The organism is Nocardia sp. NPDC004718 (assembly GCF_053601535.1).
Genome location: NZ_JBSGCA010000003.1, coordinates 1 through 57,671, shown reverse-complemented (window position 1 = coordinate 57,671; position 57,671 = coordinate 1). Strand labels below are relative to the sequence as shown.

General features: G+C 67.9%; 50 protein-coding genes and 1 pseudogene (1 of these 51 running past the window's edge). 25 read left to right on the top strand and 26 right to left on the bottom strand.

The annotated features are described in order from the left end of the window. The 3 genes from ACWEH3_RS03700 to ACWEH3_RS03690 all read right to left on the bottom strand — a co-directional run. Positions 1 to 676 carry the 5' portion of a murein biosynthesis integral membrane protein MurJ gene (locus ACWEH3_RS03700; RefSeq protein WP_450015957.1) on the bottom strand. 3,191 nt of this gene lie to the left of the window's left edge, so 676 of the gene's 3,867 nt are visible here — the first part of the coding sequence; its start codon is at positions 674 to 676; the stop codon falls past the left edge of the window. 825 nt (positions 677 to 1,501) lie between these two features. After that, complete coding sequence (locus ACWEH3_RS03695) at positions 1,502 to 4,078, bottom strand: DUF6049 family protein (RefSeq protein WP_450015959.1); 2,577 nt, start codon at positions 4,076 to 4,078, stop codon at positions 1,502 to 1,504. Continuing rightward, positions 4,075 to 4,620, bottom strand: a complete 546-nt coding sequence (locus ACWEH3_RS03690; RefSeq protein WP_195079567.1) for an NUDIX hydrolase — start codon at positions 4,618 to 4,620, stop codon at positions 4,075 to 4,077. The genes ACWEH3_RS03695 and ACWEH3_RS03690 overlap by 4 nt, the downstream gene beginning before the upstream one ends. Before the next feature lie 609 nt (positions 4,621 to 5,229). Between ACWEH3_RS03690 and ACWEH3_RS03685 the strand changes: the two genes are divergently transcribed. Continuing rightward, positions 5,230 to 6,690 (top strand): CCA tRNA nucleotidyltransferase, encoded by a 1,461-nt coding sequence (locus ACWEH3_RS03685; protein ID WP_450015961.1) that lies wholly within the window; start codon positions 5,230 to 5,232, stop codon positions 6,688 to 6,690. 5 nt (positions 6,691 to 6,695) lie between these two features. Here the strand turns inward: ACWEH3_RS03685 and ACWEH3_RS03680 are convergent, their stop codons facing one another. Further along, positions 6,696 to 7,511, bottom strand: a complete 816-nt coding sequence (locus tag ACWEH3_RS03680; RefSeq protein WP_450015963.1) for a hypothetical protein — start codon at positions 7,509 to 7,511, stop codon at positions 6,696 to 6,698. Between the two features lie 139 nt (positions 7,512 to 7,650). On the opposite strand from ACWEH3_RS03680, the gene ACWEH3_RS03675 reads away from it, so the two are divergent. The 3 genes from ACWEH3_RS03675 to ACWEH3_RS03665 are packed head-to-tail and all read left to right on the top strand — an operon-like array spanning position 7,651 to position 9,974. Beyond that, positions 7,651 to 8,403 carry a LamB/YcsF family protein gene (locus ACWEH3_RS03675; protein ID WP_450015965.1) on the top strand — a complete coding sequence of 251 codons (753 nt, stop codon included), beginning with the start codon at positions 7,651 to 7,653 and terminating at the stop codon, positions 8,401 to 8,403. Positions 8,404 to 8,412: 9 nt separating this feature from the next. Then, positions 8,413 to 9,120: a 5-oxoprolinase subunit B family protein gene (locus ACWEH3_RS03670; RefSeq protein WP_450015967.1), complete on the top strand. Its 708-nt coding sequence runs from the start codon at positions 8,413 to 8,415 to the stop codon at positions 9,118 to 9,120. Continuing rightward, positions 9,117 to 9,974 (top strand): 5-oxoprolinase subunit C family protein, encoded by an 858-nt coding sequence (locus tag ACWEH3_RS03665; protein ID WP_450015969.1) that lies wholly within the window; start codon positions 9,117 to 9,119, stop codon positions 9,972 to 9,974. The genes ACWEH3_RS03670 and ACWEH3_RS03665 overlap by 4 nt, the downstream gene beginning before the upstream one ends. Here ACWEH3_RS03665 and ACWEH3_RS03660 read toward each other — a convergent pair. Next, positions 9,944 to 11,629 carry a DUF4185 domain-containing protein gene (locus ACWEH3_RS03660; protein ID WP_450015971.1) on the bottom strand — a complete coding sequence of 562 codons (1,686 nt, stop codon included), beginning with the start codon at positions 11,627 to 11,629 and terminating at the stop codon, positions 9,944 to 9,946. The two genes, ACWEH3_RS03665 and ACWEH3_RS03660, sit on opposite strands and share 31 nt — an antisense overlap. 242 nt (positions 11,630 to 11,871) lie before the next feature. On the opposite strand from ACWEH3_RS03660, the gene ACWEH3_RS03655 reads away from it, so the two are divergent. Continuing rightward, positions 11,872 to 12,342 (top strand): hypothetical protein, encoded by a 471-nt coding sequence (locus ACWEH3_RS03655; protein WP_450015973.1) that lies wholly within the window; start codon positions 11,872 to 11,874, stop codon positions 12,340 to 12,342. Here ACWEH3_RS03655 and ACWEH3_RS03650 read toward each other — a convergent pair. Beyond that, the gene (locus ACWEH3_RS03650) at positions 12,335 to 13,684 is read right to left on the bottom strand and encodes an MFS transporter (RefSeq protein WP_450015975.1); all 1,350 of its coding nucleotides are present in this window, start codon (positions 13,682 to 13,684) and stop codon (positions 12,335 to 12,337) included. The two genes, ACWEH3_RS03655 and ACWEH3_RS03650, sit on opposite strands and share 8 nt — an antisense overlap. A 62-nt stretch (positions 13,685 to 13,746) precedes the next feature. After that, a complete protein-coding gene (locus ACWEH3_RS03645; RefSeq protein WP_450015977.1) occupies positions 13,747 to 14,211 on the bottom strand; it encodes an NUDIX hydrolase in 465 nt (154 codons plus the stop codon). A 235-nt stretch (positions 14,212 to 14,446) separates the two neighbouring features. Here ACWEH3_RS03645 and ACWEH3_RS03640 point away from each other — a divergent pair, with 235 nt between their 5' ends. Beyond that, entirely contained in the window at positions 14,447 to 15,235 is a 789-nt protein-coding gene (locus ACWEH3_RS03640) for a pirin family protein (protein ID WP_450015979.1), read from the top strand. Between the two features lie 113 nt (positions 15,236 to 15,348). Then, complete coding sequence (locus ACWEH3_RS03635; RefSeq protein WP_450015981.1) at positions 15,349 to 15,852, top strand: DUF4190 domain-containing protein; 504 nt, start codon at positions 15,349 to 15,351, stop codon at positions 15,850 to 15,852. On the opposite strand, the gene ACWEH3_RS03630 is transcribed toward ACWEH3_RS03635, so the two are convergent. Next, positions 15,821 to 16,345 carry a hypothetical protein gene (locus ACWEH3_RS03630; RefSeq protein WP_450015983.1) on the bottom strand — a complete coding sequence of 175 codons (525 nt, stop codon included), beginning with the start codon at positions 16,343 to 16,345 and terminating at the stop codon, positions 15,821 to 15,823. The two genes, ACWEH3_RS03635 and ACWEH3_RS03630, sit on opposite strands and share 32 nt — an antisense overlap. 134 nt (positions 16,346 to 16,479) lie before the next feature. Between ACWEH3_RS03630 and ACWEH3_RS03625 the strand changes: the two genes are divergently transcribed. The 3 genes from ACWEH3_RS03625 to ACWEH3_RS03615 all read left to right on the top strand — a co-directional run bounded on the left by ACWEH3_RS03625 (position 16,480) and on the right by ACWEH3_RS03615 (position 19,856). Next, entirely contained in the window at positions 16,480 to 17,331 is an 852-nt protein-coding gene (locus tag ACWEH3_RS03625; RefSeq protein WP_450015985.1) for a Scr1 family TA system antitoxin-like transcriptional regulator, read from the top strand. Between the two features lie 10 nt (positions 17,332 to 17,341). After that, a complete protein-coding gene (locus ACWEH3_RS03620; RefSeq protein ID WP_450015987.1) occupies positions 17,342 to 17,716 on the top strand; it encodes a DUF397 domain-containing protein in 375 nt (124 codons plus the stop codon). A gap of 121 nt (positions 17,717 to 17,837) precedes the next feature. Further along, the gene (locus ACWEH3_RS03615; protein WP_450015989.1) at positions 17,838 to 19,856 is read left to right on the top strand and encodes a M13 family metallopeptidase; all 2,019 of its coding nucleotides are present in this window, start codon (positions 17,838 to 17,840) and stop codon (positions 19,854 to 19,856) included. A gap of 49 nt (positions 19,857 to 19,905) precedes the next feature. Here ACWEH3_RS03615 and ACWEH3_RS03610 read toward each other — a convergent pair whose 3' ends face one another. The 8 genes from ACWEH3_RS03610 to ACWEH3_RS03575 form a co-directional block, all read right to left on the bottom strand. Then, positions 19,906 to 20,988, bottom strand: a complete 1,083-nt coding sequence (locus ACWEH3_RS03610; protein WP_450015991.1) for an ABC transporter ATP-binding protein — start codon at positions 20,986 to 20,988, stop codon at positions 19,906 to 19,908. 26 nt (positions 20,989 to 21,014) lie between these two features. Then, on the bottom strand, positions 21,015 to 22,343 hold the full coding sequence (locus tag ACWEH3_RS03605; protein ID WP_450015993.1) for an ABC transporter substrate-binding protein: 1,329 nt from the start codon (positions 22,341 to 22,343) through the stop codon (positions 21,015 to 21,017). 19 nt (positions 22,344 to 22,362) lie between these two features. Then, positions 22,363 to 23,154, bottom strand: coding sequence for a carbohydrate ABC transporter permease (locus tag ACWEH3_RS03600; RefSeq protein WP_450016050.1), 792 nt, complete (start codon positions 23,152 to 23,154; stop codon positions 22,363 to 22,365). 71 nt (positions 23,155 to 23,225) lie between these two features. Continuing rightward, positions 23,226 to 24,155, bottom strand: a complete 930-nt coding sequence (locus tag ACWEH3_RS03595) for a carbohydrate ABC transporter permease (protein ID WP_450015995.1) — start codon at positions 24,153 to 24,155, stop codon at positions 23,226 to 23,228. 166 nt (positions 24,156 to 24,321) lie between these two features. After that, positions 24,322 to 25,224, bottom strand: a complete 903-nt coding sequence (locus ACWEH3_RS03590) for a L,D-transpeptidase (RefSeq protein WP_452358262.1) — start codon at positions 25,222 to 25,224, stop codon at positions 24,322 to 24,324. Between the two features lie 308 nt (positions 25,225 to 25,532). Continuing rightward, on the bottom strand, positions 25,533 to 26,906 hold the full coding sequence (locus ACWEH3_RS03585) for a cytochrome P450 (protein WP_450015999.1): 1,374 nt from the start codon (positions 26,904 to 26,906) through the stop codon (positions 25,533 to 25,535). A 44-nt stretch (positions 26,907 to 26,950) separates the two neighbouring features. Next, complete coding sequence (locus ACWEH3_RS03580; RefSeq protein ID WP_450016052.1) at positions 26,951 to 28,165, bottom strand: serine hydrolase domain-containing protein; 1,215 nt, start codon at positions 28,163 to 28,165, stop codon at positions 26,951 to 26,953. Positions 28,166 to 28,274: 109 nt separating this feature from the next. Next, the gene (locus ACWEH3_RS03575; RefSeq protein ID WP_450016001.1) at positions 28,275 to 28,799 is read right to left on the bottom strand and encodes a DUF6764 family protein; all 525 of its coding nucleotides are present in this window, start codon (positions 28,797 to 28,799) and stop codon (positions 28,275 to 28,277) included. A 186-nt stretch (positions 28,800 to 28,985) separates the two neighbouring features. Here ACWEH3_RS03575 and lppU point away from each other — a divergent pair, with 186 nt between their 5' ends. Continuing rightward, positions 28,986 to 29,609, top strand: a complete 624-nt coding sequence (lppU, locus tag ACWEH3_RS03570) for an LppU family putative lipoprotein (RefSeq protein WP_450016003.1) — start codon at positions 28,986 to 28,988, stop codon at positions 29,607 to 29,609. A 41-nt stretch (positions 29,610 to 29,650) separates the two neighbouring features. Then, the gene (locus ACWEH3_RS03565) at positions 29,651 to 31,096 is read left to right on the top strand and encodes an MFS transporter (protein WP_450016005.1); all 1,446 of its coding nucleotides are present in this window, start codon (positions 29,651 to 29,653) and stop codon (positions 31,094 to 31,096) included. A 53-nt stretch (positions 31,097 to 31,149) separates the two neighbouring features. On the opposite strand, the gene ACWEH3_RS03560 is transcribed toward ACWEH3_RS03565, so the two are convergent. After that, positions 31,150 to 31,824, bottom strand: coding sequence for a S1 family peptidase (locus tag ACWEH3_RS03560; protein WP_450016007.1), 675 nt, complete (start codon positions 31,822 to 31,824; stop codon positions 31,150 to 31,152). A 526-nt stretch (positions 31,825 to 32,350) separates the two neighbouring features. Between ACWEH3_RS03560 and ACWEH3_RS03555 the strand changes: the two genes are divergently transcribed. From ACWEH3_RS03555 to ACWEH3_RS03515, 9 genes are all read left to right on the top strand, one after another. Then, positions 32,351 to 33,205: an MlaE family ABC transporter permease gene (locus tag ACWEH3_RS03555; RefSeq protein WP_450016009.1), complete on the top strand. Its 855-nt coding sequence runs from the start codon at positions 32,351 to 32,353 to the stop codon at positions 33,203 to 33,205. 4 nt (positions 33,206 to 33,209) lie between these two features. Further along, positions 33,210 to 34,073, top strand: coding sequence for an ABC transporter permease (locus tag ACWEH3_RS03550; protein WP_450016011.1), 864 nt, complete (start codon positions 33,210 to 33,212; stop codon positions 34,071 to 34,073). A 7-nt stretch (positions 34,074 to 34,080) separates the two neighbouring features. Beyond that, the gene (locus ACWEH3_RS03545; protein WP_450016013.1) at positions 34,081 to 35,571 is read left to right on the top strand and encodes an MlaD family protein; all 1,491 of its coding nucleotides are present in this window, start codon (positions 34,081 to 34,083) and stop codon (positions 35,569 to 35,571) included. Next, entirely contained in the window at positions 35,568 to 36,611 is a 1,044-nt protein-coding gene (locus ACWEH3_RS03540; RefSeq protein WP_450016015.1) for an MCE family protein, read from the top strand. The genes ACWEH3_RS03545 and ACWEH3_RS03540 overlap by 4 nt, the downstream gene beginning before the upstream one ends. Next, positions 36,608 to 37,609, top strand: a complete 1,002-nt coding sequence (locus ACWEH3_RS03535) for an MCE family protein (protein ID WP_450016017.1) — start codon at positions 36,608 to 36,610, stop codon at positions 37,607 to 37,609. Before ACWEH3_RS03540 ends, ACWEH3_RS03535 begins: the two co-directional genes overlap by 4 nt. After that, positions 37,606 to 38,715, top strand: a complete 1,110-nt coding sequence (locus ACWEH3_RS03530) for an MCE family protein (protein ID WP_450016019.1) — start codon at positions 37,606 to 37,608, stop codon at positions 38,713 to 38,715. The genes ACWEH3_RS03535 and ACWEH3_RS03530 overlap by 4 nt, the downstream gene beginning before the upstream one ends. Positions 38,716 to 38,723: 8 nt before the next feature. Further along, on the top strand, positions 38,724 to 39,815 hold the full coding sequence (locus tag ACWEH3_RS03525; RefSeq protein WP_450016021.1) for an MCE family protein: 1,092 nt from the start codon (positions 38,724 to 38,726) through the stop codon (positions 39,813 to 39,815). Further along, positions 39,812 to 40,990, top strand: coding sequence for an MlaD family protein (locus tag ACWEH3_RS03520; protein ID WP_379249567.1), 1,179 nt, complete (start codon positions 39,812 to 39,814; stop codon positions 40,988 to 40,990). Before ACWEH3_RS03525 ends, ACWEH3_RS03520 begins: the two co-directional genes overlap by 4 nt. Before the next feature lie 132 nt (positions 40,991 to 41,122). Further along, on the top strand, positions 41,123 to 41,878 hold the full coding sequence (locus ACWEH3_RS03515) for a hypothetical protein (RefSeq protein ID WP_450016024.1): 756 nt from the start codon (positions 41,123 to 41,125) through the stop codon (positions 41,876 to 41,878). 77 nt (positions 41,879 to 41,955) lie between these two features. Here ACWEH3_RS03515 and ACWEH3_RS03510 read toward each other — a convergent pair whose 3' ends face one another. The 6 genes from ACWEH3_RS03510 to ACWEH3_RS03485 form a co-directional block, all read right to left on the bottom strand. Continuing rightward, complete coding sequence (locus tag ACWEH3_RS03510) at positions 41,956 to 42,528, bottom strand: ribonuclease H family protein (RefSeq protein ID WP_355078866.1); 573 nt, start codon at positions 42,526 to 42,528, stop codon at positions 41,956 to 41,958. A 10-nt stretch (positions 42,529 to 42,538) separates the two neighbouring features. Then, complete coding sequence (locus ACWEH3_RS03505; protein WP_355078867.1) at positions 42,539 to 43,009, bottom strand: SRPBCC family protein; 471 nt, start codon at positions 43,007 to 43,009, stop codon at positions 42,539 to 42,541. 138 nt (positions 43,010 to 43,147) lie between these two features. After that, positions 43,148 to 44,332, bottom strand: coding sequence for an L-2-hydroxyglutarate oxidase (gene lhgO, locus ACWEH3_RS03500; protein ID WP_450016027.1), 1,185 nt, complete (start codon positions 44,330 to 44,332; stop codon positions 43,148 to 43,150). Positions 44,333 to 44,354: 22 nt separating this feature from the next. Beyond that, complete coding sequence (locus tag ACWEH3_RS03495; protein WP_450016029.1) at positions 44,355 to 45,005, bottom strand: hypothetical protein; 651 nt, start codon at positions 45,003 to 45,005, stop codon at positions 44,355 to 44,357. A 345-nt stretch (positions 45,006 to 45,350) separates the two neighbouring features. After that, complete coding sequence (locus ACWEH3_RS03490; protein WP_450016031.1) at positions 45,351 to 46,142, bottom strand: TIGR03084 family metal-binding protein; 792 nt, start codon at positions 46,140 to 46,142, stop codon at positions 45,351 to 45,353. Positions 46,143 to 46,255: 113 nt separating this feature from the next. Continuing rightward, positions 46,256 to 47,611 (bottom strand): hypothetical protein, encoded by a 1,356-nt coding sequence (locus ACWEH3_RS03485; protein ID WP_450016033.1) that lies wholly within the window; start codon positions 47,609 to 47,611, stop codon positions 46,256 to 46,258. Positions 47,612 to 47,880: 269 nt separating this feature from the next. On the opposite strand from ACWEH3_RS03485, the gene lon reads away from it, so the two are divergent. Further along, positions 47,881 to 50,208: an endopeptidase La gene (lon, locus tag ACWEH3_RS03480; protein WP_450016054.1), complete on the top strand. Its 2,328-nt coding sequence runs from the start codon at positions 47,881 to 47,883 to the stop codon at positions 50,206 to 50,208. A 62-nt stretch (positions 50,209 to 50,270) separates the two neighbouring features. Here the strand turns inward: lon and ACWEH3_RS03475 are convergent. Beyond that, positions 50,271 to 50,531: pseudogene (locus tag ACWEH3_RS03475) on the bottom strand (PaaI family thioesterase); the annotation flags it as partial. Further along, entirely contained in the window at positions 50,528 to 51,112 is a 585-nt protein-coding gene (locus ACWEH3_RS03470; RefSeq protein WP_450016035.1) for a TetR/AcrR family transcriptional regulator, read from the bottom strand. The gene ACWEH3_RS03470 and the pseudogene ACWEH3_RS03475, both read right to left, overlap by 4 nt. 153 nt (positions 51,113 to 51,265) lie before the next feature. Here ACWEH3_RS03470 and ACWEH3_RS03465 point away from each other — a divergent pair, with 153 nt between their 5' ends. The 3 genes from ACWEH3_RS03465 (at position 51,266) to ACWEH3_RS03455 (ending at position 55,160) form a co-directional block, all read left to right on the top strand. After that, a complete protein-coding gene (locus tag ACWEH3_RS03465; RefSeq protein WP_450016037.1) occupies positions 51,266 to 52,336 on the top strand; it encodes a DNA polymerase IV in 1,071 nt (356 codons plus the stop codon). A gap of 37 nt (positions 52,337 to 52,373) precedes the next feature. After that, a complete protein-coding gene (locus ACWEH3_RS03460; RefSeq protein WP_450016039.1) occupies positions 52,374 to 53,369 on the top strand; it encodes an oxidoreductase in 996 nt (331 codons plus the stop codon). 312 nt (positions 53,370 to 53,681) lie between these two features. Beyond that, complete coding sequence (locus tag ACWEH3_RS03455) at positions 53,682 to 55,160, top strand: alpha/beta fold hydrolase (protein ID WP_452358261.1); 1,479 nt, start codon at positions 53,682 to 53,684, stop codon at positions 55,158 to 55,160. Between the two features lie 12 nt (positions 55,161 to 55,172). On the opposite strand, the gene ACWEH3_RS03450 is transcribed toward ACWEH3_RS03455, so the two are convergent. Then, complete coding sequence (locus ACWEH3_RS03450; protein ID WP_450016043.1) at positions 55,173 to 57,053, bottom strand: ABC transporter ATP-binding protein; 1,881 nt, start codon at positions 57,051 to 57,053, stop codon at positions 55,173 to 55,175. Positions 57,054 to 57,671: the final 618 nt, after the last annotated feature.

Genomic DNA, 57,671 nt, shown 5'->3' with positions numbered 1-57,671 from the left:
GCTTGAACATCTGCCGGGTGTTCAGTATCGCCGTGAGCAGCGCCGACATGCCGTAGAACAGGATCGCGGGCAGCAACAGGAAAGACAGCGCCGTGGTCAGCGCCGTGTTGACCTTGCCGTCGTCGGACAGGAAGACGTGTGTGGTCAGCACCGGCGCAGCGGCCGTCGCCAGCAGCGCGGCAGTGGCCAAGACCACGAACGCCGCGGTCACCAGGCGCCGGACGAACGCCTCTCCGCGATCGGGATCCTCCTGCTCCGCGCGCACCAGCGTGGGCACCACGATCGCGGTGAGCACCGCGCCGAGCACCAACTCCGCGATCATGTTCGGAATCTGGCTGGCGACGGTGAACGCGCTTGCGATGGCAGGGCCGAGCACGGTCAGCAGCAGCAGTTGCTTGCCGAACCCCGTGATCCTGCTGATCAGTGTCGCGAACGCGATCGATCCGGAGTCGCTGAGCAGCCGGGAATTCGCACTCTGCTTCGGCTCGTCGGCCTTCGGTGGCTCCGCGGTGGCGGTGGCGGCGGGCCACTCCCTGGTCCGTGGGCGAGCCGGTTCCGCCGGTTCATGCCGAACCGGGGCGGCCGGCCGCTGAGGCGGCGGTGGGAACTGCTGCGGCTGCGGCGGGGCGTAGCGCGGCGGCGGCACCCGATCGGATTCCGGCGTGATCGCAGGCATCGGCCCGGAACGGGGTGGGCGCGGCGCGGCCGGGATCGGACCGGACTGCGGAGGCCGTGGCACCGCGGGTATGGCGCCGGAACGAGGTGGACGCGGCGTGGTCGGGATCCCGCCGGACCGCGGGGGACGCGGTGCGGCCGGAATGGCGCCGGACTGCGGCCCACGTGGTCCGGGGGGCGGCGGCGTCTGCCCCACATTGCCAGGCGGGCCGGAAGGCGCAGGCACCTGCCGATTGGGTCCAGGCGGAACGGGGCGGGGCCGGCCAGGACCGGCCGCCGGTGGCGGAGCCGGATATTGGCGTGGGTTCGGTACGGGGCCGGGTCGCGGCGGTGGCGGCACCGGCGGCCTCGGTTGTCCGGCGGGCGGTGGCGGCGGCATGTGCTGACCAGGCCGTGGCTGCGGTGCGGCCGGAGGACGACTGACCTGCGGCACCCTCGGCGCCTGGCCGTCGTTGTACGGACCGCCGTTCACCCCCTGGTGCTCGGCTTCGGCCGGAGCGGGGCTCCGTTCCCACGGCGCGACCGGGGCTCGGCGCACCGGTGGCCCGTCGAGCCGTTCGCTTGGTCGAGGGCGATGAGCCGATATGTCATCGTCGCTCATCATGCCTCCTGTACCAGCCGGGATTCCGCACCCCCATCGGTGCGGTGAGCCGCGGCTCGCCGCAATGGTTCGCCGTGCTCAGCGAACATTCTGTCCGTGGTCCCCGTCCGGATCGGACCGGCTCGGCAACACTGTGATTGTCCTCCACCGTGCCACATGACACTGCGGTACCCCACATCGGCGCAGGTAGCAGCGGTCTATGTGGCTCCGTCGGAGCGGGATCCGTCACCGCGTCTCCTGGAGGTGCTCCTGCTCTTTTTCCTGCGCCCGCAGCACACGCGAGCGCGCACGCCGGTACCGGTTGACCCGGCGCCTGGTACTCGGATCGAATCCCTCGTCGGCCGGATCGGGCTGCCCGCGGAACCGGCGCCACAAACGGCGACCGGCCAGCAGGAGCAGCAGGAGTGCGGCGCATCCCGTAATTATCGCCAAGGCCTTGCCGTAGGCATTCGAACGCACCGAGACCTGCGTGGGATTGCCGAGCGCGACGCCCTCCGGCGTGGTGAGCGAGATCGGAATGACGAGGTTGCGGCTGTCGCTGACCTCCGTCGGGATCTGGAAGGACCTGGACCCGTTGGCCGGGAGCTGCTGCTCGCCGGGGTCGGTGATCTTCGTCTCGGCAGGCGCCTCGATCCGGAACCTGACCCGGATGGCCACCGGCAGGTCGTTGCGCGCGACCAGCAGCAGGGGGCTCTGCTCGGACGCGAGCGTGTACACACCGCCCGGCGGCAGGACGGTCACCGAGCGATAGAGCTTGTCCATCGTCCGGGTGTTCTGGTCCAGCCGCCGCTGGGCGAAGGTGTCCGGCGGCGCGGCATCGCCCGCGCGCCGATCCGAGAGGCTCAGTACGCGCAGCAGGTCGTCGCGCAGCGGCGTCAGGAATTCGTGCGGCGTCGGCTCGGCCTCCGGCACGTCCACCAACGCGCGCGTCATCTCGGTGATCCGGCGACTCTGTTCGCGTACCGGCGGCAGGAATCGGTCCGGCACCCCGTCCTGCGCTGCCTGCGGCAGATAGTCCAGCTCGTAGGGCTGCGGGTCCGGCGGCAGCGTCACCAGATCGTGGAACGGACGCGCGGTGGCGAGGTTGGCGCGCAGCAGCTGGTCGACTTGCCGCAGCAGTGCGGTGGCCTCGTCCCGGTTCGCACCCCATTGCTGCGGCGGAACGAGTAACAGCGAGCGCGAGGGGTTCGCCTCCGGGTGCAGCGCCTTCCACGAAATCGCCCCGAGAGCGTCCTGCAAGCGCGCCGCTCGTGAGTCGTTGGTCACGTCGTAGCGGACCCGGGACGGGGTGAACGGCGGGGTCGGCGGGTTCGAACCCACCGCGGCGAGCGCGGTCGCGGACCAGATGTCGAACGTCACCGCGTGCAGTGCGGGGTCGCCGGCGGGCGCGGGTGCACTCGCGGTGGGCACCGGATTGCCCGTGACCTGCGGGGCGGGTGCCGGTGCGATCGGCTGGCTCGCGGTGATATCGGGCAGGCGGACCGCTTCCGGAATCGCCGGGGCGGCGGTGGAGAGAACCTCGTTCGCACCGGATGTGGATCGGCCGCTCTCACTGCTCGACTGCGCCCAGTCCACGCTTCCCTGCGGGACGGCCGCCGTCGACGCGAGCACGGCGGTACCGAAACCATGGCTGCGCAACAGGGCCCCCGCGCCGTCATCGATGCTGCCGGAATCCGGCAGGCTGACCCCGCGCACCGACCGGGTCGACAGGATCGAGTCGATGATCTCCGCCGGTTCGTTGATCGCGCGCGCGGACAGTGCGGGATCGTTGACCGCGGCCAGCGCGGTGAGATCGACCTGCGCGAACGGCAGTGCCACGGTGCACATCGACCCGGCCAGGGCGCGCAGCCGGTCCAGCCAGGTCTGGGCCTGTTCGGCGCCCGCACCCGCTCTGGTCGCGCCGTCGGGATCGGACGGACTGGCCAGCACGCGGTAACCCTTGGTCATCGCGCGCACCGTGAGCAGCAGGTCTGGGTCGATGGCGAGGCACACGGCCGAGGCCAGCTCGGTGCTGCGGCCTGCGCTCGGACTCAACGTCCCTTCCAGCGCGGCCAGCAGTTGATCGAGACGGCCGCCCTTGCCGAGTGAGGCGGCCAATTCGTCGTCGGTGAGTTCGACCTTGCCGTCCACACTGCCCGGACGACCCCCGACCTGCCGCGGCCGGTCGGCCAGCGGCCACAGCAGCGTGGTCGCCACCGGAGCGTCGGTGGGCGCCGATACCGACGGGGCTCCATCGCTCGCGGCGGGCGGCACGCCGAGCACCGGGAGCAGGAATCGCGCGTCGTCGAGCCTGGCCTGCGTGCCGTAAGCGGGTTCGCCGTTGACGTTCAGCAGCAGCGGGTAGACACCCGGCTCCGTGATCCGCAGCGACGTGGCGCCGGTCTCGGAACGCAACGGGATGCTCAGCGTGAACTGTTTGCGCTGCCCCGGGTTCAGCCGCTGCGCGACATCTTCGAAGTCGCCGTTCACGTCGTAGTTGACCTCATCGAGGCGCAAGGTGGCGCGCAACCCGACCGGCGTGGTGATCGCCGCCGCCCGTTGGACACGGATGCTGACGTCGTCCACCACACGGTCGCCGATATTGGTGACCGTGCCCGCGACCGTGAGCAGCGAATCACTGCCCGCGGTCACTGTGGTCGGCGTCACCGAATCGAGGGACAGCTTCAGGAATTTGGGATTCGTCGAGGTTCCGGACCCGGTCGGTTGCGCTCCCGCCGCCGCGGAATCGAGCAGCGGCAGCGTCGTCACGGGGCCGAGGATGGTCAGGACCGCCACGAAGATCCGGAACAGTCCACGCGTCATCGCTTGCCGGTCTCCATCCGGTCGATCAGCTTGTTCGCCATCTCCGCCAGCCGCCGCTCATCGGCGTAGGCCAACCGAGAATCCAGTTCACTCAACGGAACCCAGGCGACCTGGGTCACTTCCACGTCGGCGTCGGACAGTTCGCCACCGACCGAACGCAGCAGATAATGATGCACCGTTTTGTGTACCCGCCGACCGTCGGTCACGAACCAGTAATCGATGCTGCCGAGTTCGGCGACCACGACACCGTTGATGCCGGTCTCCTCGGCGACCTCGCGGATCGCGGTTTGCTCGGCGGTCTCACCTTCTTCGATATGTCCTTTGGGCAGCGACCACAGTAACCGCCCGCGGCGATCGGTGCGTCCGATGAGGGCCGCGCTTCGTGCTTCCCGGGGACCGTCCAGGCCGTCGACGACCAGTCCACCTGCCGAAGTCTCCCGCACCGTGCGCATCCGCGGCTTCGCGGCATTGGCGGCATTGGCGGCCGAACCGCGGCGCCGAGGCTGGCGGCGTCGACTGTTCGCGCGATCGGCCGGAGACACCTGGCAATCCTACTGTGTTCGATTTGCAGCGCCTGCGGCGCTGCGTGTTCGCGGCCCCGTTATGGCTCGCGTGTGCGCGACAGTCGCTTGCTCCTTCGTCGCGGACACGGCGGCCGCGTACACGCGAGCCGGGCCGCGAACGGCGGATGCTCGGTCTCGCTTCGCTCGAAAGTCGTGGTCAGGGTGCGCTGGGCGCGTAGGTGCCGGAGTTCGGACCGGTGCCCGCGGGTTGGGGCGACCGGTGGTCAGATCGGTCGCAGGTGGGGCTCGACATGGTTTCGACGGTCGTTCTGTGCGGGCCAGGGGTGCCGGGCCACTCACCGAATCCACCCGACCGGCCACTCGCAAGCACCCGACTTGGCGCGAGCCGAAGACCCCGCCGCCTCCACGCCACAGAGCATGCGGCGACCGCCATACAAAGGGACCACCGGCGATCAGCCACTCCGGGCTTCGTGCACCGATGCACGAAGTTCCGGACAGAACGATGCCCGGCAGCCTCGATGCGCGAGCACCGCTGGCTGGGTTGATGTCGGTGTCCTTATATATCTGGGCCGCCGCGGTGGACTTGGCTGCGATAACCGTTGGCGCGGCTCGGTAAGCTGCTCATTCGTGGTTGCGCCGAAGTCCCAGGACGCTGTGCTGGATAGACGTACCCGATTGCTGGCCGCCGCGGCGGTGACGCTCGGGGGGCTGTCGGATGTGCTGACGCCGCTGGGCGAGATGTTCGCGGCGCGGGGGCACGAGTTGTACCTGGTGGGTGGGAGCGTGCGAGACGCGGTGCTCGGCCGGCTGGGGACCGACCTGGATTTCACCACCGACGCGCGGCCGGACGCGGTGCAGGACATCTTGCGCGGATGGGCGGACCATCTGTGGGACACCGGCGGCCTGGCGTTCGGCACGGTCAGCGCGGCCAAGGACCGGCAGCAACTGGAGATCACCACGTTCCGCGCCGACAGCTACGACCGGGTGTCCCGCAACCCGGAGGTGACCTTCGGCGACTCGCTCGAGGAAGACCTGGTCCGCCGCGACTTCACGGTGAACGCGATGGCGGTGCGGATCGGCGCGGACGGCGCGCTGGAGTTCGTCGATCCGCTCGACGGCATGACCGCACTGCTCGACGGCGTGCTGGACACGCCTGCCGCGCCGGAGGATTCGTTCAACGACGATCCGTTGCGGATGCTGCGCGCCGCGCGGTTCGTCTCCCAGCTGGGGTTCGAGCCGCATCCCCGCGTCCGTGCCGCGATCACCGAGATGGCCGACCAGATCGACCGCATCACCGCCGAGCGGGTGCGGGTGGAGCTGGACAAGCTGATCGGCGGGGCGCATCCGATCGACGGCATCAACGTCATGTGTGAGACCGGGCTGGCGCAGCGGGTGCTTCCCGAGGTGCCCGCGATGAAGCTGGAGATCGACGAGCACCACCAGCACAAGGACGTCTACTGGCATTCGCTCACCGTGCTCGAACAGGCCATCGATCAGGAGGAGGGCGACCCCGACCTGGTGCTGCGCTGGGCCGCGCTGCTGCACGACATCGGCAAGCCCGACACCAAGCGCAACGAGCCGGGCGGCGGCGTCAGCTTCCACCACCACGAGGTGGTCGGCGCGAAGATGGTGCGCAAACGGATGCGCGCGCTGAAGTACCCGAAGCAGTTCACCGAGGACGTCGCCCGGCTGGTCTTCCTGCACCTGCGCTTCCACGGTTACGGCAAGGGCCAGTGGACCGACTCCGCGGTCCGTCGCTACGTCACCGACGCCGCCGAGTTGCTCCCCCGCTTGCACAAGCTGGTCCGGGCCGACTGCACTACTCGCAACAAGCGAAGGGCCGCCGCGCTGCGCGCCACCTACGACGAACTGGAAACGCGGATCGAGCGGTTGCGGGAGCAGGAGGATCTGGCCAAGGTCCGCCCGGACCTGGACGGCAACGCGATCATGGAGCTGCTCGGCCTGCCCCCGGGCCCCGAGGTGGGCCGGGCTTGGCGCCATTTGAAGGAGCTGCGCTTGGATCACGGCCCGCTCAGCCGCGACGAAGCCGAGGCCGCACTGCTCGAGTGGTGGAAGACGCAGGCCTGAGCAGGTCAGAAAACGATCAGAGTGGTGCCGGCCAGGATCGCCGAGCGCATCTGGGCGAGGTCGAAGGACCCGGCGATTTCCGGCAGTTCGACGCGGAAGCGGATCAGGTCGCCTTCCCGTTGGGCGCGTGCGATCCGCGCGTTCTCGGGCAGGTGCTCCAGCGGCAGGACGGGGACGTCGATCATGCGGCGCGGAACGCGGAAGCCGAGCCAGGTCACTCGCCGTACCGCGATGTCCAGGCGGTTGTCCGTGACCGACGCGTCCACCAGGGCGGTGACCAGTCGTCTGCGGTGCCTTGCTCGGATCAGCCCGCCGGAGTGCACGTCCAAGTCCCAGTCCAGCGGCTGGGTGTTGAGCCATCCGACCAGCGCCGCCGTGGTGACGGTGCCGATGAGGTCGAGCCGGGCGGTGCGCACCTTCGTCGGCACGCCCGGAATCAGGCGGACGCCGTGCGCGATCACCGTCACGGACTCGATCGGATGATCGTCCCAGCGCAGCCGCGACAGCACGGTCTTGGTCTGGAAGTGCGCGCCGCGCCGGCGCACCTTCAGCACTTGCAAGGTGGCGTGCAGGTCGTGACCGAGCAGGGTCGCGCTGATCTCCTGTCCGCCGAACCGGCTCAGGATGCCCTCGCTGAGCATGGTCATCAGCATGTCCGGCAGCAGCGCCGTGACGGTGCCCGCGCCGAGGTCGGCGACCGGATCCATCCAGGCCGTGCTGAGCGTGACCCACTGCTCCAGCCAGGACTGATCGAACAGGCGCTTTCCGAGATCGACGGCCCGCAGCGGCGACCAGGACTTCGGATCGAAATACGTGGCCATGATTGGATCGAGCGTACTTGGCCCGGGCCCCCGGACTCTTGCGCTGTGACCCAGGTCGCGCGGATCGGCCGTCCTTGCCTGGGGGAACGCTCGAGCACGAGAATCGAAAGGCCGGTCACACACCGCTGGGAGGACGCACATGGCGCTGGATCTGAACAGTGATCTCGGCGAGGGCTTCGGGCCGTGGAAGATGGGCGACGACGCCGCCATGCTCGACATCGTCACCAGCGCGAACATCGCCTGCGGATTCCACGCGGGTGACCCCGCGATCATGCGCAGGACTTGTGCGCTCGCGGTGGAGAAGGGAGTGCGGATCGGCGCCCATGTGGGTTATCGCGATCTGGCCGGTTTCGGTCGGCGCGAGATCGCCGTCGCGCCCGGTGAGCTGCGCGACGAGGTGCTGTATCAGATCGGCGGCCTCGACGCTTTCGCGAAGGCCGCCGGAGACCGGGTGCGCTACGTGAAACCGCATGGGGCCCTCTATCACTCGGCCGCGCGCGATCGGAAGCTGGCCGATGCGGTGCTGGCCGCGATGGCGGAGTACGACCCGCGGCTGGCCCTGCTCGGCCCCGCCGGAACGCAGTTGGAGTCGGCCGCGGAGGCCACCGGGGTGCGCTTCGTCGGAGAAGGATTCGCCGACCGCGCGTACAGCCCCGATGGCTCGCTGGCACCGCGCGGTACGCCGGGGGCGGTGTTGGGGCCGCGGGACGCGGTGGCTCAAGCGATCTCGATCGCCAAGTCCGGAGCCACGCGCACTGCGGGATCCGGCGAGGTCGCGGTGCGCGCCGCGAGTATCTGCGTGCACGGCGATTCGCCCGCGGCGGTGGAGATGGCCCGGCACATCCGCACCGCGCTGGACGAAGTCGGGGTGCCGGTGGAGTCGTTCGGCTGAGGCCGCGAGATGAAGACCACGGGCGCGGTGACGCACGCGCAGCGGAAGGCGGCCGAGGAAGCGATCCGGTCGGCGGGTGACCGGGCACTGCTGATCACTCCCCCTCGGCGAGACATGGTGGTGGATCTCGTCACCGCGCTGCGGGATCGCCCGATACCAGGCGTGCAGGATTTGCTTCCAGCCGCGGAAACCATACTCCTGACGCTCGATTCACCGCGCGCCGCGGAAGCGGTCCACCGATCGCTGACCACGCTCTTGGTCACCTTGAACGCGGAGCGGTCGGCCGCTGTTTCCCGTGGAACATCGGCCGACAAAGCTCTCCGCGTCGAACCGGTGTCGATTCCGGTGCGCTACGACGGCGCCGACCTCGACGACGTGGCAAGAATGCTGGACGTCACGACCGCGGAAGTGATCGCCGCGCACACCGGGACGGTGTGGCGGTGTGCTTTCGTCGGATTCGCGCCAGGCTTCGGCTACCTGGAATCGCCCGACGGACGGTTGTCCGTCGCGCGCAGAGCGCAGGCGCGCACATCGATTCCGGCGGGCGCCGTCGCCCTTGCCGGTGGATACAGTGCCGTGTACCCGCGTAGCACGCCCGGTGGGTGGCAGCTGATCGGGACCACCGACCTCAGGATGTGGGATGTCGAGCGCGACCCGCCCGCGTTGATCCACGCGGGCGCCACGGTGCGATTCATCGATGCGAGGGACGGCCGATGATCGTCATCGAAGCGGTCGGTCCGCTGGCGACCATCCAGGATCTCGGGCGGCCGGGGTGGTTCGATTCCGGTGTCGGGCCCGCGGGGGCGGCGGATCGCGGGGCGCTGCGACTGGCCAATCGATTGGTCGGCAACCCGGAGGGGCATGCGGCCGTCGAAGTGCTGCTCGGTGGCCTGGCGCTCCACGCCGAAGAGCACGTCATGCTGGCGGTGACGGGCGCGCCTGCCCCCGCTACCGTCGACGGCAGACCCGTTGGCCACGCGAGCGTGCTGGAACTGGAGCCGGGACAGGCGCTGCGGCTTGGCTACGCGTCGGTCGGGCTCCGCAGCTATGTCGCGGTGCGCGGCGGCATCGACGTGCCGGAGACGCTCGGTTCCCGTAGCCGCGACACCATGTCGGGTTTGGGGCCGGAACCGCTGCGGAAAGGTGATCGCCTCCCGGTCGGATCTTCTCCGCACACGATCCCGGTCGTGGACTTCGCCCCTGTCGCCGAGTTACCCGCGGACGTCGTCACCGTGCGCGCCGTGCTCGGTCCGCGCGACGATTGGTTCTCCGACGCCACGGCCTTGTTCGCGGGCGAGTGGGAGATCTCCCCCGACACCGACCGGATCGGCGCCCGATTGGAACGCCGCACCGGCCCGGCGCTGTCCAGGAAGGTCACTCGCGAACTGCCGACCGAAGGCATGGCACTCGGCTCGATCCAGGTGCCGCCGAGCGGACAACCGGTCGTCTTCCTGGCCGATCACCCCGTCACCGGCGGGTATCCGGTGATCGCGGTGGTCGTCGACGCCGACGTCGACGCCATCGCGCAGGCGCGGCCCGGTCAGCCCGTGCGGTTCGTGCGGGCGGGCTGACCCCGGTTCGCTCCCGGCTGGAGCCGGGCGTGCATCAGGTACACGTTGTAGCTGTCCCACGCCGAGAGCATGAAGTACAGGTCCTCGCCGGTCGACCACGGATGGATGAACCCGCCGTAGGACTTCGGGTAGTCGGCGGTGGACACCAGCGGGATCGCTTCCGTCCACGCACCCTGCGGGCTCGCCGCGGTACGCAGCACGATCGCGCCCCTGGCCGAATCCAGGTACACCATCTGCCACTGCTCGGTCCTCCGGTCGTAGCGCACCGAGAGCTCGCTGGCGATGCCGAGCACCAACGGGGTGGCCTCGTTCTCGGCGGCGGGCGCCCAGGTGCCGCCCACCCAATACTGATACGCGGACTTGTTCAGCACCTGGTGCTTCGGCACACGCGCCAGCGCGATCGTGCCGATGCGTCCGTTGGGTGTGCCGAACATGTAGACGTAATCGCCCTGCGGCACCATCGCCGCGACCTGGAACTTGCCGAGCCCGAAGAGGTTCTCCCACTTGGCGTGCTGGTCTTTCCTCCAGGTGCGCCCGCGGTCGTCGGAATAGGCGAGGCCGCCGTAGTTGGTCCACCACAGACCGGGTATGCGGCTCCATCTGTTCACCGACATGTAGCTGAGGTACTGCCGATTCCCGATGGCGAACCCGGAGGTCGGGATGGTGGTGGTCTCCCAGTTCTTGATCTTGCGGCTGCCCAGGATCTCCGCGGCGTGGCAGCGGCTGTCCTGCGCGAAGGTATCCAGCGTCAGGCCGTCGGACAGATCGCGGTCGGTGCTGAACCCGATGACGTTGCTGCGCCAGTCCTGGTCGTCGTTGCCCGCGCCGCCGACACCCCAGCCCTTGCCGAAGGTGTCGCCGAAAACCACGGCGACCTCGCCGGGCGTCGTCTCCCACATGAGGCCGAGATCGGTGCCGTCGACCTGCCAGCGCATGTCGGTGCGGTTCTCCGAGCCGTGTCCGGTCACCTGGCCGACCAGTTGGACCGACTCGACCGTCGGCGCGGCCACCGGAGCCGCGAGCGGGCCGGGTTCGGCCGGATGTACCACCTGTGGCGGAGCGGGCTGTGGCTCCTCGCCGGGCCCTCCGGGAACCGGAACCGGAATCGGCTCCGTCTCCGGCTTGAATTCGATGCGCGGCAGTTTGACCGGTGACCCGGAACCGGAGGAAGAACCGGAGTCATCGTTCGAACCGGAGCCGGAACCGCTGCCCGATCCGGATCCAGATGACGAGCCGGACGAGCCGGGTTTCTCGTCGGTGCCCGCCTCGGGCGTCGGGCTGGGATCGGGATCGGGCTCGGGATGTGCGGGGTAGTCCCTGATGTCCGGGCACGGGTTCTCACACGGATTCTCCGGCAGCGGATCCGGGAAGATCCGTGTGTTGTCGTGCGGTGGGTCGGGCACGGGGACCGGGGTGAGTTCCGGGATCGGGACGGGAATGTCGATCTGCGGCGGCAGCGGTGGCGGCGGAGGCTGCGCGGGATCGGGTTCGCGGTTGAGCGGGTCGAAACCGACTTCACCGCAACTGTTGACCGGCGGCGGCGCCCACGGAAACGGTGCGGCCTGCGCGGTGGGCGTCGGTACGGTGAGGACGCCGACGAGCAGTGCGCCGAACAAGGCGGGTACACAAGGCGATTTGCTTCCGGATGCGCGCATCAGGTCGGCCCGGCCGCGCTCGTCAGGCGATCGGATGTCCGGTGGCGGACCGAGCCTTCCACGCGCTCAGCAGTTCTCGTACCGCATCGGGGTCTTGCACCGGAGAACCCATGTCGTGTTGTCTCCTGTCGGTCGGCTGCTGACGAGCCAACTTACCGGAACAACCGCTGGAAACGGGGACGGCGAATCGAAAAAGACCGGCGCAATGGAACCGCCGCCGGGCCGCGTGCGTCCAAGGACATATGAACGAGATCGAGTACGTGTTCGGCACCGGTGACGGAGTCGTGCACGTCTGGACGAGCGAGGCCGACCTGGAACTCGGCGACACGGGCGCGGCCGACGCGGTGCGGCTGGACTTCGACGGAGACGGCATCGCCGATGACGCGCTGTGGGACTCGGCTGGTTCGGGCCGCGCCGATATCGCCGCGCTGGATCTGGACGACGACGGCGTGCTCGACCATTTCTTCACCGATCCCACCGGCCTCGGCACGTGGAATCATCAGATCACCGGCCTACCCGGCGATGCGGCGAGCGAGCCACTGGACTGGAGCGTGCGCACGGACACGGAGGCGCCGGATCGCCTGCTCGGCGAAACACGACTATCGGATTCGCAGCGGGATGCCGATCGTTCGGGGGCCGACGCGTTGCCCGGGCACCTCGCACACCTGAACCGCGACCGGCGCGACCCGGGCGACGATCCGCTGCTCAGCTGACCGCGCGGCGGCGCGTGTTCAACGCGATGGCCACGATCCCCGCAGCATAGATGGCGGCGCCGGCCAGCACCACGATCGCCGATCGGCCGTCGTCCGGAACGATCAGGGCCGCGATCACGATTGCCAGCACGAACGCGACATTGAACACCGTGTCCTGCAGCGCGAACACCTGGCCGCGGCGGGCGTCGTCGATGTCTATCTGCATGGTCGCGTCACCGGTCAGCTTGATCGTCTGCCCGGCGAGTCCCAGCAGGAACGCACCGATCAAGAGGAGTTCGTGCGCACGCTCCACCGCGGCGCCCGAGTCGGCGAACGCGATCGGCGTGACCAGCGTCAGTTGCACCAACATCGCGGTGATCAGACCGGCCACCACGGTGCGCGCGCGGCCCAGCCGCGGAATGAGCAGCGGCGCGACGACGGCGGCCACCAGCATGCCCGCCGCGGTGGCGGCGATCGTGACGCCGAAACCGACCAGGCCACCGCTGAGCCCGGAGCCGTCCACCGGGGTCTGGCGCAGCACCAGCACCATGATCAGCGTATTCACGCCGAAGACGATCCTATGGGTGCCGATGCCCAGCATCGCCGTCGTGACCGCTTTCGATTCCCACACCGCCGTGGCCCCGGTACGCAGACCGGTAGCGATCGCGTGCACGGTGTTGTCGCCCTTCGCCGCGTCGGGCGCCGGGCCGAGCACGCGCGGCCGGAACCCCGCCGCTAGCGCCGCGCCCAGCAGTGACCCGATACCGCTGACCGCCACCGCGACCGAGGAGGCGAAGTCTCCCGCCCCGATCAGTCCGATCACACCCACCGCGACGGCCGCACCCGCACCGGCGCACCCGGAGGCCACTGTGGCCAGCACCGAGTTCATCGGCACCAGCCACGCCTGCGGCAGCACGCGCGGCAGCGCGGCCGAGACGCCCGCGAGGACGAATCGGCTGACGCCCACCACCGCCAACGCCAGCAACAGCAGCGGCGTCTCGCCGGCCCCGGCCAGCAGCCCTGCGCTGACCAGCGCGATCAGCACCGCGCGCAGCACGTTGGCGACCAGCAGCACGGTGCGCCGGTCCCAGCGATCCAGCAGTGCGCCCGCGTACGGCCCGATCAGCGAATACGGCAGCAGCAGCACCGCGAAGCCCGCCGCGATGGCCAGCGGATCGGTCTGCCGTTCGGGGTTGAACAGAATCGCGCCGGACAGGGCCGCCTGGAACATCCCGTCGCCGAATTGCCCTGCGAAGCGCACCACGGCCAGCCGCGACACGCCCGGGCTCTGCCGAAGTGTTGCGCGCAGTCCACCCGGCCGTTGCTCCGCGGGAGTGAGGCCTTCGGCGTGACCAGTCGACACGTTCGCGAGCGTACTGTGTTCGCCGACCGCGCCGCACCACGCGCGTCGGCGCCGACAGCGCGTCAGACCCGGTCGACCAGCGTGCTCACCGTCGCGCGCATGTCCGGCGCCATCGGCAGCTCGCCGAGCGTGCCCGCGTCGATCCAGGCGAACGCGTCGTGCTCGCCCGGCGCGAGGGCGACATCGCCGGGTTCCACCTCCACGACGAAGCTGTATTTCCGCACTTTCGACTTGGTACGGGTGGCGTAATCGAATCCACCGAGGAAGTCGAGGATCGCGCGCATCCGCAGCCCCGTTTCCTCCAGCAATTCTCGTTCGACGCACTCGGCGAATGTCTCGCCGGTTTCGACGCCACCGCCGGGCAGTTCGTACATACCGCCGTGATAGTCGTCGGCGACGCGGCGCACCACCAGAAGCCTGCCTTCGCGGAACACGGCGACGCCGACCACGAAATGCGCGATGCCATCCCGGTGTGCTTCGCTGCGGAGTTGCTGTTCGATCAGGGCGAGGTCATCGGGGTCCAGCACGTCGCTACCTCCGGTTGTCGTTGTGACGCTTGGCAATCGGGGCCGGGCCGGGATATCCGACGAGGTGGCCCGGCGTTTCGACGTACCGGTTGGTTCTGCTCGCCTCCCGTTCACCTTCCGGTCGCTCGCGTAAAATGCCGAGTGCGGCACAATTTACTAGGAATGCGGAGTACCGCGGCGGAAGTGCTCCTACCCTGAATGGCGATCGGTGCACGGTCCCGAGAGGAGGACCATGATGTCCACACTCACGACACCACACATCGATGTCCACCGTGGCGGCGACCGCATGAAGACGCGGGTCTCCTGGCTGGATTCGAAGCATTCGTTCTCCTTCGGGGAACATTACGATCCCGACAACACCCACCACGGCTTGCTGCTGGTCAACAACGACGACATCGTGTCCCCCGGGCAGGGATTCGACACCCACCCGCATCGGGACATGGAGATCGTCACCTGGGTACTCGGTGGCAGCCTGGTGCATCAGGATTCCCTCGGCCACAGCGGTGTCATCTACCCCGGCCTGGCCCAGCGCATGAGCGCGGGCACCGGCATCCTGCATTCGGAGAAGAACGACTCGTGGCGTCTGGACGGCCGCATTCCCGAACACGAGCAGCCGGTGCATTTCGTGCAGATGTGGGTGGTGCCCGACGAGCCCGGGCTGACTCCGGGCTACGAGCAGCTCGAAATCGACGACGAGCTCGCGGGAGGCGGTCTGGTCACGGTCGCCTCGGGTCTGCCCCGCTACCGCGATCGCACCGCGATCGCCATCAACAGCAGCCATTCGGCGCTGCACGCGGCGCGCATGACGAGCGCGGAGCCGGGCGCCGAGCAAGTGATCGACCTACCCGATGCGCCGTACCTGCACTTGTTCGTAGCGCGCGGGGAGGTGGACATGGAGGGGGTCGGCCCGTTGTATGAGGGGGACGCGGTGCGTTTGACCAGGTCAGGTGGCCAACGCGTGGTGGCGCGGCAGCCGTCGGAAGTTCTGATCTGGGAGATGCACGCGCGGCTCGGCGCCCAGTAGCCGGTTCGCATTAACATCCGTCCTCGGGAAGCGCGATCAGTAGGCGACCGCCGCGCACCCCGGACCACCTTGTCCGGACCGAGCATCGCGAGGCACCGACGGAGAGGAAGTCCATGTCGCAATATCCGCCCCCGCCGCCCGGTCAGTACCCGCCGCCGGGTCAATATCCGCAGCCGCCGGGCGGCCAGTATCCGGGCCAGCCCGCCTACTGGCAGGAATCGCCGAAGGGCCGCGGCCTGGCGATCACCGCGCTGGTGCTCGGCATCCTCGCATTGCTGTTCTTCTGGACGATCATCGGCGGCTATCTCTGCGGCATCTTCGCGGTCATCCTGGGCATCGTCGCGGTGTTCAAGGCCCGCGCGGGCACCGCGGGGGGTATGGGCATGGCGATCACCGGCATCGTCCTCGGCGCGCTCGGCATCGTCGGCGCCGTGCTGCTCACCGTCGTGGGTTACAACTTCTTCGTCAACTCGGGCGGCAAGGACTTCGTGGACTGCGTGAACAAAGCGAACAACGATCAGTCCAAGATCGAGCAGTGCGAACACGAGTGGAATCAGAAGCTGCAGGACAAGTACAGCGTCACCCTCACTCCGCCACCCGCGCCGACGCCCCGGTAGCCGAGGCGCACGCCCGGGTCGTGGCGATCACCTCGGCGAAGTCGCGGCGAAAGTCGCCGTCCGGCGCCACGACCCAGGTTCGGTAGCCGCCGTGCTCGTCGGCGGGCGACGGCAGCACGATGTGGCTGCCCGGCAGCGCGATCGACGCGCAGATCCGGAAGAGGTCGGCGAACAGCCCGGTATCCAGATACGAGTTGTCGGTGGGGCCGGTCAGGAAGGTCCAGCGGCACGCGCGTGGATGCGCGATGATCGGGCCGGGCCGAGGTTCGGGACCGGCGGCGAGCCGCTCGAGCACCCGGCGGCCGAACTCCGCGGGCATCACGACCGCTCCGACCGAGCCGACTTCCAGCATGATGCGACCAAGGATCGGGTCCACGAGTCCGTACAGCCCGTGGTCGTCGCGATAGCGACGGCAGCGAGCGAACGCGTCCTGGATCGACGGGAAATCCGTGGACGCGAGATGCCTGCCCGATTCGATGCGCGATGTACCCATGACGAACTACCTCGCCTCGCAGTGGTGGGACGCGTGCTCGGAAGAATCGATCGCTGTATCGACCCTAGTCGCAGGCAAGATGCTTGACAATAGTCACCGCCCCGCGCGTCCGAGTCGGCGTAGCATCCCGACACATGGCACCCGTCTCGCCTACCGTTGCCCGCTGGGAGCTGGTGCTGCGGCTGCGTGAACTGCGGGAACAGCGTGGGTTCGACTCCGCGGGTTTCGCCAGACAGGTGGGCTTCACCCCGGCCAACTGGTCGCACGTGGAGAAGGGCAGGCGGGTACTGACCACCAAGACCATCGGCCCGGTGCTCGAACTGCTCGACGTGGAAGCCGAGGAGCGTGTGGAATTGCTGGCCTTGCTGGAGGCCAGCAAGCAGCGTGGCTGGTGGGCGAAGTCCTCGGCATTGATCGGACCCGAGCTGCAACGGCTGTACGGCATGGAATCCGGCGCGCAGAGCATCCGCAGCTACGACAGCCTCGTCGTGCCGGGTCTGTTGCAGACCGAGGACTACGCTCGCGCGCTGATCAGCGCCGACGTGATGATCCGGCCGGTCCAGGTCGAGCAGCTGGTGGCGATCCGGATGCGCCGCCAGGAGCGGCTGCGCGGCGCGGACCCGGTGGAGCTCACCGCGGTCTTCGGCGAGGGCACGCTGCTACAGCAGACCGGAGGTCCGGACGTGCTGCGCGGGCAGTTGGAGTATCTGGCCGAGTTGATCGAGGAACTCGACACCGTCGAGGTGCGCGTGATCCCGTTCGCGGCCACCGCGGGCGCGGTGCTCGGCGGATCCAGTTTCCATCTCATCGACTTCGCGGGCGAGCAGCTGCCGACCTTCGGCTGGGTGGAGAGCGCGGTGTTCGGCGGGGCCGTCGAGGACCCGGATCTGGTCCGCGATCTACGCTTCGCCTACCTGCGCGCGGTGGACCAATCCTTGTCGAGAGTGGAGTCATTGGCCCTGATCAGGCGCTATTCCCGCGTGTAAAATCCTGCCCATGGCCATCACCGCACGGCCGGTACGCACCGGCTGGTTCACATCGACCAGATCGAACAATGGCAACCAATGCGTCGAGGTCCGGTTCGATGGTGATGCGGTGCTCATCCGTGACAGCAAATATCGCCGCGACCCGGCAAACCGCCATGCCGACGAGCCCGTCATCACCGTCACCGCAGCCGAATGGACCGCGTTCCTCGACGCGGTACGCATCCGCGGGCGATCGAATGGCGAATTGAGCGCGCACCCCGCCGCCGACGGCCACACCACACTGCGCCACGGCGAAGTCGCCCTCACCTACACACCGGAGGAGTGGGACGCTTTCCTGCTCGGCGCGCATGACGGTGAGTTCGATCGTGTCATCTTGCCCGCCTGACTTCCCATAGGACCGCAGGCTCCGCCCGTTTCCCGCATCGACGTGGGCGAACAGACCGGGAAAGACGGTTCGAGGTCGTCGCGCACGGCCGACGCACGCGCTTGTCGGCATACTGGACACCGTGACTTCCGAACTGACCCGTCCTTCCGGTATCGATCTGTCCTACCTCGACGAGGACGTGCGGGTGCAGGACGACTTGTTCGCCCACGTCAACGGCAAATGGCTGGCAGACCACCAGATCCCCGCCGACCGGGCCGTGGACGGCGCCTTCCGCGCGCTGTACGACCAGGCGGAGCTGGACGTGCAGGCAATCATCCAGAATGCCGCGGCGACCGACGCCGAACCGGGCAGCGAGACCCGCAAGATCGGTGACCTGTACTCCAGCTTCATGGACACCGACGCGGTGGCCGCCGCCGGGCTCGCGCCGATCGCCGCCGAACTCGCCGCGATCGCGGAGGTCGGCGACAAGGGTACTTTCGCTTCGCTGCTCGGCCGGTTGCAGCGCACCGGCGTCGGGGGCGCCGTCGCCGTGTTCGTCGACACCGACGACAAGGACTCCAACCGCTATCTGGCGCACGCCACCCAGTCCGGCATCGGCCTGCCCGACGAGTCGTACTACCGGCAGGACGAGTTCGCCGAGATCCGCGCGAAGTACATCGCGCACATCGACCGCATGTTCGCCCTGGCCGCCGCCGACCCACAGGTCGCCGGACTGCTCCCGGCCGAACTCGACACCGTCGGCGCACGCGTCTTCGAGCTGGAGCGGAAACTGGCCGCCGGGCACTGGGATGTGGTGCGCCGCAGGGACGCCGAACTCAGGTACAACCTGACCACCTTCGACGCGCTGGCCGCGGACAACCCCGAGTTCGACTGGTCCGCGTGGACGGACGGGTTGGCCGAGGGTGTCGACGCGGCAGGAGCCGAGCTGTTCGCCGAGGTGGTGGTCCGCCAGCCGGACTATCTGCGCGCGTTCGCGCGGCTGTGGGCCGACGAGCCGCTCGCCGACTGGCAGGCGTGGGCGGCTTGGCGGGTGCTCCGCGCGCGGGCGCCGTATCTGACCGACGCGGTGGTCGAGGAGAACTTCGACTTCTACGGCCGCACGCTCACCGGCGCGGAGGAGAACCGGGAGCGCTGGAAGCGCGGCGTCGGGCTGGTGCAAGACCTGCTCGGCGAGGCGGTCGGCAAGATCTACGTGGCCGAACATTTCCCGCCGCAGGCCAAGGCCCGCATGATCGAGCTGGTGGCCAATCTGCAGGAGGCCTACCGCCGCAATATCGCCGAGCTGGAGTGGATGGGCCAGGGCACCCGGATCGCCGCCCTCGCGAAACTGGAGAAGTTCACCCCGAAGATCGGCTACCCGGACAAGTGGCGGGACTACTCGGGCATCGTAATCGACCCGGCCGATCTGGTCGGCAACTACCGCAGGGGCTACGCGGCCGAACACGATCGGGATCTGAACAAGCTCGGCGGTCCGGTCGACCGCGACGAATGGTTCATGACCCCGCAGACGGTGAACGCCTACTACAACCCGGGCATGAACGAGATCGTCTTCCCGGCCGCCATCCTCCAGCCGCCGTTCTTCGACATGAATGCCGACGACGCGGCCAACTACGGCGGCATCGGCGCGGTGATCGGTCACGAGATAGGGCACGGCTTCGACGACCAAGGCGCGAAGTACGACGGCGACGGCAACATGGTGGATTGGTGGACCGACGAGGACCGGGCCGAATTCGGTGAGCGGACGCGAGCGCTGATCGAGCAGTACGACGTGCTCTCCCCCAAGGACCTGCCGGACGAGCACACGGTGAACGGGCAGTTCACCATCGGCGAGAACATCGGCGACCTCGGCGGTCTGTCCATCGCGCTGCAGGCGTACAAGATCTCGCTGGGCGATGCCGCGGCGCCGGAGATCGACGGGCTCACCGGCCTGCAACGGGTGTTCTACGGGTGGGCGCAGGTGTGGCGCACGAAAGCACGGCCGGAGGAGGCGATCCGCCGCCTCGCCACCGACCCGCACTCGCCGGCGGAGTTCCGCTGCAATGCGGTGGTGCGCAATATCGACAGCTTCCATGAGGCGTTCGATGTCAAACCCGGCGATGCGCTGTACCTGGAACCCACTGAGCGCGTGAAAATCTGGTAGTTCCTCGAGCCGAGGCGGTCCGACTGGACCGTCTCGGCCGCGCGAGTGGTCAGCGCAGGCGGTCCTCCGTCCCCGCGTCGAAGAAGAAGACATCCTCCGGTATGGGCCGAAGATACAACCGGTCACCGAGCCGCACCTGGAAGCGGCGGTCGACGCGCGCGACCACCTTCCCGGAGCGGCTGCTCCAGTCCTCGGCGATGCCGTGGCTGTAGACGAACGACTCCGCGCCGAGTTCTTCCAGCAGTTCGGCGTCCACCGCCAGGCCGTCGGCGGGCTCCGCGGTGACCTCCCAGGACTCGGGCCGTACCCCGACTACCACCCGGTCGCGAGATTTCGCCGCGGGCGGCAGCGGGATTCGTAGGTCGCCGAGCACCGCCGCGCCGTCGCGCACCGGCGCTTCCAGCAGGTTCATGCCCGGTGAGCCGATGAATCCCGCCACGAAGGTATTCACCGGATCGTCGTAGAGCACGCGCGGCGCGGCGATCTGCTGCAACTTGCCTTCGCGCAGCACCGCCACCCGGTCACCCATGGTCATCGCCTCTACTTGGTCGTGGGTGACGTACACCGTGGTGGTGCCGAGCCGTTTCTGCAAGACCGCGATCTGCGAGCGCGTGCTCACCCGCAGTTTCGCGTCCAGGTTCGACAGCGGCTCGTCCATGCAGAACACCTGGGGACGCCGAACGATGGCCCGCCCCATGGCGACTCGCTGCCGCTGCCCGCCGGACAGCCGGGCGGGCTTGCGGTCGAGCAGGTGCTCGAGCTCGAGCATCTTCGCCGCCTCGCGGACGCGCACCAGCGTGTCGGCCTTGTTCATGCCCGCGTTGCGCAGGGCGAAGCCCATGTTCTGCGCGACGGTCATGTTGGGATACAGCGCGTAGCTCTGGAACACCATCGCCACGTCCCGTGCCCGCGGCGGCAATCCGGTGACATCCTTGCCGCCGATCAGGATGCGCCCCTGGGCAACGGATTCCAGGCCCGCGAGCATGCGCAGGCTGGTCGACTTGCCGCATCCCGACGGACCGACGAGCACGACGAACTCACCGTCGGCGATGTCGAGTTCGAGCTGGTCGACGGCAGGCGCCTGCGCGCCGGGATAGCGGTGCGTGACGCCTTCGAACTGCACGGTGGCCATGCTTGTCGGTCTCCTCGGGACGAGCGCTACTTCGGCAGCTTCGGCGTGATCTGCCGATCGATGATCGCTTGCAGCTGGCTGGTGACGTTCGCGAACGTGGCGGCGACGTCGGCGTTCTGCAGACCGATCTGCTCCAAGCCGGTGCCGATGATCTGGTCGCCGCCCGGTACGAACACCCGGGCGTAGTCCTGCGACTTGGTCGACGGCAGCTGATCGATCGCGACTTTCGAGTTGGGGTTCTTCGCGAGGAAGTCCTGCTCGCTCTGGTCGTTCACGGCCGATTTGCGCACCGGCATGTAGCCCGTGCCCTGCGAGAAGTACGCGGTGTTCTGCGCGTTGGTGACGAACTCGATGAACTTCAGCGCGTTCACCTTTCGCTCGTCGGAGATGCGCGCCGGAATCGCCAGGCCCGCACCGCCGGTGGTGACGCCGGGTCCGTTCGGATGCGGGAGGAAGGCGGTGCCGAAGGTCAGCTTGCCCTCGGCGTTCTTCTGGATGCCGCGCAGGTCGCCGGTCGAGGCGATGGTGGAGGCGATCACGCCGGTGCCGAAGTCCACCGCGATCTGCGGCTTGATGCCCGCGTACCTCTTGGTGTTGATCATGGTGCGCAGGAACGTGCCCGCCGCGATGGTGCCGGGGTCGTTGAACTTCAGCGTCCACTTGTCCGAGTACGCGCCGCCGAAGGTCCAGTTCGGGCCCTGGAAGGTCCAGGCGAGATAGTTCTTGGCGTCACCCCAGCCGTGCGCGAGCTTGCCCGCGCCGACGACCTCCTGCAGCTTCGGGCCCCACTCGTCGAACTCCTGCCAGCTCTGCGGGCCGCGGTCGGGCAGGCCGGCCCGGTTCCACACGTCCTTGTTGTAGTAGAACAGCGGGGTCGAGCGGGCGTAGGGCAGTGCGTAGTGCTTGCCGTTGAACTGGTAGTCGGCGACCAGGGAGTCGACGTAGTCGTCCAGCCGCACGCCCGCGTCGGCGAAGTGGCCGTCGAGCGGTTCGATGGTGCCGTTCAGCGCGTAGTTGAACCACCAGACGTCGGAGAGCACCACGATGTCCGGCAGATCCCCGCCCGACAGCGCCGCGTTGAACTTCTGCGACACCTCTTCGTAGTTCTTGCCCGCGTCGACCAGGTTCACCGTCAGGTCGGGGTACTTCTCGTGGAAGCGACGGATGAGCTCGGTCTCTAGCTCCTTCGAAGTGCCCGGGTGGTTGGACCAGAAGGTGAGCGTCTTGGCGTCGCCGGACTGTTTGCCGCCGCCTCCGGTGCCCGCGCACGCGGTCAGCGCCGCTCCCGCCGTGAGCGCGCCGGTCAGTCCGAGGAATCCGCGCCGGGTCAGCGCCGGGAACTGTGCAGTGGACACGTGGTTTCTCCTTGATCGGTTAACCCTTGACCGCACCGGAGGTGAGGCCTTTGATCATGTGGCGTTGCAGCGCCAGGAAGACCACGAGGATCGGCAGCATGGTCAGCAGGGTTCCCGCCATGACCGGTCCCCAATTGGTGACGCTGGGGTTCTCGGTGTTCTGCAGCAAGGTCAGGCCGACCGGCAAGGTGGCGACCGTCGTGTCGTCGGCCATCAGGAAGGGCCAGAGGTATTCATTCCATTCGTTGACCAGCGTCACCACCGCGAAGGCGACCATGGTCGGCCCGGACATCGGCAGCACCACCCTGGTGAGCAACCGCCACCAGTTCGCGCCGTCCATCCGCGCCGCCTCGATCACTTCCGAGGGCAGCGAGAGGAAGTGATTGCGCATGAGGAAGGTGCCGAAGGCGACGCCGCAGAGCGGAATGATGATGCCCTGAAAAGTATTCCGCCAGCCGAGCTGAGCGATCAGCGCGTAGTTGGAGATCACCGTGATCTGGTTGGGGACCATCAGCGCCGCGATGATCACCAGGAATACCACCGTCTTGCCCGGAAAGCGCAGGAACACCAAGCCGTACGCGCTGAATACGCCGAGCACGAACTTCACCGCGGAGACGACGGCGGTGACGATCAGCGAATTGCGCAGGAAGGTCCAGAACGGCAGCGTCGTGGTGGCCTCCCGGTAGTTCTCCGGGTGCCAGCTGTGCGGCCAGTACACGGCGGGCTGCACGTAGATATCGGGCCTCGCCTTGAACGAGGTGATGAAGATCCAGAACAGCGGGACCCCGACGATGATCAGCACGCATGCCATCGCCGCGTAGCCGAGTAGAGTCACCGCCCGCTGCCTGCGCCGATAGGAAAGCGTCAGCACGCCCGCGTCTTTCACTGCTGTCCCCGATCCATGACCCGCACCTGCACCAGCGTCACCACGAGCAGCACCAGGAACATGACGGTGGCCACGGTCGCGCCGTAGCCGGCCCGGAAATTGCGAAAGGACTCCTGGTAGACCTGGTAGACCATGGTCGTCGTGCCGGTGCCGAGCGGGCCGCCGCGGGTCATGACGTTGATGATGTCGAAGACCTGCAACGAATTCAGCAGCACCGTGATGGACAGGAAGAAAGTGGTCGGCCGCAACTGCGGCAGCAAGACCTTGGTGAACGTCGTCCAGGAGCTCGCGCCGTCGATCTGCGCGGCTTCCATCAGATCGGTCCGGATGCCTTGCAGCGCAGCCAGATAGATGACGAAGGTATAGCCGAGGTTCTTCCAGATGTAGGTCACCGTCACCATGAACAGCGCCCACCGCGGATTCTGGTAGAAGTCCGGCGCGTCGTGCACGCCGAGCCGGTGCAGTGCGTCCTGGATCAGGCCGAAGCTCGGATCGAAGATGAACTGGAAAGCTACGCCGATGGCGGCGCCGGAGATGACGAACGGCGCGAAGATCGCCGAGCGGACCACATTGCGGCCGAACAGCTTGCGATCCAGCAGCAGTGCCAGCGCCAGTCCGAGCACCATGCTGCCGGCCACCGCCGCGAGGGTGAACACCACGGTGTTGGTGACGATGTCCCAGGAATCCGGCCTGCTCCACCATTCGCGGTAGTTGTCGAAACCGACGAATGTGGCGACCGGATCGGAGATGTTCCAGTCGAACAGCGACAGCCGGATGTTGTCGATCAGCGGCCGGTAGACGAACAGTGCCAGGAGCGCGAGATTCGGCAGCACCAAGACCAGGAACAGGGCGTAGTCCCGCCAAGGACGGTGGCGCAGACCGCGTCCCGGTGGCTGCGGCAGTACTCGCTCCGGCCTGGTACGCACGGCGGTGACTCTACGGACCGGAGCAAACAGCCGGTTACGATCGCCCGCCGTCGCGCTGAACTTCTCGTGCACAGGCCAAGTAGAGCAAAAGCCGAACACTACGATCGGCTACTTCGAGCAATTGATCGTAATGTTCGGCTTCGCGCCGCTGCGGGGTTACCGCAACTTAGTTCCAGTCCCCCAAGCCGTCACTCGCGCTGAGCGTGCCGCCCTGGGTGTTCTGCACGATAACCGGGTCGCCGCGGCGCGCGTTCTCGAAGAACCACTTGGCGTCCTCGGTGCTGACGTTCAGGCAGCCGTGGCTGGCGTTGGAGACGCCCTGCTGGGCGACCGACCACGGCGCAGCGTGTACGAAGATGCCGCTGTTGGAGATGCGGGTCGCGTACTCGACCTCGAGCTTGTAGCCCTCGGGGTCGGTGACCGGAACGCCGTAGGTCGACGAGTCCATGGTCATCTTGCGCAGCTGCTCGCCGACGATGTAGGTGCCGTTCGGCGTCTCGTGCTTGGGCTTGCCCATCGAGGTGGGCATCTCCTTCACCACCTCGCCGTTGCGGGTGATGGTGATGGTGTGCGTCTCGTCGTCGGCGGTGGTCACGAAGGCGTCGCCGATGCGGAACGAGCTGGTGGTGCCGCCCGCCTGCACCTGCACGTCGGTGTTGTCCGGCCAGAACTCGTCCGGTCGCCAGCGCACCTGCTTGTCGCCGCGCCAGTAGAAGTGTCCCGGCGCGGACTTCGAGGCGGTGATCTTGATGGCCTTCTCGGCGGCGGCGTGATCGGCCACCGGTTCCTTGAAGGTGATGATGATCGGCTGCGCGACGCCGACGACCTCGCCGTCGGCGATGTTGATCGAGGGCGGAGCGAAGTTGGCCTGCGGCTCGGGCTCGGTGGCAGCGGCGGCCGAGCCGGTGCCGAGACCCGGAGGAAGCGGTTCGGCCTGAGCAGGCGCGACGAGCAGAACACCGGCTGCCGCGATCGCGGCCGACAGCAGGACGCCCTCGCGCATCCGGCGGGCTAGCCGCGCTCCCTTGCGGGGAGCAGGCGACGACCCGGTGTGCAAAGCGGCATGCATAGGTTTCTCGTCCATTCCATCTCTCGCGCGCACGCGAACGCGCGCGTAGCGAGATTTCTTCATTTCAGCGAGGAGCCAGAAGAGCGCCGCACTGGTATCGACGGCCCGACCCGTCGTCCATTCCTACCGTCCGGACGCGCGTCGAATCCACCCGCGTTTCAGATTGATGCAGCACCAGTGCTTGTTGTGGTATGAGTCACAAACGCTCTGATCAGGTATCGAAGCGGGCAAATGTGCCGGTCACGACGGATTGGACACCCTTGGGGCGCAGTCGATCAGTTCACGAAAGATGGTTCACAGCAAACTTATTAGTGACGAAGCTCACTGACCACGTCGAACAGAATCGGGCGATGCGGACCGGTCGCGATATTGTGCGGCACCGAGAGCGGGACGCTTCCGCGCACATACCGCGGGGCGAGCCGCAGGCTTACCCGCGCCAGGATGGTGGCCAGCGCGATCCGCAACTCGTAGTCCGCGAGGGTCGCGCCGATGCAGCGCCGATGGCCGCCGCCGAACGGCGCGAACTCGAACGGCCGGTAGCGGCGGTCGACGAAGCGGGACGGGTCGAAGCGCCCCGGGTCGGTCCATACCTCGGGATCGGAGTGCAGCAATGGCACCGCTATCCCCATCGTCTCGCCAGGGGCGAGCGTGACGCCGCGCAGCGCGAACGGTTCGGTCAGCCGGCGCAGGACGATCGGTACCGGCGGGTGCAGCCGCAGGGTCTCCTGGCAGACGGCGTCGAGGTAGGGCAGTGCGGCCAGCTCCGCCGGACCGGCCTCCCGACCAGCGTCGTCGAGCTCGCGCCGCAGGCGGGCCAGTGGCTCCGGTGCGCGGTGCAGCCGGAACAGTGCCCAGACCAGGGAGGTCGCGGTGGTCTCGTGCCCGGCAACCAGCAAGGTGCGTATCTGCTCGCACAACTCATGATCGGCGTCGTCCGGGTAAGCGGACAGCAACATGTCGAGCACGTCGGCGGATGGTGTGTCGGGATGCTGACGCCGGTGTGCGATGTCGGCTCGGATCAACCGATCCAGTCGCTCGCGCGCGGCGCGGAACCGGTCCCACGGCCCGTGCCCGTGCAGCCCGCGGCGCAGAGTGGGCAACAGCAGCAACGGCCCGGAGAACGCAGTGATGAAGTCTGTCACCGCGGCGGTGTACTCCGCTTGCCGCCGCGGGTCGTGTGCACCGAACACCGCCGTCGTGATCACGCGGAGCGTGAGGGCTCGCGCCGCCGCCCGCGCGTCGATACGCGCACCAGCCGCCCACTGCTGACCGCTCTCTCCGGCCAGCTCCCGTACGGTGGCTTCCTGGATCAACGCGCCGTACTGCCGTATCCGGGCACTGTGAAAGGCGGGGGTGAGCAGGGCGCGGTCGCGGCGATGGCGCTCGCCCGAAGCCAGGATCAGCGACGCGGCGCCGACCATCGGTTCGATCGGATTCGGACGCGGCGGCTCGGAGAACATCACCGGCGAGCGGAACAACTCGCGGGCGCCGGCGGCCGTCCCGGTGAACAGCACCGCGCCGAAGCCGGGAAATCGAACGTAGAACGGGTCGCCTTCCCGCGCCCTGCGCCAGCGGAAGTACCGCTCGAAATCGCTGCCCGCGGCCAGGGCGTGCAGTACGGTCGCGCGCGGCACACGCGGTCCCGCCCGGCAGGCACCCGCTTCGGTTCGTAGTGTGCTCACGTTCATACCGAGAAACACGAGGCCGCGACCGGAGCGGTTCGAAGTCAGCCCGCGGCCTGCTTGTGCTTGCGCACCGCGCCCTGCGCCGTCGCCGCCAGCCGCGCGAGCCTGGCGTCGCCGAGCGCGGTCACCATGCTGCCGAGCCCGTTGGTCACGAACGCGATCGACATGCGGAGATCCGGATCGGCGTACGCGCCGGACCCGCCGACGCCGTAGTGGCCGAACGCGTGCCTCGGCTGCTGCTTGGACATCAGGACCGGGCGGTGGTAACCGAGTGTGAAATGAATCGGCACACCGAGTACGTAGTCACGGCTCTGGGTGGGCTGCACCTGCCCGATCGTCTCGATCGTCCGCGGATCCAGGAACCGCACGGTCTGCTCGGCGCCGACACCGGGCGGCTTCCGGTCCGCATTGGCTGCGTAGATCACGCCACCGTTGGCCAACGCGCCGTACATACGCGCCAGTGCGCGCGCGGAGAACACGCCATTCCAGCCCGGCATCACCGAGTCGTGCACCCGGGGGTCATGGACCAGTTCGTCGAAGCTTTCCGGCATGCCCGCCTCGGCGAGGCCGCGCACCGGTCGCACCCAGGACAGTACGGAGGAGGCGGTGTTCCAGCGGATTCCCGGCGGTCCGAGGTGGCGGTAGATCTTGGCGATCCGGTGCCGTTCGGATTCCGGGACGCGGAACCAGTACTCGTCCATGCCGAGCGGCTCGGCGATCTCGGTGCGCAACACCTCGGTGAACGGTGTGCCCGTCGCCCGCTGCACGAGTTCGGCGACCAGCCAGCCGAAGGTGATCGCGTGATAGCCGGAGGTGCGGATGCGCCGGGGGTCCGCCGGACTCTCGGCCAGTGCGCGGACCACGGCGTCGTAGTGCAGGATGCCTTCGCGGCCGGGAACCAGGCCGCGCACCCGATGCAGGCCGGCGCGGTGGCAGAGCACGTCTCGGACGGTGATGTCGTCTTTACCGTGCGCGGCGAACTCCGGCCAGTACTCGGCCATCGGAATGTCGTAGTCGATCAGACCCCGTTCGGCCAGGCGGTGGACGACCGTCGAGGCCACGCCCTTGCCGGTGGAGAAGGTCAGCGCGACGGTGTCGCCGTTCCAGCGCCGCTCCTTGTCCGCCCAGCCGGCCCAGATATCGACCACCGGCTTGCCGTCGAGGTAGACCGCGAGCGCCCCGCCACCGCGCGCGGGCTGAGCGAACAGGCCGAAGAACTGATCTGCCAGCCGGATGAAACGCGGATCGACCAGCATTTCATGCGGCGCCGACAGCTTTCCGCTGGCCGAATCGGCGGGTTCGAAGTCGTCCGCCGCCATTGCCGAAACCATGGGGTCACCTCCTGACCGCCGTTAGCCGGGCTGGTCAACCAGGGTAACCCGTTCCATGGGTGCGCCAGAGCCCAAAAGGCGTGGCGAGGCACGCGTCGCCGCTGTCGGCATTCCACGCGAAGGCCGCCGCGCCCAGACAGACGACCGTCTGTTCGGCGGTCTCCACCCCCGCTCGCGACCCTTCCAACGCGATCGAGATCGCGAACGTCCGCATGCCCGGTTCCGTGGTCGAGGTCACGGCGACGGCGTCCGGGCCGAAACCGAGCGCGACGGGGACCCCGCCCGCGCCCTCGCTCGCACCGACGCCTCCCGCCGCGCCGACCCCGATGGCCGTCGCGCCCGAGGTCGCGTTGGCGTAGCCCACACCGTCGATCCCGGTGGCACGGGCCTGGCCGTAGCTATCGGTCGCCGCGCGGCAGGCCGTCTCCCCATCGATGAGGGTGATATCGGTTCCGTGCTCGGATCGGCAGTGCACATCGGTGGCGGCAGCCATACCCGGAACGAAGAGGGAGCCTCCGATCGCGGCGGTCGTACACACGATTGCGCTGATCAGCTTCACCGGACACTCCTCTCGCACCAGAAAACCCACCATACCCAGAGCTGTTGGCGGCGGTTCGTTTCCGGTTCCGGCTCGACGTGCGCTCGGTCGATGGTGTATTCATGGCGTGGTATTTCAAGCGCAGCATGGCAACTTCGGATCACGGGGGCGTGAGTTCGCCGGCGTTACAGCTCGGGAGGACTGTACGTGTCTCGTCAACTGACCTGGGGTCGTCTCGCTTTCGCCGGATTGGCCATCGCGGCCGGATTGTCGCTGGTCGGCTGCACTTCCACGATCAGCGGTACCGCCCAGCCCGCCGTGGACGGGACGATCGACGCGGTGTCGGTGACCAACACGCCGAAGCCGTCCTCGGGCAGGCCGACGCCGAGCACCAGCAAGCCGACGCCGAGCAAGCCGGGCGGAAACACCGATTTCGACGCGAGCATCGGCGACTGCGTGAAGCTCGGCGGCACCACCACCAACGCCACCATCGAGAAGGCGTCGTGCGGCAGCCGCGAGTCGAACTACAAGGTGATCGCGAAGGCGGCGAAGAGCTCGCAGTGCAGCAGCGACGCCGACAACTACTACGCCGAGACCGTCAACGGTATCGAACAAGGCGCGCTGTGCCTGGACATCGACTGGGTGGTCGGCGGCTGCATGGACGTCGGCGGTGACGACCCCAAGCGCATCGACTGCACCGGCTCCTCCCCGGTGAAGGGCGTCAAGGTGGTCAAGCGCGTGGACAGCGCCGATGACGTGAATGTCTGCGGCAGCGGCACCGGATACGTCTACGACAAGCGCCGTTTCGTCATCTGCGTCCAGGAACTCTGACCCCGACTTCCCAACGCCTGCCTGCCACTAGGTTGGGGTAGGTGAGCACCACCGAGCTACCGCGGCTGCGGTCGGGCACCGGTCGTTGGATCCTGCTGGCCACCATCCTCGGATCGTCGGTCGCCTCGCTCGACGCGACGGTCGTCAACATCGCGCTGCCGCGGATCGGGGAATCACTGGAGACGGACGTCGCCGGGCTGCAATGGACGTTGAACGGCTACACCCTGACCCTCGCCTCGTTCATCCTGCTCGGCGGGTCGCTCGGCGACAAGCTCGGCCGCCGCCGGGTGTTCGTCTGGGGCACCGTGGCTTTCGCGGTCGCCTCGGTGCTGTGCGGCGTCGCGACGACCATCGAGCTGCTGGTCGCGGCCCGGATCCTGCAGGGTGTCGCGGGCGCGATGCTCACACCGGGCAGCCTGGCTCTGATCTCCTCTTCGATCGATCGCCGAGATCAAGGCGCGGCGATCGGCCTGTGGTCCGGCTTCGGCGGTGTGGCGGGCGCGCTCGGCCCGTTCCTCGGCGGCTGGCTCATCGACATCGCGGGCTGGCGCTCCATCTTCTTCCTCAACGTTCCGCTGACCCTCGTGGTCGTGCTGGTCGCGTTGCGGCATGTGCCGGAGAGCCACGATCCCGACGCCGCGCCCGAACTCGACGTGCCCGGCGCACTGGTGGTGGCGCTGGCGCTCGGTGCCCTGACCCTCGGACTGATCGACAAGATGCCCGTCCTCGTCGTGGCAGGCGTCGTGCTGCTGCTGGCGTTCGTCGTGATCGAACTGCGCAGCGACCACCCGCTGGTGCCGCCCGCGCTGTTCGGCTCGCGGGTGTTCACCGCGGCGAACCTCGTGACGCTCGCGGTCTACGCCGCCCTCGGTGGCGTGTTCTTCCTGTTGGTGCTGGAACTGCAACTGGTGGCGGGGTACTCGCCGCTGATGTCCGGCGTCGCGACCGTGCCGATCACGTTGATCATGCTGGCCCTGTCGGCTCCCGCCGGGCGCTGGGCGCAGCGGCACGGACCGCGCATCCCGATGACCACGGGACCGCTGCTGGCGGCGGCGGGCCTGGTGCTGTTGCAGCGCATCGGGCCCGACACCACATATCTCACCGATGTACTGCCCGGTGTTCTCGTCTTCGGGCTGGGGCTCGCCGCGCTGGTCGCGCCGCTCACCGGTGCGGTGCTCGGCGCGGTGCCCGCGAGCGAGGCGGGCATCGCCTCGGGCGTGAACAACGCCGTGGCGCGCACCGCGCAACTGCTCGCGGTGGCGGCGCTGCCCGGACTCGCCGGCATTTCGGGTGCGCTCGGCGATCCGGCCGCCTTCGACCAGGGCTTCGCCACCGCGATGTGGCTGTGCGCCGGGCTGTTGGTGACCGGCGCGGTGCTCGCCGCCGTCTTGCTGCATCCCGTGCGGCACGCACCCACGCTGGACAGCGTCGACTGCATGCCGCAGTGCGCGGTCGCGGGTCCGGCGGTGGCGCCGAGCGAAAAATGAGCGGCCCGAACGCGTCGCTCGCGTTCGGGCCGCTCGTCGGGATTCGCCGGCGATCAGATCGGGATGTAACCCGCCCCGACACCGCCGCGTCCGTTGATGTCGGCCATGATCGCGCTCATGTTGGTCCCGACCTCAGGACCGAAGCAGGCGATGGCCAGGTAAGCGTTCACCATGCCGACCAGCGTCGTACCGACGACGACCGGCGCACCGGAGTCGCCTTCGACCACGCACATCTGGCTCCAGGTCTCGACGTTCGTCCGGAAGACGTCACCCCAGGCGAGACCACAGGTGTTGCCGGTCGTGCGCCCTTCCTTGCAGACGATCTGCGGGAAGCTGGCAGGCGCGCCGATTCCGGTGATGGTGACGTTGCCGACGCGGTTCACCGGGGTGATCTTGCCCGGATCGAACTGGATGACGGCGTAGTCGAGATCATGGTTGGAGTAGGCGAACCGGCCGATCACGCCGGAGCCCCGATCGGATTCGGCGTAGACCTGTGCGCCAGGGTCGCCACAGTGACCTGCGGTCAGGCCGACCAGACGGCCCGCGTTGTCGTGGCCGACCGTCGTGACCGTGCACTCGAACTGGTTGTCGATGATGATGCCGGATCCACCGCCCAACACCGGCGGGCCCGGGTCGGCGTTAGCGGCCCCTGCGCCCGTGCCGAGCAGCGCCGCGCCCAGGGCGACGGCGAAGGCGGCGTTGGCCACCTTGGCGAGTTTGCTGAACATGTCCCTCCAGACGTCGGAAGCCCGCACGATATCAATCTGTCGCACCCATCGTGTCAGTAATCGGTCTCGGGCGCGTCACCACTACGGGGGTTGTCCCCACTGCTCGGGGCTTCAATCCTATTTCATACAACTGTGATCAAATGTATCTTACGAGCCTAATAGCGATTCGCTATCTCAATTGTGAAAATCGTGTGGCCGTTCGTGTCTCGGTGATAGTAAGGAGGCGTCGCGTTGGTCTCCGGAAACAAATCCGATTTTCGATGAGAATTATCCAAAGTAATTCGCCGAATGGCCGGAAGCGATCGAGCATTCCCGCAGTTCGGCTGTAGCTTGTGCCAGAGCTGGGCTGGTCAACTTTGGTGTCGTTCCCAATGTTCCGCGCCCTAACCATTGCTTTCCGGCAACGGTGAGGAACATCTATGACTGCGATCACAACGGGATGGTGTGTTCTGCACTACTCCGTAGTAAGGTGCGTCAAGCAAACGAGTCGCCGGGGCTACCAACCGGCGTCGAGGAGGATTAGCCAGTGCAGTCGACCGAGAGTCCACCATCAGGGTCACGGTTCAGTGGTGCGGTCGATTGGACGAGGTCTTACTGGCAAGATCATCCCAAGCGTTCGCTGGAGACCTTCGGCAGACAGATCACGATGGGCTTCGCCGCTGTCGCCGAACTGTTCGTCTCGATTTTCCGCAGGCGCTTCCCCTTCAGTGAGTTCGTCCGGCAGTGCGCGTTCATGGCCAGCGTCTCCGCGGCGCCCACGCTGCTGGTCGCCATCCCGATCGGCGTCATCGTCTCGATTCAGGTCGGCTCGGTCGCCGGGCAGGTCGGCGCCACCTCGTTCATCGGCGCGGCCAACGGCCTCGGCATCATTCAGCAGGGCGCTCCGCTGGTCACCTCGCTGATGATCGCGGGCGCCGTCGGCTCCGCGGTCTGCGCCGATCTCGGCTCGCGCACCATCCGCGAGGAGATCGACGCCATGAAGGTGATGGGCGTCGATCCGATGCGCAGGCTGGTCGCTCCGCGCCTGGGCGCGGCGATGCTGGTGAGCGTGCTGCTGTGCGGCTTCGTCGTCTTCGTCGGCTTCTTGACCGGCTACATCTTCAATATCTTCGCGCAGAACGGTACGCCGGGTTCCTACGTCGGCACCTTCTCTTCGTTCGCGGTTACCACCGATCTGCTTGTCGCTCTGGCGAAATCGCTGATTTTCGGTCTGCTGGCGGCAATCATCGCCTGCGACACCGGATTGAACACCCGGGGCGGTCCCGGCGGTGTCGCGAACTCGGTGAATTCCGCCGTGGTGAGCTCCGCCATCATGCTGTTCGGGGTCAACCTCATCATCACCCAGGTTTACAACGCACTATTCCCGTCACAGGTGGTCTGACCCGGTGTCATCAACCTATGTACCGCCGCTGCTGCGGCCTCTCCAGGCGTTCCGGAAATCCGCGCAGGCTCCGGTCGATCTGCTCGCCAGGCTCGGCCACCAGGTGTTCTTCCTGTTGCGTTCGATCGGCTCGATTCCGCTGGCGCTGCGGCACTACCCCAAGGAAGTGTGGCGCCTGCTTTCCGACGTCACCTGGGGCAACGGCAATCTCGTCGTCGGCGGCGGCACCATCGGCGTCGTCGTCATTCTGAGTGCGTTCGGCGGCATGACCGTCGGCATCCAGGGTTACAACTCGCTGAACCTGCTCGGCCTGAGTCCGATCACGGGTGCGATCTCGGCGTTCGCGACGACTCGCGAACTCGGCCCGCTGCTGGCCACGCTGGCCTTCGCCGCTCAGGCGGGCTGCCGGTTCACCGCGCAGCTCGGCGCCATGCGCATCTCCGAGGAGATCGACGCGCTGGAGTCCATCGCCATCCGGCCGCTGCCGTATCTGATCAGCACCAGGATGTTCGCGGCGATGGTGGCCATCATCCCGCTCTACTGCCTCGGCCTCACGATGGCCTACGTCTCCTGCTCGCTGACGGTGCGGCTGATCGGCGGCACCGCCACCGGCACCTACCAGCACTACTTCTACCAGTTCCTCGTCCCGACCGACGTCATCTATTCGCTGATCAAGGCGATCCTGTTCGTCGCGATCACCACGTTCATCCAGTGCTACTACGGCTTCTTCGCCTCCGGTGGCCCCGAGGGCGTCGGCGTGGCCGCGGGCCGCGCGATCAAGATGTGCATCATCGCGGTCGTTTTCGCGAACCTGTTCATGACATTGGCGATCTGGGGCGTCAACCCCGGCATCCGGATCTCGGGGTAGACACCAGATGATCATCGATCCCAGTGGGCGCGGGCCCACGATGCGGCAGCTGCTCATCGCAGGCGTGTGCGGTCTGGTCGTGTTCGCGCTGGTGCTCGGCTTCCTGATGCTGCGCTACAAGGGCTACTTCCAGGAGAAGGTCAACGTCACCGCGAACCTGACCACCACGGGTGACGGTCTGCCCGAGCAGGCCGACGTCAAGTTCCGCGGCGTGCTCGTCGGCGCGGTGAAGACGGTCGATGTGGCGGCCAAGGGCGAGCTGCAGCAGGTGCGGATCGAGATGAAGCCGGAGTTCGCCGGCGACATCCCGTCCAACGTGACCGCTCGCGTGGTGCCGAGCAACCTGTTCGCCGTCACCTCCGTCGAACTCGTTTTCAACGGTCCGGCCGACCAGTACCTGCACGAGGGTTCGGTCATCGAGGAAGACCGCAGCAAGGGCACCATCGCGCTGCAGGACACGCTCACCACGGTCCGCAACATCCTCGACAAGATCGATCCGGTGCAGTTCGGCCGGGTGCTCGGCACCCTGTCGCAGGCGCTGGACGGCAGCGGGCGGATGCCCGGCTCCACCGTCGAGCGGCTGGACCGCTGGCTGCTGGCCGTCGACGAGTCGATTCCCGATCTCGGTGTGCTGCTCGGCGACTTCTCCGCGTCGTTCCACGCGCTCAACCAGTCCGCGCCCGAGCTGGTCGACGTGCTCGGCAGCTCGGTGCAGACCGCGCGCACCATCGCCGACCGGCGCAGCGAGCTGGTCTCGCTGATCACCGGCACCAGCGGAACCATCGACACGGTGAACGACCTGTTCGCCCGTAACCCGAACGTGGGCATCGAGGTCACCGCGGGCACGAACGACATGTTCGGCGCACTCGCCGCGGACCCCGACGCGATCACCAGGAGCCTGCTGAACCTCAGCGAGACCATGCGCCGGATGGACACCACGTTCACCTGGGGTCCGCAGAAGCAGCAGGTCTGGGACGCGGGCATCACGCTCACCCCGTACCGGCCCTACACCGTGGCCGACTGCCCGCGCTACGGCGAGATGGTCGGGCCGAGCTGCTACACCGCTCCCGCCGTCGCCGATGTCGGCGAGCTGCCGGAGCAGCTGAAGCCGCGCGCGCTCGCCTCGGCCGCCGGGCTTCCTCCGGTGGTGCCGATGCCCGGTCTGCCGCTGATTCCCGGCGTCACCACCCCGGATCCGAACCGCGCCACCGCGGCCGCCCCGACCGGCGGCGCTCCCGCTCCGTTCGCGGGCACCCCGCTCGAGGGTCTGTTCCCGATGCTGCCGCCGGGCCTGCTCCCGCCCGCCGCGGCTCCGGCCCCCGCGGCTCCGGCCGCCGCGCCGGAGGGGACGCCGTCGGCGGCGCCGATCTCCTACCGGGGTGACTCGGCGATCACCGCGCTGCTCGGCCGCAAGCCGACCACCGCCGAATACCTGCTGCTGAGCACGATTCTGAAGGGCGGAACCATGCAGGTGGCCGACAACGGTGCCGCACGATGAGCATTCGCAGACCGCTGATCGGATTCAGCATCTTCGCCATCGTGTCGATCCTGGTGACGGTGGTGGTGTGGAACACGCTGGCGCGCATCGTCAGCGGCGATACCTACACCTACTCCGCCACGTTCTCCGATGTGCTCGGCCTGCACGAGGGCGACGACGTCCGCATGGCGGGCGTGCGCGTCGGCAAGGTCGAGAAGATCGAGCTCGGCCGCGACGGGAATCTGAAGAAGTCGGTCGCCAAGGTCACCTTCGTGGTGCAGCGCGACCAGACGATCTACAACGACACCAAAGCGCTGGTCCGCTACCAGAATCTGATCGGTCAGCGGTACGTGGCGCTGGCCCCCGGCAAGGGGTCCAACCCGGCGCCGCTGAAGAACAACGGTTCCATTCCGATCGACCGCACCGAGCCGTCGTTCGATGTGTCGGGTCTGTTGAACGGGTTCCAGCCGCTGTTCCAGGTGTTGCAGCCCGAACAGGTCAACCGGCTGTCGGAAACCTTCATCCAGGCATTGCAAGGTGACGGCGTGTCGCTGAGCGCGTTCATCGTCCAGGCCGCCCAGCTGGCCACCGACTTCCAGCGCAGGGACGCGATCCTGTCCGATGTGATCACCAACCTGTCGGGCGTGATGTCCGGGTTGGCGAAACGAGGTGATGAATTGGAGACCCTGGTGACCCAGACCCGGGCCTTGATCGGCGGGCTGTACGAACAGGGACAGTCGTTGCTCGCCTCGACCGAGCAGATCGCGAGCGCGACCACATCGGTGGTCGGCATGCTCGACCGGGTCCAGCCGGGTCTGCGCACGGCGCAGAACTCCACCAGCGCGGCGCTGACGCTGCTGCTGGACAACGGCGCCAAGCTCGACCAAGCCGCGATCGACCTGCCGAACGTCCTGTCGGCGGCGGGCAGGCACACCTCGGAGGGCGGTTACGCCAACGCCTACCTGTGCGGCCTGGACGTGTCGCTCTACGGCGTCCTGTTCCCCCGCGGCCTGTTCTCCCAGATCGGTGGCACCTCGCACTCGGCGGTGTGCCGCCCATGATGACGAAGCTCAGGTCCAGGTTCGAGAGCAACCGGTACTTCTGGTTGGGCATCATCGGCGGCGCCCTCATCGTGGTGCTGCTGCTGGTGTCCAGCGTCTACAAGCTGATCGGCGTCGGCGAGCAGTCGATCAAGGCCGAGTTCGTGCAGGCCGCGGGCATCAAGGTCGGCGACAAGGTCAACATCGCCGGGGTGTCCTCCGGCCGGGTGGTCGGCGCCGAACTCGAGGGCAGTCACGTGCTGCTGACGCTGAGCGTCAGCGACGACGTGAAACTCGGCCCGGACGCGCGTGCCTCGATCAAGATGGCCACGTTGCTCGGCACCAGGTACGTCGACCTCGAGCCGGGCGACGGTTCGGGTCTGAAGAGCAAGCGGATCCCGGTGTCCAACACCTCGGTGCCGTACAACCTGGCCGACGTGGTGCAGGTCGGCACCCCGAAGTTCGAGGCGCTCGACACCAAGAAGCTGGCCGATTCGCTGAACCTGATCAACGAGCAGATGAACGGCTCGCCCCAGCTCACCGCCCAGGCGCTGGACAGCGTCGGCGCGCTGGCCAAGGTCATCGACCGCCGCAAGACCGAAGTGGACGCCCTGCTCCAGGATCTGGATCGGGTCACCCGGATCCTCGCCGACAACCGCAACAGCATCCTGCTGGTGATCACCCAGGGCGAGGCCATCGCCAACCGGGTGATGGAGCGCCAGGCACTGCTGCGCCAGCTGCTCGACAACGTCGCGGCGCTGACCAAGCAGCTGCAGGCGATCGGCGCGGAGAACAACGATCAGCTCGGCCCGACCATCCAGCAGCTGAACACCATGGCCGAGGGCCTGCAGAAGAACAAGGACAACCTGGATCGGATGCTGTCGCTCATGCCGCCGACCCTGCGCTACCTGGCCAACTCCTGGGGTGGCAGCGGTCCGTACGGCGATGTCGGCCTGCCGTGGCTGTTCCCGGACAACTGGTTGTGCTTCGCCCAAGTTATCGAGGGGTGCCAGGGATGAAATTCCGCACGGGCTTTCCGCTCAGGACCGTCGCGAAGACGCTCCTGATCAGTGCCGCCGCGCTGACGGTCGGCAGTTGCTCGCTGCTGCCGAGTTCGGTGAACGACGCGTTGGGCAACACCCTGCGGATCACCGCCGACTTCGACAACATCGCGGGCATCTACGAAGGCAACCCGATCACGGTGCTCGGGCTCGACGTGGGCAAGGTCGACAAGATCGTGCCCAAGGGCACGCTGATCGAGGTGCACATGTCCCTCGACAAGGACGTGAAGATCCCGCAGGACGCGATGGCCGCGATCATCTCGCCGTCCATCGTGACCGACCGGCACATCGAACTCACCCCCGTCTACACCGGCGGTGCGACCTTGTCCGACGGTTCGCACCTGCCGAAGGCCCGCACCAAGACCCCGGTCGAGCTGGACACGATGATCAAGACCATCGATCAGTTCGCCGCCGCGTTGAAGCCGGAGCCGGGCCAGGAGGGCCTCGGCCCGTTGTCGGGCCGGGTGCTCTACCCGATGCTCAACGGCAACGGCGAGAAGATCCGCGACACCCTCAACGCGCTGTCCAGCGCGCTGAAGGTCGGCGTGGACAACAAGGACGCGATCTCCAGCATCATCATCAAGTTGAACGACCTCACCACCATGCTGGCCGACAACGATCAGTCGGTGCGCGATTTCAGCAACCGGGTGACCCAGATGACCGGCCTGCTCGCCGAACAGGCTCCCGGCTTGCAGGCCACACTCGACCAGTTGCTCGCCTTCCTGCAGAACACGAGCACCACGCTGACGCAGTACCAGGACCAGTTGCAGGGCACGATGACCGGCCTGACCAACGTGACCCAGCAGCTGCGCGACAACGCTCGCGGCCTCACCGAGGTCGCCGACCTCGCGCCGATGGTCATGCAGAACGTCGACAACATCGTCAACCGCGAGCATCAGTACGTCCGGTTGCACGCGGTGATCGGCACCGCGCTGTCGGGTGAGATCGTCAGCCTGTTCTGCGAACGCATCCAGATGAGGGCCGATGGCTGCCGCACCGGAAACATGCAGGACTTCGGCCCCGACTACGGGCTCACCGCCGCACTGCTCGGACTGACGAAATGACGTACCGAATGACGATCAAGGCACGCAGGGCACTGGTCGCCGTCGCCGCGGTGGCCGGTGTGGCGGTCACCTCCGGCTGCGGGCTCACCGTGGAGAAGCTGCCGCTGCCGAAACCGGGTCAGGGCGGGGAGACCTACACCATCCACGCGGTCTTCGAGAACGCGCTGAACCTGCCCGACCAGGCGAAGGTGAAGATCGGCGGTTCGGACGTCGGCGTGGTCACCGACATCAAGACCAAGAACTTCCAGGCCATCGTGGACCTGACCATCCGCAAGGACATCGAGTTGCCCAAGGGCAGCACGGCGGAGCTGCGTCAGGCCACCCCGCTTGGTGACGTGTTCGTCGCGGTGTCCAAGCCCAAGACCGAGCCCGGCGTGGCAATGCTGCACGACGGCGACACGCTCACCATCGACAGCACCTCGGCGGGCGCGACCGTCGAGCAGTTGCTCATCTCGGTTTCCATGCTGTTCAACGGCGGCGGCATCGCCAGCCTCTCCAAGCTCGGCTCGGAGCTGGACTCCATCGTCGGCGGGCGTGGTGAGCAGCTCGCACATCTGATCACCGAGATGACCGGAGTGGTCGGCAGTTTGAACGCCAACTCCGCCCGGGTGGACAGCGTGCTCGGCGAGTTCAGCACCCTCGCCAACACCATCGAGGGGCGGCGCTCGGAGCTCGGCGAGGTGGCCGACACGTTGCCGCAGATGGTCGGCGCGATCGCCGAGAACAACCGGGCCCTCGGCGATCTGCTCACCAAGTTGTCCACCACCAGCGCCGCGCTGGGCGACTACGCGAACACCTCGACCGAGAACCTGAACGGACTGCTGGAGAACACCCATCAGCTGATGGACGCGATCGCCAAGACCGGTGACGGCTTCGGCGTCCTGCTGGATCGGCTGCGGGTCCTGCGGCCGAAGGTGGACGCGACCTTCCGCGGCGGCAGTTTCGCGGTGTACGCGACCGCGACCAACCTGGACATCAGCGCGCTCACCGATCCGCAGCACGGCAAGCTCCAGGATCTCAACGACTTGCAGGACTTCGCGGGCAGCCTGATCCAGGTGCTGCAACTCGTTCAGGGTCGAGTGGCGGGAGGCCACCGATGACCTCCGTGCGCAAAGTGTTCGGAAGCAAGATCTTCCTGTCGAACCTGGGTCTGGTGCTCGTGCTGCTGGTCGGCGCCGCTTACCTGATGGTGAACGTGATGCGGGTGAACCCGCTGCGGTCCGACTACACGGTCACGGTGAATCTGGACCGTTCCGGTGGTCTGCAGCCGGGCAACGACGTGACCTTGCGCGGCTGGCGCATCGGCAAGGTGACCTCGATCCAGCTGACCGATCGCGGCCAGGCCATCGCGGCCACCGCGCAGATCGAGTCGAAGTACAAGATCCCGGTGGACACGCAGATCGCGGTGCAAGCGCTGTCCGGTGCGGGTGAGCAGTACATCGACTTCCGCCCGAACGCCGAGCAGGGGCCGTATCTGGCCAACGGCGCGGTGATCAAGTTCGATCCGGACAAGATCCACACGCCCACGCCGGTGTGGTCGGTGCTGGACAACTCCAGCGCCCTCATCGCGCAGATCGACCCTGATCACTTCCAGGTCATCCTGAACGAGCTGGACATCGCGCTCAGCGGAGGCCCGGATCAGCTGCGCGGGCTGGTCAACGGCATCAGCTTGGCGATGGCGGGCCTGGATTCGCTGCTGCCGCAGACCACGAATCTGATCACCAACCTGCGCACGATCGCGAACACCACGTCCATGGCGCAGCCCGATCTGGCCACGCTGACCAGCAACTCCGGCGTGCTGTTCGAGCAGTTCAACAAGGCGAACGCGGAACTGCAACGGGTGCTGGAGACCGCGCCGGGTCAGCTCACCAGCCTGGGCGCGGTGGTGGACAAGACGGCCGATCCGATCACCAGCCTGGCGACCAACTTCCAGGCGATCACGAAGGCGGCGCAGCTGCGACTGCCCGCGCTGCGCGCGCTGTTCCCCTCGCTCGCGCTCGGTGGCGAAGCGCTCGGCATTCCGGCGCACGACGGCGAGTTCCACGCGATGATCGACATCTGGCCGCGGCCGTTCTGCACCTACAACACTCCCAAGATCCGCAACGAGGTCGTGCAGGACGGCACGATCCCGAAGTGGAACTACTGTGAGAACCCGCCGCCGGGTCAGCAGATCCGCGGCGCCGCCAACGCGCCGCGGCCCGACGTGCCCGACAACGGCGCGCACATGCCGCCGGGTGTGGATCCCAACGAGCGGACGCTGCCTCCGGTGCGGTGAGTCGTACCCGGCCCGGCGGTCATCCCGCCGGGCGGGCATACTCGCCGGTGGAACCCGTAAGGTTCGCTGTCGCGGGCCGCTGAAGCCAATCGGTGCGCACCGACGCGCGCCGGGAAAGTGCAGGTTTTATCGATGTCTACCGACGACGCCGAGACCGGCAAGGACGCCGAGACCACGCCCGCCTCCGACCAGGACACCGACGCGGTGACCGAGAAGTCGCAGGATGCCGCCGGCGCGGCGAAGCCCGACCTGTCCAAGGCGGAGAAGGCAGACAAGGCCGGGAAATCCACCTCGCTTCCGCTGGTGGCCGCGTTCGTGGCCGGTGTGCTCGCGGTCGCCGCGATCACCGCGGTGGTCGTGTTCTTCTTGCAGGGCAAGGACCGCGGCGACAAGCTCGACGCGATCCGCGACTCGACCAACGCCGCGTGCGCATTCGGCAAGGACGTCTCGGTCTACGACTACTCGAAGAACCTCGATGACTACTTCACCACGGTGAAGGCGGGCTCGTCGGGCGAGTTCCTCAAGGAGTTCGACGACGCGACCAAGGCGTTGAAGGACGCCATGGTGCAGGCGAAGGTCAAGTCCTGGGTCGATGACGTGCAGTGCGGCTACCAGTCCGGTGACCAGACCTCGGCCAAGGTGCTGGTGACCCTCACGCAGTACCGGACCAACTTCACCCAGGCCAACCCCGAGCGGCAGTTCGTCGTGGTGATCGCCCAGCTGCACAAGTCGGGCGACAAGTGGCTGGTCGAGAAGCTCGATTCGCCGATGTTGAAGGGCGCGGGCACCGGCCTGCCGGGCGCCCCCGCGCCGGGCGGTGCTCCCGCGCCGGGCGCCCCGGGGCAGCCCGCACCGTCTGGTCAGCCCGTACCGCAGCCGGGCAACTAGCCGAGCGCCTCCGGCGGTGGGCCGAGCCACCACCGCCGGAGGTCATTCGGGCAGCTCGCGGCGCTTCGGCCGACGCATCAGAACAGCGTCAGAGCCTGTGGCGCCGACGGCGCGGCCGCCTTCCCCGCGGCCTCGTCTTTCGGCGCTTCCGGCGCCGTCGGCGTTTCCTCCACAGTCACCGCGAGCATTTCCACGGTGTTCGCCTCGGCGACAGCCGCGGTGACCGCGGCCTGCCGAGCCGCTTCTCCGGCCAGTGCGTCCGCCTGCTCGTTGAAATAGTTGCCGACGTGTCCACGGACCCAACGGAACCGGACCGGTCCCGGCCTGCTCGCGATGGCCCGATCGATCTGTCGGACGAGTTCGACGTTCTTCACCGCCCCACCGGTCGACGTGCGCCAGCCGTTGAGCCGCCACCCCGACACCCACTCCGAGGCGCATTTGATGGCGTAGAGCGAATCGCTCTCGATGAGCAGGGGTTCGGACCCGGGGTGGGCGACGATCGCCTCCAGCACCGCGCGCAACTCCGCGACCTGGTTGGTTCCGGAAGCGGCTCCCCCACTCGCCGAGGAGCCCTGATGATTGACCCAAGCCCAGCCGATGGCGCCGCCGGGATTGCGGAGGCAGGATCCGTCGGTGCTCACGATGATCATGGCTGGCACCCTACGCAATCCGACCGACAAGATCGGTACCGTGGAATTCCTCTATCTCCCTCCGTAACCGCGACTCCGTGCGGCGCAACGCCGTTCTCACCGCGGCGTCCAGCAGGCCGGCGCTCAGGCGCCCGAGCACTCCGCGAGGTGGACTGTACTCCGCCTCGGAGGTCAGTACCGAGCGCCCGTAACCGAGCGGGTCGAAGCGCAGCCGCAGTGTGCCGGAGAAATGTCCGCGCAGTGCGTACCCGATCACCGCGTTGCGGCGGTATTCGGTGATCTCGCAGGTGGCGGTCGGCTGCCAGAGCGCGAGGCGGCTGGTGGTGGCGAAGACCGCGCCGAGTCCGCGGTCCTGGTCGCCGGTCGGTACGAAGTCCGCGATCCCGAACATCCAATCCGGTACGAATAGATGGTTGTCCGTGTAGTTGAAAGCGACCTCGACGGGCGCTCCGACGTCACTCGCGTACTTGATGTGGCCCATAGGCCCTCCCTGTTCCACGACTGGCGTTAAAAGTACTACAGCTCTCCTCTTTATTCGAGGGCTCGGCGCGATTCGATGCGACGAATCGCAAGATTGCGACCGAGTAGTTGCTTGGGAAAGGGCTCCTCCGTCGCGCGCTCAGAGTTGGTCGACGATGTGTTCCGCGATCGGCATGGCCGAGGTCGCCGCAGGTGAAGGGGCGTTGAGCAGATGAACCGAGCGCTCGGTGCGCTCGATCATGAAGTCGTGCACCAAGGTTCCTTCTCGCAATACCGCTTGCGCGCGAATTCCCGCTTCCCGGGGAAGCAGATCGGCGAGCGTCAGCTCCGGGCAGTAGCGGCGGCACTGTGCCAGGTATCCCCGCTTGAACAGCGAGTTGCGCAGCTCTCGCAGGCCGGTGCGCACGTTCGCCTTGGCGACGCGGTGGAAACCCGGGAACCCGAGCACTTCTCGCGCGTCCCGCAGGTTCAGACTGCCTTTGCGGTAGCCCTCCCTCGCGAGACCGAGCACCGCGTTCGGACCCACCGTGAGCGCTCCGTCGATGGTCGGGCTCAGATGCACTCCTAGGAAGGGCAATTCCGGATCGGGGATCGGATAGATCAACGTGCTGACCAGGCCGTTGCGCTCCTGCGGCAGCTGGTAGTACTCACCGCGGAAAGGAACGATGCGAAAGTCGGTGCGCAGCCCGGCGGCCCGTGCCATCCGGTCGGCTTGCAGCCCCGCACAGACCACCAAGCGGCGAGCTGTCCACGAACCGGCCGGGCCGGCGGCGGTCACCGCGTCCGAAGTCTCGGTGAGCGTGGCGATCTCGGCACCCAGCACGAATTCGCCACCGGCGCAGCGGACTTCCTCGGCCAGCGCTTCGGTCACCCGGGTGAAGTCGATGATGCCGGTGTCCGGGACGAAGAGGGCCCCGACACCGGTGACGCGCGGTTCCCGCCGCGTGAGCTCCGCGGCGTCGATGAGCTCGACGGCCACGCCGTTGACGACGGAACGTTCGTGCAGTGCGAGCATGCGTCCGTACTCGGCATCGTCGGTGGCGACCAGCAATTTGCCGCAGACCCGGTACGGAATGTCCTGTGCCGCAGCGAAATCTTTGGTCCATCGCGCACCCCGCCGGCACAGCTCGGCCTTCAGGCTGTCCGGCGGATAGTAGATGCCGGAGTGGATGACGCCGCTGTTGTGCCCGGTCTGATGGACCGCCAGACGCTCTGCCTTCTCCAGCAGCACCAGGCTCGCACCGGGGTGGCGCGCCAGGATCCGGTGCGCGGTCGCCACGCCGACGATGCCGCCGCCGATGACGCAGAAATCGTAGGCGCTCATGCCGAGCAGGGTAAACGGTGTGTCACACCACGGTGGAATCCGCTGCGCCGTGTGTGGACGCGCGTTCGCCGGTTCCCTTCGGCGCGGGAGCGGGGCGCCGATCCAGGTGCAGGTCGTGCTCGCCCAGACTCGGGTCGGAGAACGCCACTCGCACTTCGCCGCGCTGGGTATCGAGGTCGGTGCGCATGGTGGTCACGGCGCCCGGTTGCTGCGGCGCGGGGTCGGAGCGGAACAGACCCGTGAGCGCCGTCAAGGCATTCGTGTCCACGGTGACCGAAACCGTGTCGGCCGCGCTCTCCGCGACTTGCGCGCCGACGTAGGCGTCACCGAATCGAACTTTCCCGCCCAGAGGCGTGCGCCCCGGCGGTGTGGCAGGTGAATCGGCCTGCGGCTCGGCAGTTTCCGGCTCGCCGGCACACGGAGCGGAAACCGCTGCGGGCAAGACGAAGCTGTTGCCGGTCAGCAGGGGATAGAAGACCGTGCCTCGTCCGCGACCGGGCTCGTCCGGGACGGCTGGGGTGACCGGCGCGGCGATCGGAGTATCGGGGCGCTGCGTATCGGCGATCTGGTGGACGATGTAAGCGCCGGCCGCGACGGTCAGGCTGAGGCTGGCCGCACCGGCGAGCACGACGGCGGCATGCCGTGCGACCTGGGCAGGCCGGTGTGCTGTCACGATGCTCCTTTCCCAGCGACGCTGCTCCCCACAGGCGATCAGCACCATGGAAAGCTGTACGCCCGACGAGATTACCTGTGCGGCGAAGGGGCATACCGCATCGGAGAGAGCAGAATCACAACGGGCGCGGCATGGGGCGAGCCGGTGCGCCCTGGCGTGCATGGCGTCGATGTTTCCGTGAACGCACGGGCGGGTAAATATTCGGGTAGCTGGCGAGCGCCATTCTCGACTGCCATCTCGAGACACCCGGCCAACGGCGTCCGGCCGTCGACATGAACACGGCGCACCCAAGTGTGGCGCTCGCCCGCTCCCGATTCCGCATGGATCGGGCCGGGTGTGGGCGGGTCAGGCGAACTGGCCCGCTGTCCTTCCTTCGCCCGTCGGTCCCGCGAAAGCCTGTGCGATAGTGAGCCATTCCGCGGCGTCGTCGCCGTGCGCCGAGATTTCCAGATCGTTCGGATGGCGGCGCTGCGTCACCAGCAGACAGAAGTCGAGCGCGGGTCCGGTCACCCGCTGTTCGGCGTCCTCGGGCCCCCACGACCAGATGGTGCGATCCGGCGCGGTGAGTGCGACCCGGAATTCCGCTGCGGGCGGAGTCTTTCCGTGCACGGTGTAGGCGAAATTCCTGGTGCGCACGCCGATATGGGCCACGGTGCGCAACCGCGCCGTGGGCGACCGGTGCACGCCGAGGGCATCGGCTACGTCCTGCCCGTGCGCCCAGGTCTCCATAATGCGGGCGGTGATCATCGACGCGGCGCTCATGGGCGGGCCGAACCACGGCAGTTTGGCGCCCGCGGGCACGGCGCGCAGTGCGGCGGTGATCGACGCGCGCCCACGCCGCCAGCGGTCGAGCAACTCGGCGGGCGGTTCGGTCGCGGCCTTCTCGGCGGCCTCGTCGACGAACGTGAGCGCGCGCGGTCCGGCTTCGGTCAGCAACTGCTGGAAGCGGGCGGCGTCCGCGGTGGCGATCGTCGCGATCTCATCGGTCCAGGCCAGATGTCCGATCTGGTGTGCGATGGTCCACCCTGGCGCGGGTGTGGCGCGCGCCCATTCCTCGGGCGCCAGCGGGGCGACGAGTCGTTCCAGGTCCGCGCATTCGTCGGCGAAGTCGCCGAGCAACGCTTCTAGATCAGCCATCTGTGCCCCTGCCGGTTCCGGGCCCACCGCCTCGTGTGCCACCGTCGTCCAGCATCGCAGCGAGCCCAAAAAAAGGCAAGCACGCTTGTTTTATATTGTGGGCGGTGGCCCTGCTACCAGCCGAAAAGGATCAAGTGGGCGGCTCCAACGACGAGGCCGAGGGCCGCACCGTGCAGATACAGCAGCCAGGCGTCCTGCTCGACGGAGGCGTAGAACATCTCCATGAACTCCCCCGGCGTGAGCCGCCGCAGCTTACGCGCGGCGAACTCGTCGATGGTCTTGGCCTGCTCCCGGGTGAATTCTTCGTCCTCGACCAGGGTCGGCGCCAAGCCGACCGCGGCGCCCGCCGCGCCCACCGTGAGGTTGTCGAACTGGCGACGCCCCAGCGCCGCCCGCACGAGTGTGGTGGTCGGCCCGAGCTGACGATGGATCTCGTCGGCGATCAAGCGCTCCAGCAACTGCCTGGTCTTGTCCCCGTTCGGGCCTTCCAGCAGCTCCTTGGACAGATTCGGCAGCGTCAGCACCTGGTAGGCCAGGATGTGCGCCAGATCGGTCGCCGCTTGCGGCTGCCGTTTGGCCAGCAGTGCTTGCTTCCACAGGTACTTGTACCTCGGTTGCGGATCGCCCGGCTCGAACACCATCTTCACCGCGATGACGTTCACGATCACGCCGATCGCCGCCGAGGCGAGCAGCACGATCACCCAGCCGGGGACCAAGCCCAGCACCGGAATCTGCTGGTGCACGTGCAGGTACAGAGCCAGCAGCACGCCGAAGGGCGCGCCGAGCAAGCCGATGCGCACCATGAAGCGCAGTTCGGGCGCCGCGATGGTGGTGGTCAAGTCCTCGAGAATGGCCGGGTTGTCCTGCAGGTAGCAGATCACGAAACCCTTGATGCCGATCAACTGGTCGACGTTGTCGCCCAGCGACGCGAACGCGCGGCGCGACAGTGCGGGCAGTTCCCGGTCCACTCGCTGGTAGATGAGCTGCTTGGCGGCGCGCGGCACGGTACGCCACAGGTCCGGGTTCTCCCGGTACATCAGCTCGTCCACCAGCGGGCGCACCTGCTGCCGCGCCAGCACCGCGATGTAGTCGGCGATGCCGTCGAGATCGAGTTCGTGGATGAAATCTTTAGGGCTGCCGATCCGCATCAGGGCCTTGTCCACGCAGATGCTGGCCATCTTCTCCGCCCGCGCCGGGATGAAGCCCTGGAATCCGAGACGGCGGCCGTCGCCGGAGAAGGTCGGCAGCACTTGCACCCGGCGGGGGAGGTATGGATAGAGCACGTGCAGGCCCGGGATGCGGATTCCGCGAAAAACGATCGGCCAGAACAGCATCAGCACGCCGGTCCAGTTCGTCAGCCATCCCGCCAGCGCGCTGAAGATCGGGAACGTGATCAGGTCGACCACGAATTTCGGCTGCCCGGTCAAGCTCTCCCAGTCGATGAACACGCCGGCGGCGAGCGACGACATCGATGGGACTCCCTAAGCCGATCCGGCGGTACCGCCGGTATGAGATATCAAGGCCCCAACGTTCTCATTGCCTTGGACGGGGTGTCAACGCGAAGCGTGGGCCGTACCGGTCGGAACTTCGCCGTCAGCGAACGGACCGGTCGGAGCGGAACAAACCAGCACACCCCGGGGTTGAGTAGGCATCGCTCAACTTTTGGAAGGTCGAAGACGTGACTACACCTCAGAACCTGCCGGTGCTGTTCCTGACCGATCCGATCGTGCTGCCGGGCATGGTCGTGCCCATCGAACTGGACGAATCGGCGCAGGCCGCGATCGATGCCGCGCGCGCCGCCAAGACCGACGCCGTGCTGCTCGCGCCGCGGCTGAACGAGGGCTACGCCACCTACGGCGTGGTCGCCACCATCGAACAGGTCGGCCGGATGCGCGGCGGAGCCCCGGCGGCCGTCCTCAAGGCCGAACGGCGCGCCAAGATCGGGCACGGTGTCACCGGACCGGGGGCCGCGCTGTGGGTCGAGGCCGAGCCGGTCGAGACGCCTGCTCCGGACGGCCGCACGAAGGAACTGGCCGCCGAATACAAGAAGCTGGTCGTCTCGGTGCTGCAACGCCGCGAGGCCTGGCAGATCATCGATGCGGTCAATCAGCTGACCGACCCGTCGGCCATCGCCGACACCGCGGGTTACGCCCCGTACCTGACTTCCGAGCAGAAGCGTGAACTGCTCGAGACCCCCGACGCGGCCGAGCGGCTTGCCACGCTGATCGAGTGGACCAAGGCGCACATCGCCGAGGCGGAGATCAGCGAGAAGATCAGCGAAGACGTGCGCGAGGGCATGGAGAAGAGCCAGCGCGAATTCCTGCTGCGCCAGCAGCTCAACGCGATCCGCAAGGAACTCGGCGAGGACGAGCCCGACGGCGCCGACGACTACCGCACCCGCGTCGAGCAGGCCGACCTGCCCGACACCGTGCGTGAGGCGGCGCTGCGCGAAGTCGGCAGGCTGGAGCGTGCCAGCGATCAGAGCCCGGAATCCGGCTGGATCCGTACCTGGCTGGACACCGTGCTCGAGCTGCCGTGGACGGTGAAGACCACCGACAGCGCCGACGTCTCGGCCGCCCGCGCGGTGCTGGACGCCGACCACCACGGCTTGGAAGAGGTCAAGGACCGCATGGTCGAGTACCTGGCGGTCCGCGCTCGCCGGGCCGCCCGTGGCCTGGAAGTGGTCGGCGGACGCGGGTCCGGCGCGGTGCTGGTGCTGGTCGGCCCGCCCGGCGTGGGCAAGACCTCGCTGGGAGAATCCGTGGCGCGAGCCCTCGGCCGCAAGTTCGTCCGCGTGGCCCTCGGCGGCGTGCGCGACGAGGCCGAGATCCGCGGTCACCGCCGCACCTACGTCGGCGCCCTGCCCGGCCGGATCGTGCGGGCCATGAAGGAAGCCGGTTCGATGAACCCGGTCGTCCTGCTGGACGAGATCGACAAGGTCGGCTCGGACTTCCGCGGCGACCCGGCGGCCGCGCTGCTCGAGGTGCTGGACCCGGCGCAGAACCACACGTTCCGCGATCACTACCTGGATCTGGACCTCGACCTGTCCGACGTGCTGTTCATCGCGACCGCGAACGTCATGGAGACCATCCCCGGCCCGCTGCTGGACCGGATGGAACTGATCACCGTCGACGGCTACACCGAGGACGACAAGGTGGCCATCGCGCGCGACTTCCTGGTGCCGCGGCAGCTGGAGCGCAACGCGCTGACCGCCGAGGAGGTGTCGATCAGCGAGGAAGCGCTGCGCGAGATCGCCGCCGACTACACCAGGGAGGCCGGGGTCAGACAGATGGAGCGGCTGATCGCCAAGGCGCTGCGCAAAGCGGCCACGCGGCTGTCGGAGCGCGAAACCGGATCGGGTTACGACCCGGAATTGGGTTACGACGTCGAGCGTGACGCCGGAGCCCTGACGATCGGTCTGGACGACCTGAAGGACTACTTGGGTCGTCCGCGCTTCACCCCCGACTCGGTGGAACGCACGGCTGTCCCAGGTGTGGCCACCGGCCTCGCCGTGACCGGCGCGGGCGGCGACGTCCTCTACATCGAGGCGAACGCCGCCGAGGGCGAGCGCTCGCTGACCCTCACCGGCCAGCTCGGCGACGTCATGAAGGAGTCGGCACAGATCGCGCTGACCTACGTGCGCTCGCACCTGGAGGAGATCGGGATCGAGCCGTCGGTGCTGGATCGCAACATCCACATCCACTTCCCGGCGGGTGCGGTGCCGAAGGACGGGCCGTCCGCGGGCGTCACGATGGTCACCGCCCTGGTGTCGCTGGCGCTGGGTCGTCAGGTGCGATCGGACGTCGGCATGACCGGTGAGGTCACGCTGAACGGCCGGGTGCTGCCGATCGGCGGCGTGAAGCAGAAGCTGCTCGCCGCCCAGCGGGCCGGCTTGAAGACGGTGTTCATCCCGGCGCGCAACGAGCCGGATCTGGACGACGTCCCGGCGGAGGTGCTGGCCGCGCTGGACGTCCGGCCGGTCGCCGACGTGGCCGACATCCTGGCCTACGCGATCGAGCCGGTCACCGAGCCCGCATTGGGCCCGGCTTTCGCCGCGACCGCCTGACCTGCGTCGAACGAGCCGGGCACGGAGCACTCCGTGCCCGGCTTTTCGCGTACCGCCGACTAGGTGACGGTGACTCCCCCGGTCAGCACATTAGGGCCGAGAACCGTTCCGGCCGCGAAGGTGAGGGCGTTGTCGGCGGCGTAGGCGAGCACGCCGCCGTGTACGTAGCCGAATTGCTGGGTCAGTTCCCGGCGCAGCGGGATGACCAAGGTCGCGGCGCCGTCGCCGAACGCGGTGATCTCGGTGCCGACCAGGGCGGCAAACGGCTGCGCGGCCAATATCTTCTTGGCGCCGTCCAGGTCGAGGGTGCTGACGGCGGTCACTCGGCGAGCTCCCGCGCCGCTCGGGCGCGGTCGGCGGCGAGCGCCAGCCAGGCGGCGTCGGCCAGCTCGCCCGCGACTTCGATGGGAGCGATACGCATGTCGCCGCCCAGCCATTGTCGCGTGTATTCCTGCGCCGGACCCAGCCACAGCGCGTAGAGCAGATCGATCGGAAGATCGCGCACCGTCCCGTATCCGGCGTGGGTGCGCCACCAGCGCGTCACGTCGGACAGGAAGCGGCGATTGCTCTCGCTCTCGCGCACCCCCGGCGGCCGCGCCGAAGTGAGCACGGTCGCACGGTATTGGTTCTCGCACACCCACCGCAGATGCTCCCGTACACCCGCGGTGACACCATCCCGCGCGTCGGCGCTGTCGCCGACCACCGCCCAGAAATGCTGTTGGTAGTCGGCCAGCGCGTTGGCCCACACCTGCCGATACAGGTCGGCCTTGTCGGGAAAGTGGTGGTAGAGCGCGCCGACACTGGCGCCCGCCGCGTCCCGAATCTGCGTCAGCGTCGCGTCGAGCGCACCGTGCTCGGCGAACTGACGCTCGGCCGCCAACAGCAACCGATCTCGAATCTTCATATCCAGAATTTAGTTCTGTTCTTCGTGCTGCGCAACGGGCAGAGTCGCATGGGAGACCGGCAATCGGCACGACGCAGGCGCGGCGATGCCGGCCGACGGGCGATCGCATCGGAATTCCGGTTCGGTGTCGCACCCCTGCGGTAAGAACGGCATGTGGCCAGATGGCTGTTGCATGTCGATCTCGATCAGTTCCAGGCGGCGGTGGAGTTCCGTCGTCATCCGGAACTGCGGGGGCTGCCGGTCATCGTCGGCGGCCACGGCGATCCCGCCGAACCACGCAAGGTGGTGACCTGCGCGTCCTATCCGGCGCGGGCGTTCGGTGTGCGGGCCGGAATGCCGCTGCGCAGCGCCCAGCGCAAGTGCCCCGACGGCGTGTTCCTTCCTTTGGACATGGCTGCCTACGAGGACGCCTCCGACGAGGTCATGGCCCTGCTGCGGACGTTTCCGGGGCAGGTCGAGGTGTGGGGCTGGGACGAGGCGTTCCTCGCCGCCGACACCGACGACCCGGAAGCTCTCGCGCAACAGGTACGCGACGCGATCGCCGGACTCGAGCTGACCTGCTCGATCGGCATCGGGGACAACAAGCTCACCGCCAAGCTCGCGACCGGCTTCGCCAAGTCGGCGGGCAAGTCCTCGGCCGAGCCCGCCGCCGATGCGGGCGCCGCCGCGGGCGTCTTCCGGCTCACCGCCGCGAACTGGACCGAGGTGATGGCCCATCGCCCGACCAACGCGCTCTGGGGCATCGGCAACCGCATCGCCGCCCGGCTCGCCGAGCTCGGTATCGGGACCGTAGGCGAGCTGATGACGGCGGACCGGCATCGACTCGCCGCCGAATTCGGGCCGAACACCGGTCCGTATCTCTGGGTGCTCGGCCACGGCAAGGGCGATACGGACGTCACCACCGAACCGCGAATCCCGATCGGCCGCAGCAAATCGGAGACCTTCCCGCACGATCTGACCGATCCCGGAGAGATCCGCGCCCAAGTCACGCGGCTGGCCACCGAGGTCGCCGAGGAGATGGCCGCGGCGGGCCGGATCGGCACCCGCGTTTCGGTGACGGTGCGCACGAGCACCTTCTACACACGCAGCAAACAGGAAAAACTGCCCGAACCGACCATCGACGTCGCGCGAATCGCCGAGACGGCGTTGCGCATCATCGAACGGTTCGACCTCGACCGCCCGGTTCGTTTGCTCGGCGTGCGGCTGGAACTCCTGCCGCGGTAACTCCCGGACCCGTCCGGACGCTCGTATGCTCGTCCGCATGGAGTTCTGGGCGATGGTGGCACACGAATCGGATAGCGGGATCGTCCTGACCCGGCAGCAGGCCGGCGAGGATTTCCTCGGGCCGGGTGACGTGATGATCAGAGTGCACTACTCGAGCGCGAACTACAAGGACGGGCTGGCGATCACCAAGGGCGGCGGTGTGGTGCGCAACTACCCGATCGTCCCTGGGATCGACATAATCGGCGAGGTGGTCGAGTCCGCCGACGACGATTTCGCCCCGGGTGACCAGGTGATCGCGCACGGATACGACATCGGTGTCGCGCACAACGGCGGCTTCGCCGAATACGCCAGGGTGCCCGCCGAATGGGTGGTCGAGCTGGAGGGCCTGAGCCTGCGCGACGCGGCCGCGCTCGGCACCGCCGGGTTCACCGCGGCGCTGAGCGTGCAGGCCTTGCTCGATCGCGGCCTCACGCCGGACGCGGGCCCGGTGCTGGTCACCGGCGCGACCGGCGGGGTCGGCAGCGTGAGCATCGACATTCTCTCCGGCCTCGGCTTCGAAGTCATCGCTTCCACCGGCAAGACCGACGCGGACGACCTGCTCAGCGAGATCGGTGCGAACGAGGTGATCGGCAGGCTGCCGGAGGACCCGAACACCAAGCTGCGGCCATTGACCAAAGCGCGGTGGGCCGCGGCCGTGGACAGCGTCGGCGGCGCGTCGCTGGCCTACGTGCTGAGCGCCACCGGCTACGGCGGCGTGGTCGCGGCCAGCGGGCTCACCGGCGGAGCGGAACTGCCCACCACGGTGATGCCGTTCATTCTGCGCGGCGTCACCCTGGAAGGCATCGATTCGGTCAACCTTCCGATCGAGCGCCGCAGGGAGGTGTGGGCCCAGCTCGGCAAAGAACTACGACCGCAGCATCTTTCGACCCTGGAGAACTACGCTCCGATCACCGATGTGGAGAGGGTGCTGCACTCCATCCGCAACGGCAGCCACCGGGGGCGCACCGTTCTCGGCGTCATGGGCGAATTCTGACCGCAAGTCCTCGGTAGCGCTCGGACGACCTCCACGCCGGATACGTTCCGGACCTACCGAGACCGCAGGGCATGAGACCGATCCGCGAAGCCCGGCTCGATTCGTTCGAGCCGGGCTTCGTCGGTTCGCCCGAGCGTGCTCCCCTTCCGCGGACGGCCTCGATCGGAGCTCGCCGCGCGGGGGAAGCCGTTGCCACCGTCACGAGCACCGATCCGATACGGTTCTTCCGCATCCACCCACGTGCTCGCTCCGGTCGAGAGGCGAATTTCGTTGTCCGCGAATCCGTTCTGGCGTTCGATGTCGATTGTGGCGGTGTCCGCACTGCTGGCCGCGCCCGCGTACGGCCGGGCCGAGCCGGTGGCCGACTCGCACCCGAGCGGCGCGGACCGCTTCTACCACCAGACGCTCGAGTGGAAGCCGTGCGGCGTCGAGAATTTGGACAAAGCCGGTGGCGAGTGCGCGAATGTCCTCGTGCCGCTCGACTACGGGCGTCCCGACGGTCGCACGATCACCTTGGCGATATCCCGGGTCAAGGCGAGCGATCCGGCGCGGCGGCGGGGCATCCTGGTGTCGAATCCGGGCGGTCCCGGCGGCCCGGGCCTGGACAGTGTGGATCTGCTCGGTGACGTGCTGTCGCCCGACGTGCTGGCGAGTTACGACCTGATCGGGATGGACCCACGCGGAGTCGGCGAATCGACCTCGAGTCCGCGGTGCGGGTGGCCGGTCGGCGAGATGGTCCGGTCGGCGGGCCTTGATCCGCTGGGTTTCGTGCACGACACCGTTCAATCCGTCGGCATGGCCGCGAGCTGCGTCGTTCGTGATCCGGAGTTGGTGCGGCAGTTCACCACTCGCAATACGGCGCGGGACATGGACGTCGTCCGGGCGGCCCTGGGCGAGGAGAAGATCAATTTCTACGGCTTGTCCTACGGCACGTATCTCGGGGCGGTGTTCACCCAGATGTTCCCCGAGCGCAGCGATCGGGTCGTGCTCGACAGCGCGATCGACCCGGATCGGTATTGGACGGGCTTGGTACAGGATTGGGGACCCGCCGACGAGATCGCTCTGGACGATTGGGCGGTATGGGCCGCCGCCCGGGACGAGGAGTTCCGGCTCGGCGCGACGCCGCAGCAAGTGCGCGCGCAGGTCGAGGAGTTGGTCCGCATCGCCCACCGCCAGCCGATCGTCATCGATGGATTCGCGATCGACGACCATTGGTTGCCGTTCATCCTGCACGCTTTGCTGTGGAATTTCCGGCTGAACGAACCGCTGGCCGCGACGGTGCGCGAACTCGCCGACGCCGCGGGCGGTCCGCCCACGACCTCCCGGACGCCGCGGTTGCGCGCCATCGTGGCGGCGCTGCGCGACAACGAGAATTCCGTCTTGGCGGAGGTCGCCTGCGGCGATGTCAGCGCGCCCGTCGATCCCCTCTGGTACTGGCGCAACATCGAGGAGAACCGGGCCACGCAACCGGTGTTCGGCGCGCTGGCGGGCAACATCCAGCCGTGCGCCTTCTGGCCTCGACCGGTCGAACCCGCGACCGTGGTCCGGAACGCGGTGCCCGCCCTCATCGTGCAGGCGACGGGAGATCCGCGCACTCCCTATGCGCACGGCGTCCGGCTGCACCAGTTTCTGTCGCAGTCGCGGATGGTCACGTTGCAAGACGTCCGTATCCACATGACGTTCCGGCCCGAGCTGAGCAGTTGCGTGAACAACGCGATCAACACCTACTTCGGCGCGGGAACCCTGCCGGACGCCGACACGACCTGTACCGCGGATCAGACGGCGAGCTAGCCGGGCGACGGATCACGCCGCGGCGGTGACGGGTTCCTCGGCGAACTGCGTCCGGTACAGCTCCGCGTAGCGGCCATCGGCGTTCAGCAGCTCAGGGTGCGTGCCGCGTTCCACGATCCGGCCGTCTTCCAGAACCAGGATCTGGTCGGCGGCGCGGATGGTGGACAGCCGGTGTGCGATCACCAGCGCGGTCCTGCCCTCCAGCGCCTCGGACAGCGCCTCCTGCACGGCGGCTTCCGAGGTCGAGTCCAGCGAAGCGGTCGCCTCGTCCAGGATCACCACGCGCGGCTGCTTGAGCAGCAGGCGCGCGATGGTCAGGCGCTGACGCTCTCCGCCGGAGAGCCGGTAGCCGCGCTCGCCGACCACGGTCTCCAGCCCGTCCGGCAGCGACGCGACCAAGTCGCGCAGCCGGGCGCGCCGCAGCGCGTCCCAGAGGTCGTCCTCGGTGGCCTCCGGCCGCGCGAGCAGCAGATTGGCGCGAATGGTGTCGTGGAACAGGTGCCCGTCCTGGGTGACGAGCCCGACCGTGTCGCGGATCGATCCGGTGGTCAGCTCGCGCACGTCCATGCCGTTCAACCGCACCGCGCCCGCGTCGACATCGTAGAGGCGGGAGACCAGCTGCGCGATGGTCGACTTGCCCGCGCCCGACGAGCCGACCAACGCGATCAGCTGACCGGGCTCGGCGCGCAGCGACACGTCGTGCAGCACCTCCACTCCGCCGCGAGTGTCCAGATTCGCCACGTCCTCCAGCGAGGCCAGCGACACCTTGTCGGCCGACGGGTAGCCGAAGCGCACCGCGTCCAGCTCCACCGCGACCGGGCCCGCAGGCACCGTTTTCGCATCCGGCGCGTCTTCGATCAGCGGCTTCAGGTCGAGCACTTCGAAGACGCGCTCGAAGCTGACCAGCGCGGCCATGATCTCCATCCGGGCGCTGGCCAGCGCGGTGAGCGGCGTGTAGAGCCTGGTCAGCAGCAGCGACAGCGATACGACCGCGCCCGCGTCCAATTGCCCGCGCAGCGCGTACCAGCCGCCGAGCCCGTACACCAAGGCGATCGCCAGCGCGGACACGAGCGTGAGCGAGGTGACGAAGACCGTTTGCAGCATCGCGGTGCGCACGCCGATGTTCCGCACCCGGCGGGCCCGCAGCGCGAACTCGTCGGACTCCTGTTCCGGACGGCCGAACAGCTTGACCAGCGTCGCGCCCGGCGCGGAGAACCGCTCGGTCATCTGGGTGCTCATCGCCGCGTTCAGCCCGGCCGCTTCCCGCTGCAAATCGGCTAGGCGGGTGCCCATCCGGCGCGCGGGCAGCACGAATACCGGAAGCAACACCAGCGCCAGCAACGTGATCTGCCACGAGATGCTGATCATCACCCCGAGGGTCAACGCGAGGGTCACCAGATTGGCCACCACGCCGGACAGGGTGTCGCTGAACGCGCGCTGGGCGCCGATGACGTCGTTGTTCAAGCGGCTGACCAGCGCGCCGGTCCTGGTTCGGGTGAAGAAGGCGACGGGCATCTTCTGCACGTGATCGAACACGGCGGTGCGCAGGTCGAGGATGAGCCCTTCCCCGATTCGCGCCGACATCCACCGGGTCGCCACCCCGAGTCCGGCGTCGAACACCGCGAGCACGCCGATCACCACCGCGAGGACGACCACCACTCGCGGCGCGGCGCCGCCGACTATGTGGTCGACGACGCGGCCCGCCAGCACCGGCGTGGCCACGGCGAGTACCGCCGATATCACGCTGAACAGCAGGAACGCGCCGATCCGGCGCCGGTGCGGCGCGGCGAACCGAACGATGCGCCGTGCGGTGGCGCGGCGGAACGGCCGCTGTTCCTGCGGGGCGTTCGCCCGCCGGTACATTTGGCTCCACGCCACGGATTCGATGCTCACGTTGTTCTCCCTCTCGCTCCCCGCCCCATCCAAGACCTGGCCACCGACACTAAGACCTCAACAATGGTTGAGTTCAAGTCGATTCCGGCCCGGCGGCGTTTCCGCCCACGGCGAAACGAGCAGCAACCCGAACCCAGACGGCTGATCGACATTCGCGTAACCAGCGCATCGCGCGCACCACAAGCGCAGCAGTCGTCATTGGCGTATACCGGCGAGTGTGAACACGGAGACACCGGTTCCTCGAGGCGGCGGTCCGGGCATCGACGCGGCGAGCCAGCGACTACGACCAAATGGCTCTCGAGTTTCCGAAGCCGAACCTTGAGCAGGCTTTCGTCGGACCGGCCTGATACGAGTGATCTTGTTGCGAACACGTCGCCGCCACCGCGGGCGGTCCAGAGGGCATCACGTCCTCGACGAGCCACTGCTGCCGACGAGCCTGACAATGGCCGCCCTCACTCCGCGCGCACCGGCTCCGCGACTCGCATCCCGGACGCGCTCAGCGCACCTCAGCCATGTCTTTCGAGCGAAGCGAGACCGAGCCTGTTCCGTTCGCGGCCCGGCTCGCGTTTGCGCGGCCGCCGCGTAGGCGACGAAGGAGCACGCGGCGGTCGCGCAAAC

Excerpts from the sequence above, each read along its gene's own strand:
- ACWEH3_RS03580 (WP_450016052.1), bottom strand. The coding sequence starts at position 28,165 with ATGCTGGTCGATCCGCGTTTCATCCGGCTGGCAGATCAGTTCTTCGGC.
- ACWEH3_RS03600 (WP_450016050.1), bottom strand. The coding sequence starts at position 23,154 with ATGGCATGCGTGCTGATCATCGTCGGGGTCCCGCTGTTCTGGATCTTC.
- ACWEH3_RS03530 (WP_450016019.1), top strand. The coding sequence starts at position 37,606 with ATGAAATTCCGCACGGGCTTTCCGCTCAGGACCGTCGCGAAGACGCTC.
- ACWEH3_RS03610 (WP_450015991.1), bottom strand. The coding sequence starts at position 20,988 with ATGGCCACCGTGCAGTTCGAAGGCGTCACGCACCGCTATCCCGGCGCG.
- ACWEH3_RS03590 (WP_452358262.1), bottom strand. The coding sequence starts at position 25,224 with ATGCATGCCGCTTTGCACACCGGGTCGTCGCCTGCTCCCCGCAAGGGA.
- ACWEH3_RS03520 (WP_379249567.1), top strand. The coding sequence starts at position 39,812 with ATGACCTCCGTGCGCAAAGTGTTCGGAAGCAAGATCTTCCTGTCGAAC.
- ACWEH3_RS03620 (WP_450015987.1), top strand. The coding sequence starts at position 17,342 with ATGGCCATCACCGCACGGCCGGTACGCACCGGCTGGTTCACATCGACC.
- ACWEH3_RS03505 (WP_355078867.1), bottom strand. The coding sequence starts at position 43,009 with ATGGGCCACATCAAGTACGCGAGTGACGTCGGAGCGCCCGTCGAGGTC.
- ACWEH3_RS03485 (WP_450016033.1), bottom strand. The coding sequence starts at position 47,611 with ATGTCGTCGCTCGCCGCCGGCGTGTTCATCGACTGGGAGAGCTTGACC.
- ACWEH3_RS03655 (WP_450015973.1), top strand. The coding sequence starts at position 11,872 with ATGAACGAGATCGAGTACGTGTTCGGCACCGGTGACGGAGTCGTGCAC.
- ACWEH3_RS03515 (WP_450016024.1), top strand. The coding sequence starts at position 41,123 with ATGTCTACCGACGACGCCGAGACCGGCAAGGACGCCGAGACCACGCCC.
- ACWEH3_RS03680 (WP_450015963.1), bottom strand. The coding sequence starts at position 7,511 with ATGGCCACGTATTTCGATCCGAAGTCCTGGTCGCCGCTGCGGGCCGTC.
- ACWEH3_RS03525 (WP_450016021.1), top strand. The coding sequence starts at position 38,724 with ATGACGATCAAGGCACGCAGGGCACTGGTCGCCGTCGCCGCGGTGGCC.
- ACWEH3_RS03635 (WP_450015981.1), top strand. The coding sequence starts at position 15,349 with ATGTCGCAATATCCGCCCCCGCCGCCCGGTCAGTACCCGCCGCCGGGT.
- ACWEH3_RS03675 (WP_450015965.1), top strand. The coding sequence starts at position 7,651 with ATGGCGCTGGATCTGAACAGTGATCTCGGCGAGGGCTTCGGGCCGTGG.
- ACWEH3_RS03695 (WP_450015959.1), bottom strand. The coding sequence starts at position 4,078 with ATGACGCGTGGACTGTTCCGGATCTTCGTGGCGGTCCTGACCATCCTC.
- ACWEH3_RS03670 (WP_450015967.1), top strand. The coding sequence starts at position 8,413 with ATGAAGACCACGGGCGCGGTGACGCACGCGCAGCGGAAGGCGGCCGAG.
- ACWEH3_RS03460 (WP_450016039.1), top strand. The coding sequence starts at position 52,374 with ATGGAGTTCTGGGCGATGGTGGCACACGAATCGGATAGCGGGATCGTC.
- ACWEH3_RS03625 (WP_450015985.1), top strand. The coding sequence starts at position 16,480 with ATGGCACCCGTCTCGCCTACCGTTGCCCGCTGGGAGCTGGTGCTGCGG.
- ACWEH3_RS03660 (WP_450015971.1), bottom strand. The coding sequence starts at position 11,629 with ATGCGCGCATCCGGAAGCAAATCGCCTTGTGTACCCGCCTTGTTCGGC.
- ACWEH3_RS03535 (WP_450016017.1), top strand. The coding sequence starts at position 36,608 with ATGATGACGAAGCTCAGGTCCAGGTTCGAGAGCAACCGGTACTTCTGG.
- lon (WP_450016054.1), top strand. The coding sequence starts at position 47,881 with ATGGTCGTGCCCATCGAACTGGACGAATCGGCGCAGGCCGCGATCGAT.
- ACWEH3_RS03630 (WP_450015983.1), bottom strand. The coding sequence starts at position 16,345 with ATGGGTACATCGCGCATCGAATCGGGCAGGCATCTCGCGTCCACGGAT.
- ACWEH3_RS03560 (WP_450016007.1), bottom strand. The coding sequence starts at position 31,824 with ATGTTCAGCAAACTCGCCAAGGTGGCCAACGCCGCCTTCGCCGTCGCC.
- ACWEH3_RS03665 (WP_450015969.1), top strand. The coding sequence starts at position 9,117 with ATGATCGTCATCGAAGCGGTCGGTCCGCTGGCGACCATCCAGGATCTC.
- ACWEH3_RS03510 (WP_355078866.1), bottom strand. The coding sequence starts at position 42,528 with ATGATCATCGTGAGCACCGACGGATCCTGCCTCCGCAATCCCGGCGGC.
- ACWEH3_RS03640 (WP_450015979.1), top strand. The coding sequence starts at position 14,447 with ATGTCCACACTCACGACACCACACATCGATGTCCACCGTGGCGGCGAC.
- ACWEH3_RS03490 (WP_450016031.1), bottom strand. The coding sequence starts at position 46,142 with ATGGCTGATCTAGAAGCGTTGCTCGGCGACTTCGCCGACGAATGCGCG.
- lhgO (WP_450016027.1), bottom strand. The coding sequence starts at position 44,332 with ATGAGCGCCTACGATTTCTGCGTCATCGGCGGCGGCATCGTCGGCGTG.
- ACWEH3_RS03540 (WP_450016015.1), top strand. The coding sequence starts at position 35,568 with ATGAGCATTCGCAGACCGCTGATCGGATTCAGCATCTTCGCCATCGTG.
- ACWEH3_RS03545 (WP_450016013.1), top strand. The coding sequence starts at position 34,081 with ATGATCATCGATCCCAGTGGGCGCGGGCCCACGATGCGGCAGCTGCTC.
- ACWEH3_RS03470 (WP_450016035.1), bottom strand. The coding sequence starts at position 51,112 with ATGAAGATTCGAGATCGGTTGCTGTTGGCGGCCGAGCGTCAGTTCGCC.